The sequence below is a fragment of the Acinetobacter sp. TW_SC_4 genome (genome assembly GCF_054861205.1).
Genome location: NZ_JBSLRK010000002.1, coordinates 57,672 through 115,342, shown reverse-complemented (window position 1 = coordinate 115,342; position 57,671 = coordinate 57,672). Strand labels below are relative to the sequence as shown.

The window sequence follows — 57,671 nt, the reverse complement described above, 5'->3', positions numbered from 1 at the left end:
ACGGGTTTAAGACCTGTGGCAGATTTAATGTTTATGGATTTTTACGGCGTGTGTTATGACATGCTGTATAACCAAGCAGCTAAATTTCGCTACATGTTTGGCGGCAAAGCCAAAGCACCACTCGTTGTACGTGGCATGATTGGTGCAGGTTTTTCCGCAGCAGCGCAGCATTCTCAGTCGCCATATAACGTGTTTGCCTCAGTGCCTGGTTTAAAAGTGGTGGTGCCTTCAAGTGCCTATGATGTAAAAGGGTTGTTGATTCAAGCCATTCGAGATGACGACCCAGTAGTCTTTTGTGAACACAAGTTGTTGTACGACATTAAGGGCGAAGTGCCAGATGAGTCCTACACTATTCCTTTTGGTGTCGCAAATTACACCCGTGAAGGCACAGATATCACCATTATTGCCTTAAGTTTGATGGTGCATCGTGCCAATGAAGTCGCTGATAAGCTCGCAAAAGAAGGCATTTCGGTTGAAGTGGTTGACCCTAGAACCATTTCACCATTAGACGAAGATGGCATTTTAGAGTCAGTAGCTTCAACAGGTCGTGTGGTGATTGTAGATGAATCAGCAGCACGTTGTGGTTTCGGACATGATGTGGCTGCGCTTATTGCCCAGAAAGGCTTTCATTATCTTAAAGCACCAATCGAATTAGTCACTCCACCACACTCACCCGTACCATTTTCACCAGTACTAGAAAAAGAATGGCTACCTAGTGTAGAACGCATCGAACAGGCTGTACGCAAGACGTTGGAGGCTTAGGATGAGCGAAATTAAAACTTTAGAAATCCCAAAATGGGGTTTGTCCATGGAAGAGGGTACGATTGCCCAATGGCTGATTCAGGAAGGTACCCAATTTAGTAAAGGACAGGAAATTTGTGAAATTGAAACCACAAAAATCGTCAATGTATTGGAGGCACCTTTTGATGGCCTGCTACGAAAAATTATTGCTAACGATGGTGACACACTGGTCGTAGGTGGAATCATTGCAATTTGTGCAGACGCTCAAGTTTCCGATGCAGAAGTTGAAGCATTTGCACAGTCTTTAGGTGGAACACCTGCTGTAACTGAAAATAAAGCGGTAGCAGCGGTTCCTGAAAAAGTCGATGTGGCTCAAGTTGAAACCAAAGTACAAGCTGCTCCTAAACAGAACAGTGTTGGTAATGGATCAAAAGCGGTGACTCAGGGCGGATATTTTATTCCTGATGAGTTACAAGGCTACCAACAAAGCGATGATATTTTTGCAACGCCACATGCCTTGAAATTGGCTGAAAAGCATAATGTAAACTTGGCTCAGATTACGGGTTCTGGACGTGAAGGCCGTATCAGTGTTCAAGATATTCAGGCCGCAGTTCAAGCTGCTGGTGGTTCTTGGCCAGATGTACGTCATCAAGCCAGCACGAAAGCCGCGAAATCTAAAGCAGATGACAGTTATGTTCTAGCGACACCTGTTGCCCGCCGTTTGGCAAAACAATGGGGCATTAATTTGCATGATTGTCGTGCATCGGGTTCACGTGGACGAGTCTGTAAGGAAGATGTTGAAGCTGTATATCAACGTGAAAACCCTGTACAAGCTCAACATACTGAGTATGCGCATCCAACAGAGTCAGCAAAATTCACCACCGTAGCTATGAATGGTATGCGTAAAGCAATCGCTGCACGGCTACAAGCGGCAAAACGCAATGCACCACATTTTCGCTTAACGATAGACTTAAATGTTGAGTCGGTTCAGGCTTTGCGTCAGCAAATTAACAGTACTGTACCGCAAGTCAAACTGTCCATTAATGATATGCTGATTAAAGCTGCTGCTGCTGCACTGATTAAAGTTCCACAAGTTAATGTTCAGTTTGATGAAGAGAATCAGCAGATTTTTCAGTTTGAACAGGCTGATATTTCGGTTGCTGTAGCCATCGAAAATGGACTGATCACGCCAATTATTAAAGCAGCGAACCGTAAATCTTTGGCGCAAATTTCCAATGATATGCGTGATCTGGCGACACGTGCCAAAACTGGAAAATTGGCACCTGATGAGTTTCAAGGGGGCAGTTTCAGTATTTCCAATTTGGGCATGCTTGGTATTCAACAGTTTGATGCCATTATTAACCCGCCTCAAGGTGCAATTCTAGCCTTAGGTGCAGCAGAGAAACGTGCTGTCGTTGAAAATGATGAGATTGTTGTTCGTGAAATGGTGACCGCAACATTGTCTTGTGATCATCGTGTCATTGATGGTGCGTTGGGTGCTCAATTCTTATCGGCATTTAAGCAGTTTGTCGAAAATCCTGCATTAATTTTGGTGTAGGAGGAATAGTCATGTCAGATACACAATTTGATCTTGTGGTTATTGGTGCTGGTCCTGGAGGATATGTCGCTGCGATTCGCGCAGCGCAACTGGGATTAAAAACGGCAATCGTTGAAAAACAACACTTAGGCGGAGTGTGTCTTAATTGGGGATGCATTCCAACCAAGGCATTATTGAGCGGGGCTGCGCTTGCACAGCAGTTCAAACATGCAGGGCAGTTTGGCTTTACGCTTAACGCGATTGATTTTGACATTCAAAAACTGGTCCATCATAGCAGACAGGTTTCTGAGCAACTCGTGCAAGGTATCGGTCAATTATTGAAAAAAAATCAAATCACTGTTTTTAACGCGGCAGCCCAGTTCATTGCCAAAGAGCAATTAGAGCTTACAGATGCGAATGGTCAAAAACAGCAGATTTCTGCACCGCATATTATTGTCGCAACAGGTGCACGTGCGGCCAATTTGCCTCATATTCCTGTAGATGGCCATCAGGTCTGGAGTTATAAAGAGGCTTTAGTTCCGGAACAATTACCAAAATCTTTACTGGTCATTGGTTCGGGGGCTATAGGCAGTGAGTTTGCAAGCCTATACCAAGACTTAGGCTGCCAAGTTACCTTGGTTGATATTGCAAAGCAGATTCTCCCTAGCGAAGACATTGAAGTTGCGAAGTATGTACAAAAGCAATTTGAACAGCAGGGTATGCAGGTTTTAACCGAAGCGACTGTAAAAAAAATAGAAACTGATCAGGCTCAAGTACATTGTCATATTGAAACTGCCACAGGTGTGCAAATCATTACTGTTGAAAAGGTGCTTTCAGCTATTGGCGTGAAACCGAATGCTGAAAATCTTGGCCTAGAAGCTTTGGGAGTTGAATTTGAGAATGGTTTTATTAAAGTCGACTCATGGTGTAAAACCAATGTAGTGGGCATTTATGCAATTGGTGATGTCGCAGGTGCACCGTGTTTGGCACACAAAGCCAGTCATGAAGCCATTCTTTGTGTGGAGAAAATTGCAGGCCTAAGTCATGTACATGCTTTAGATCGTACACAAATTCCGGGCTGTATCTTTACCCATCCACAAGTGGCCAGTATTGGTTTGACAGAACAGAAAGCGAAAGCTACGGGCTTGAATATCAATGTGGGTAAGTTTCCTTTACAAGCGAATGGTAAAGCATTGGCTTTGGGCGATAGCGCAGGATTTATTAAAACCATTTTTAGTCAGGAAACGGGTGAATTGTTGGGTGCTCACATGGTTGGACATGAAGTCACCGAACACATTCAAGGTTTTGCCATCGCGAAATACCTAGAAGCTACAGATGAAAGCTTAGCGCAGGTCATTTTCCCTCATCCTACTTTGTCTGAGGCGATGCATGAGTCGGTCTTGTCGGCGATGCAACGTGCAATCCATATTTAAGGAGTCGCAACATGCCTAGAGGTTTAAACAACAAAGTTGCTTTAATTACGGGTGCGGCACAAGGCATTGGACGTGGTATTGCCTTACGTTTGGCACAAGAAGGTGTTCATATTGCATTGGTCGATCTTCATCAAGAAAAGTTAAATACTGTTCAACAAGAGATCGAAGCCTTTGGCGTAAAAGCCACCACATTTATTGCAGATATTTCAGATCCAATACAAGTCAGTCATGCAATTGATCATGCAGAATCGACACTTAATGGCTTTGATATCATGATCAATAATGCAGGGATTGCACAAGTTAAAGCGTTGGAAGAAGTAACGCCGAGTGAATTTAACCAAATCATGAACATCAATGTCGGTGGTGTACTTTGGGGGATTCAAGCCGCAGCAAATAAATTTAAACAACGCCAACAGGCTGGAAAAATTATTAATGCCTGCTCAATCGCAGGTCATGAGGGTTTTGCTCTCCTCGGTGTTTATTCAGCAACTAAATTTGCAGTTCGTGCATTGACACAAGCTGCAGCTAAAGAATATGCCAGTGCTGACATTACTGTAAATAGTTATTGTCCGGGTGTTGTTGGTACAGATATGTGGGTCGAAATAGATCAGCGTTTCTCTGAAATTACAGGCGCACCAGTTGGTCAAACGTATAAAAAATATGTAGATGGTATTGCTTTAGGACGTGCTGAAACACCAGATGACGTGGCTGCATTAGTTGCATTTTTAGCCAGCGAGGATTCAAACTACATTACAGGTCAGTCTATTTTGACAGATGGTGGAATGGTTTACCGTTAATATCAACATAAGGAATACATAATGAAAGCAGCTCGTTTTTATGACCGAGGGGATATTCGGATTGAAGATATTCCTGAACCGAAAGTAGTTCCAGGCACCGTTGGAATTCAAGTTGCATGGTGCGGTATTTGCGGTACAGATTTACATGAATTCATGGAAGGCCCTATTTTTATTCCACCTTGTGGTCATCCACATCCAATTTCAGGAGAATCTGCACCTGTAACAATGGGACATGAATTTTCAGGCGTAGTTTATGCAGTTGGTGAGGGAGTAGATGATATTCAAATTGGGCAACATGTCGTAGTTGAACCCTACATTATTGCGGATGATGTACCGACTGGGCCGAATGATAAGTATCATTTATCAAAAAATATGAACTTTATTGGTTTAGGCGGGCGCGGTGGTGGTCTTTCTGAAAAAATTGCTGTTCAACGACGTTGGGTGCATCCTATTTCAAATGATATTCCCTTGGATCAAGCAGCATTAATAGAACCTTTGTCCGTTGGTCATCATGCCTATGTACGAAGTGGTGCAAAAGCTGGTGATATCGCACTGGTTGGTGGAGCAGGCCCAATAGGTTTACTCTTATCAGCCATTTTAAAGGCTAAAGGTCTCACGGTGATCATCACTGAACTGAGTGCAAAACGTAAAGAAAAAGCGATAGAAGCGGGCGTTGCAGATTATGTACTAGACCCATCACAAGTTGATGTAGTTACCGAAGTAATGAAAATTACGGAAGACCACGGTGTTGATGTTGCTTTTGAATGTAGTAGTGTTAATAAAGTCATGGATACACTGGTGGCGGCGATGAAACCAACAGGGGTAGTCGTCATTGTTTCTATTTGGAGCCATCCTGCCACGATTAATGTACATAGTGTAGTGATGAAAGAACTAGACATTCGTGGCACGATAGCTTACGTCAATGACCATCAGGAAACTATTCGTTTGGTTGAGCAAGGTAAGATTAATCTAGAACCTTTTATTACCCAACGGATTGCATTAGATGATCTTGTTTCTAAAGGCTTTGAAACATTGATTCATAATAATGAGTCTGCTGTAAAAATTATTGTTCATCCGTAGTAACGCCTAATTTCAAAGACAAATTTGAATAAGCTAGAGATAAACTCTATGTAGCTATTTAATATTTATAGCGATAGGAAATGAGTCTGTATTTACAAACTCATTCTCATAATAGTGATTGGAAAACTCTATTTTTTAAGAAGAAATTGACAACACATAATGTATAATTTAATTTATATCAATATTAATGAATTTAATACCGAAATTCGTCTATTTAACATAATCAATATTATACGAAATCAGTCTGTTAGAAACCATTTAAAGTGTCTATATTCTCACCAATAAAAATGTCTAGTTTATGATGGTTTTTACCATCATGGACTGGATATAAATTAGAGATGTTGATCACTATGTCTGACAAGGAAATTCAACGTCTTGCAGTTCTGCAAGACGTTCGAGATCATCGTATTACCCAGGTCCGTGCTGCTGAAATCCTGAATCTTTCCACTCGTCAAATTACCCGGTTATTGCAGAAACTCAATCAAGACGGTGTTTCAGGTCTGGCACATGTCAGTCGTGGTCAACCTGGCCATCATCGCCATGATGAGTTATTAAAATCAAAATGTCTTTCCATTATTTCTGAACATCTGCTGGGCTTTGGACCTATCTTGGCGCATGAGAAGCTCAGCAGCATATTTGACCTGAATATCCCGGTAGAAACGGTTCGGCGCTGGATGATGGCCAATGACCTCTGGATTCCGCGATCCAAGCGCCTTAAACGTCCATATCAGCCACGTTATAACCGGGATTGCTTCGGTGAGCTGATCCAGATTGATGGCTCATATCATGACTGGTTCGAAGGACGCGCTGCTAAGTGCTGTTTATTGGTGTATATCGATGATGCCACTGGAAAGCTGTTGCATCTACGCTTCTGTGAGGCGGAAACCACCTTCGACTATATGCTTTCAACCCGAGCCTACATTGAACAATACGGCAAACCTCTGGCCTTTTATAGCGACAAACATTCGGTATTCAGAGTTAATCAGAAATCCAGGAAAGACAGCAAAATCACGCAATTTGGGCGGATTCTGAACGAGTTAAATATTGATATTATCTTTGCCAACTCACCACAGGCTAAAGGTCGCGTAGAACGCGCGAATAGAACCCTTCAAGACCGTTTGATCAAGGAGATGCGTCTGGAAGGCATCAGTTCAATTGCCGAAGCCAATGCATGGCTACCCTGCTTCATTGAGCACTTCAATCAGAAGTTTGCCAAGTGTGCGAGAAACTTGAAGAATTTACATCGATCTTTAACGGAATCTGATGCTGAGCTGGAGGATATATTCACTTGGCAGGAACCGCGTAAGGTCACGAAGAACCTAACCATCACCTATGACAAGTGTATTTATCTGCTTGAACCGACAGAGCTGAATCATAAGCTTGTTGGGCAATACATTTCATTTCTGGAGTACCCGGATGGCACTGTGGCCCTCATGCATGAAGGACGGAAGATCAACTATAGCGTCTTCAATAAACTGGCTGGACTACAGCAGAATGAAGTGGTTGAGAATAAAAGATTAGGCTCAGTTCTGGCGCATATCCAGCAACAACATGAAGAGTTGGAGAAACAGAATAAACGTTCCCGTCTCAAGAAAAGTATGCCGAGTCGTAAAGCTCAGAAAGCTGTTATTGAACAAAGAAAGTTAAATCCTGTGCTTGACTCTTGTGGTTAAAAACAGGACATTTCAAATGGTTTATCACATAGACATTTTAATTGGTGAATAACAGGTGCATTTCATATAACAACCATTATGTTAAATGGATGGTGAATTGGTGGAAAATTCCAGTTTTTAAAATTGCGAATAAGAAATTTTATGTTAAATAAAAGCTAAGAATTTATTTAAAAGAGTCCAGCATTTGAAAGGAATTCTGAAAAAAATATATTTAATTATTTACTAAGCTTTTGATAAATAAATATATTTTTTTTATAAAACTATTTTTGGTCTACTGGTGATATATTCCAAGCCATTAGAAGTCGCCATATATTTGCGTCAATCTCTTGAACGTTATCAAAATGCTTTTGATCTACAATCCAATTAACTTTTACTCCTCCAAGAATAAACTCTTGAGAGCGCACGAATAATTGAAAATTATGGTCTGGTGAGACATAAAACTGAAACCCTGAACTCAAAGCATTCATTGAATGCCCGAAACACATTTTTCCTTTTGAACCATTATTAAACTGATAACAATCCACACCATTTTGAGTTTGCTTTGAGTCAATATTTAAGTTTTTCATTATTTCTGAATCAAAAAATTGCTTTGTATTCCTTTCTGTAGAGCCTCCTAATGTACTTACAAATACTTTGACTTGATCATAATGATCTAAAGTATAATTCCCATGAATACTGTTGTCCGTTGCCTGTACAGTTGAACCATTTAATATCAAATTAAATTCAAGGCCTCCCCCCATATCTATCATTGTCCAAGGCGTTTCTTTTGCTTCCGACTCGCTCAACGATGGATACTTTTTAGGTTGATAGTCAATAGGGAATTGACCAAGATAATGCTCAAGGTGCGGTCGATAAAACTCTCGCTCACACTTCGTACAATGTGTGTCAGGTATATGTTTTCGTCTTTGTCCAAGCTCAGCTTTGATGATGAGCTGATCTGTAAATTTCCATGTCACAATCTCTCCTTCTTTCGGGATATGTACTTTTTCTTTTGGCATACAACCTCCTAAAAGCACCATAGCCATTAGCACCATTCCTTTTTGAAAATAATTCATTACAAACTCTTAATATTTATAAAATATATAATTTAAAAACAGTTAATGACTTAGCTTTTAGCAAAGCTAAAATTAACATAGTACTAATTCCCCCAAATCATTTAAATAATAAAAAACCCCGGCATCCTGCCGGGGTTTTTCGTATTGGTTCGCTCGGTATAACTCCTGTCGTACCTTACTTTCCTTGTGCCTATCTCTTGTTATTCTTCTCTGGAACTTCCTGTTCTCCATGTCTTCATCATAGGAAATTGAAGCCAGGTCGTATAGGCGAAAAGGACCGGAATTGCTGTGAGCATATACGTACAAGAGTGGCTAAAAACTGCTCCAGCTTTTACCAAACTAGAAGAGTCATTCCTTAGTCATGACTAATATTTCGCATAACCGCCATTATGTTAAATCGCATATAAAAAAATTTGACATAAATTAAATTTTATACAATTATATTGCACACAATATATTATTTAAAGGTAATTAAAATGAGTAATCTTTATTCTACCCAAGTTAAAGCAATCGGTGGACGTTCAGGGAATATTCGTAGTGAAGATGGTATCTTAGAACTAAAATTAGCTTTGCCAAAAGAATTAGGTGGTCGAGGTGATGCAACGAATCCTGAGCAATTATTTGCAGCTGGCTATGCTGCATGCTTTGGAAATGCCGTGATCCATGTAACTCGTAGCAATAAAGAACATAAAATCCGTGATAACGATGTAGAAGTCCTGAGTACTGTTGGCATGGTTGCTAATGGCAATGGTGGATTTTCCTTAACAGTACACTTAGATGTCACTCTTTCAGGTATTTCACAAGCTGATGCAGAGAAGATCGTGGAACAAACGCATCAAGTATGTCCTTATTCCAACGCTATTCGAGGTAATATACAGGTATCGACCACTGTCTATACCAAATAAAAAGCTATGTCCAAGAATCAGCTTTGCCTAGATGAGCAACTATGTTTTCCTATTTATGCTGCATCTAATTTAATCGTAAAAGCTTATCGCCCTTTTCTTACACCTCTCGGACTCACTTATCCTCAATATTTAGTGATGTTGGTTTTATGGGAAAAAGAATGTGTAAGTGTGGGTGATCTTGGACAAATTTTACACCTGGATAGTGGGACACTAACGCCCTTACTAAAAAGAATGGAAAAGTCTGAACTTATTAATCGATCACGTGATCCTAATGATGAAAGAAGAGTCCTTATTTCATTAAAAGAAAAGAGTCGAGAGCTACGAGCTGCCGCAGAAATGATTCCTAAAGAGCTGACTCAAAGTATTCAACTTGAAAATTTAAATAAACTAAAAGAAGAATTAAAGTCATTGGTTAAAGTGTTATCAGAGAAAATTTAAGAAATCTTATTATCTGGTGATATGAGTCACTATGATTCTGAAAATTAATTAATTTTTCTAAAATTAACATAATACGGATTATACGAAGCCCTGACCCTAGATCAGGGCTTTATTTATTTCTACCTTACATTTCAACAAGTATTGATTCGCCTGTAGAACAGTCTCCATTACGCCATTGCCAATTTTCAATTAACTTAATTTTTCCATTGGCTTGGATCTCAATCTCAGTATTACATTCACCTATACGTAATTCATTCATCTCATTGATGTGGTGGTATGCCATAGTGAAAGTTTTTTCAGAAGTCATGAAACCTAGTAAATGTCCATTGGTAATACTGCCACCAGAATAGGTAGCTTCTATACGCTCACCTACTTGGTAATAATTAAAAATAGTCTCGTGAGATACTTCTCCATTAGATGTATTTTTAGCATTTACAAATTTTTTATTATTTAGATTTAAGTTCATTTCTGCTCTTTAATTTCCCTAAAATTAACATAATACACGTTATATGAAGTCGAAAAAGGGAGCTTTAAGCTCCCTTTTTTACTAGTTTTTTTTAAATTGCTAAGCGTAAATTCAGTGCTTTTACCACTTTAATGACAGTATCAAAGCTTGGATTTACATCGCCAGAAAGTGCTTTATAAAGACTTTCTCGGCCTAAACCTGTGTCTCTTGATAATTGAGCCATTCCTTTAGCTTTAGCAATATTACCTAAAGCTTTTGCAATGAATGCCGCATCACCATTAGATTCATCTATACAGGCTTGTAGGTAAGCTTGCATATCTTCTTCTGTTTTAAGATGTTCAGCACTGTCCCATTTACGAAGTTTGATAGCCATTTACAGCTCCTCCTCTAAATCTTGTGCTAGTTGTAGGGCAAGTTTTATATCTTTACTTTGCGTAGACTTGTCTCCGCCTGCTAAAAGAATAACGACCCTTTGCCCTTGCTTACAGTAATAGATCCTGTAGCCAGGTCCAAAGAAGAAGCGTAATTCAGAGACACCTTCACCGACTGGCTCAGTATCTCCAAAGTTTCCATCTTCAACCCGATCAATTCGGACTTGTATACGCCTTTTTGCCTGCTGGTCTTTTAACTTAGTAAACCAGTCATCAAAGACTTCAGTGGTGTATATTGAGTACATAAGAGTAATGTATCCTATAGGATACATTTATGCAAGAAATAAACTTGAATGTATGGGGCTTATAACAGAATTTCGTATAACGCCTATTATGTTAATTTTAGAGAAACTCAATAATAAAACTATTTCTTTTTAGTTTTTATCTCACTAATTAATATTCCTAAAATGACACAAAGCCCACCAATAAGAGCTAAAAAGGGTAAACGCTCTCCTGCCAGCCTTCCGAATATTGCTGCCCAAACAGGCTCACCTGAATAGATAATAGCGGCCCTAGAAGGATCTACAGTACGTTGTGCCCAATTCATAGCAAATTGAATGAGTGTGCTGGCAAATCCCAGACTTAATGTAACTACTACGAGTTGCCATGAAATATTAGGAATTTCCGTTTCTCCTGCGAAAGGCATGATAAAAAAACAGAAAATAGACGCTACTACTAATTGGATGATAGTGACATTCTTTAAATCGACTCTACCTGCAAACTTACTGATCAAAATGATTTCAAGGGCTATTCCCAGCGCACTCAAAAGAGTAAAAATTTGTCCTAAATTAAAGTTAACGCCCCTAAAATCATTCCCTGTTAGAAGTATCAAACCAATAAAGGAAAAAAATATTCCAATCCAAATAAAGATATTTGGAAGCTTCCGATAAAAAATCCAGATTAATATTGGTACAAGAGGAATATATAGTGCTGTTAAAAATGCAGACTCACTACTTGTTATCGTCTTTAAACCTATAGTTTGAAGTCCGTATGAAAGTGCTAGTACGGCACCTATCGAAATACCCGCAATAACATCATCTTTACTTATCTTTTTTAGATACTTAAACATAAAAATAAGCAAAATCATAGCAGCAACCAGAAATCGGCAACCAACAAAGAAAATAGGAGTCGTGTAATTAAGGACATAGTGAACAGCTAAAAAGGTTCCTCCCCAAATCATAGTTATAAATACAAGTACGATCTCAGGAGGTAATCTTTCTTTTAAGACATGAATTAAGGACATTACAAAATCTAAAGTGAAATATACTGCACTATTATTGCATCCATCTTGTTTATAGTGCAATATATTGCACATTAAACTTGTGAATACTCAGAATGAACACTGTCCTTGAATTTTTAGGAAAAAATATTCGTTTTTTTCGAGAGAAAATAGAACTGACTCAACAAGAGCTTGCTGATCGTTCAGGGGTAAGCAGACGTACAATAATTGCTTTAGAAGCAGATCAAATAAATATTAGTTTGGCTAAATTAGATGCTATAGCAAATGCCCTAAATATTAGTTTTAGTACTTTAGTTAGTCCGCTAGATTCAAAAATTCAACACTCTTGTACAAATATCTTAGCTTGGAAAGGCAATCATACAGAAAGCTATGCAAATTTACTGGGTACAGTGGATAACGGTACACAGACAGAAATGTGGATATGGTCACTAGCAGCTGGCGATTCTTATATAGCTGAACCTGATCCAGAAGGCTGGAAAGAAATGCTCTATATCATCCATGGAGAGTTAACACTTGAAATTAAAGGTCAATTTAAGATTCTAGGCCCTGAAGATTCGTTTATTTTTTCCAGCTCTACTTTGTACTCATATCATAATAAAAGTGATGAACAGGTAAAATTTGTGAGAAATGTTATTCATTAGCAGATCATTCAACATAATGGTTATTATACGAAATGAAAAAGCCTAGACACTGGTCTAGGCTTTAAACTTTAAAAAATACATAAAAATCAGTGTTATAAACTCAGTTTTATAGCTTCGTATAACGCCCATTATGTTAAATGGATAGTGAATTAGTGGAAAATTCACTCTTTCCTTTAAGAAAAACTTACAGACCCTTTTTTAATTTGTATTCTGGACTGCCATCTCTTTACTAAATAAATTTATACATTGAATAAGATAGAGCTAAAAGAACAGAGGACATCCACAGAATAAAGAAATATTCTCTAAATTTATGAAAAAATAAAATATGTATAAAAAATGCTAAAGTTATGACTAGGAAAATCCAAGTCATTATTCCCACTGAAAAACCGTTATCCAGACAGTTCAGATATAAAGACAGTGCCAGAAAAATCACTGAGTATATTTTTAACAAAGGTTGAGAGTAATGAAAGCTTAAAAAAGGATACCCAAGTTTATTCATTCCACTTTGAGTGGTCATACACAGCTGCATCATTGCAACAATTGCCCACAATATTGCAGCCAGGCTCATTTGGCCACCTCACGAAGCTTTATTTTCTTGAAATAAAAACAGGCAAATATATATCCCGTGGCGATGAGCATCAATACAAGATCAACTCCTGCTACAGACCATTGCTGATGCCGCAAGGTATTAAAGAAGAATGTTTGAGGAGCCAAGACGATCGGGCTGAATACTGTCATCCATAAAATAACAGCAGTGAAGATAAAGGCCAAAACTATGGCTTTTTGCATTTTAACCAGCATCGCAATGAATACAATACCCACCCAGCTGATAAAAAATATGCCTAACTCATACTGAATCCGCTGTTCAAGACTGGCCGTTAAAATCCGGTTAGCCAAAAAATACATGGCTGTCGCAAATGGCAAGCCCAGAAAAGTGAAATAGTTAAGGTAAGCAACCACATTATAACTTAAGGTATGTTGTTGTTTAATACGTTTCTTTTGCCACAATAAAGCCCCTGCGACCAGCATGATGCAACCGACGAGACCTAAACTCGCTAGTATCCCCCTCATCCATTGACTGGCGTAATATCCTAAATGAATACCATAAGTTGCTGAGCTTATTTGAGCGACAGGATGCAGATTTCTTTCGGAATTCAGATTCTGTCCGGTATTTGCTGCAAAAATAAATTGCGGATTATTGAAAGTAATTAATTTGTTATATCCATAATTAAAAGTAATTAACGCTTCTGCAGTATTTGGGTTTTTGACTTCAATTTTTTCCAGAACAGCCCCATTACTCCCCTGCTGAGGTAATTGACGAGAAAATACGGAGAATTCTTTTAATTGAATACCTGAATCTTCTGCCGGTTTTGGAACATTGCTATATTGTATTTCACTATAAAACTTTTTTATTCCATTCTGGCCATATTGTTGATTAATACCCATAGGCATGAGCAGATAGAAGAAAATCATGACACCGGTAAAGGCCATAATCAGATAAAAAGGCAGGGTCACTACACCGGTAATATGATGTAAATCCAATAAGGTACGCTGTCCCTTGAAACTCCGGAATACAAAAAAATCTTTAATTATTTTTTTATGGGTAAATATCCCGGTGATTAATGCGATGAGAAATAGAACCCCTACAATCACCACAAGCGTTCTACCCACGACATCAGGCAAAGGATAAAGACTGTAATGTAATTTAAAAAAGAAGTCGCCCCCCAGACTTTCCCGACCCTCTGTTAAAATTAAGCCTGTATTCGGGTCTTGAAGTTTATGGTACTTACTGGCTTGGTCTTGCCATTCCAAAGTGTTAAAAGGCATTCGGGAAGTGGCAAGATTCACTCGCCATCTTTTTGCATCGGGCGCATGGGTATTTAAATAATCATAGGCAACCTGGGCCGACTCAAGGGAACTGGGAGGTGCTTTTAGATATAAAAAATTTTCTGGTTTAGACCAGAGATTGATTTCAGTTCTGAAATAGGCAATAGACCCGGTAAAAAAAATCAGGAAAACTGACCACAATACAACGATACCGAACCAGCTGTGTAAAGTTGCCTGTACCTGGCGAAATTGCATTTAATGTTCTCCCAGTTTCCTTATGATCCAATAGCCCAGCAGTAAAATATAACTAAGATAATTGATTCTCTTTTGCCATAATTTAGAGGGATTACAAGGAACTAAAACAATATAAAAAATGAGAAAAATAAAACTTAGAAGAGCGGATAAATAGATATTTTCAGCTTTTGCAAAGGGCAAATAATCCGGTAAAACCCAAGAGATCCATAGGCTATAGCCATAAGCGGCCAAGCAGATATAAAAAATTTCTTGAATAGATAACCATTCCGGTTTCTGTTTATCCATTGACCTTATCTTTCATCACATATCAGGAAATGAGGAAGTATCTGTACGGCGACAGATACTTCTTGGGTGAGTATTAATAATTAATGGTATAGCTCAGGCCAAAAGTACGACCCTCAGCAGGGATGGCCAACAGGGAGTTGCCATTGGTTACGGCTGCTTGCTGTGCAAATACATTTTTATACTGCTTGTCCCAGACATTATAGACACCAAAATCGACACGGCCTTTCGCTACAGGGAAACGGGCCAAGACATCCATAGTGGTATAGCCTTTAATCTCTGCTGCACTATTACCATCAGTTAAACCCGCGGCTTTTAATGCCTGGTCATCTTTGTAGGCTTCGTCTGTGCCTTTAATGGCTTGCATTTGCGCACGCACACCATAGCCTTCATCATTATTCCATTCAGCAAACAGAGTGCCTTTCACCGGGGAAACAGCAAAGGCATTCAGTTCATGCCAGTGATCTGCGGCATCTTTATACTGTCCCCGCGTATAACCCAAGGTACCACCGACCTTATAGTTTTCCATAAATGGGTAGCTTACAGTCGCTTCTGCTCCATAAATGCGTTGATCGGTATCTACCACATTTACTGAACGGTCAGCGTTGAACTGTACAACTTTATCGGAAGTGTTATAGAAACCCGTTAGACCCAAGTTGAGGCCGTCGTCCTGATTTAAGCGCCAACCCAATTCATAGCTATTGACCGTGATCGGTGCAATACCTGACGTCGTTAAGGTATAGGCGGCTACATCACGCAGCACCCGTTGTACATCGGGATAACTATAACCTTGTGAGAAGTTGGCATAAACTTGCTGCGAGTCTGTTAACTCATAGACTGCACCTAAATTGAACAGGAACTTGTCAGCATCGGTAGAGTCAGCCGCCATTAAAGTAATCGGATTGCGTGCAGTTAAATAACTGTCAGTGTCTGCCTGAACGTACTGATAGCGTACACCAGCCTGAACATTTAGACGATCCGTCAGTGCATAATCCCCTTGTACAAATGTGCCAATATTCTGGATTTCTGTATCCGGTCCAGAACCTTGTTTTTCACCTGTCGGGGTATAGACCAGGCCATTGTGACTTGGCGTATAGAAATCAGCCCACTGATGGTCTTTTTCCCAGTCATAGTCCAGACCATAGGTCAGCTTTAAATCTCGCTCGGCCACCTGCAGGTCAGATTGAACAGTAGAGCGAATTCCTGCATAGTCCACATTGGATTGGCTTTGCTTTACATTCACGCCATCTTTGGAATAACCATACGGTACAAAACGCGCTTTTTCATTACGGTAATACGCTTCAACATTCAAAATTTGTCCCAGGAAATCCTGGTTTTGATACTGGGTATTAAACGCATAGCGTTCTGTAAAGGGTTGTTGATCTAAACTCCACCCTTTAATGGCTTTATAAGAAGGCTGTGTCCCGGTTTGCAGATAAGAATAGTCAGGACCATATTCGGTATCCTGTTCATCATTATAGTATTGTGCACCAAAACTTAAGCTTTGCTTATCGGTTAAATTAAAGTTTAAACGACCATTCACATCAAGCGTATTGGTATCCATCGTGCTGCCCTGCCAAGGGCTTAACGAGATACGGTCACCGTTACCATCAAACTGAGAACCCCGACTGGTAAAATCTACCCCTAAAAAACCGTCCATCTTGTCATGACTAAATGAAGCGGTTTGCCCCACCTGATAAGCCAAACTGTCACGACGGAAATTATCAGCCGATGTCAGGCCTAACTTGGTCTGAAAGCTGACCGGTTTCGATTTGTCCGCACGTTTGGTAATAATATTAATAATCCCGCCCGTCGCACCTGAACCATAAATACTGGTCGCACCTGAAACCACCTCGATATGATCAATCATATTCGGACTGATGCTGTTGAGCTGACGCGCCACATCGCGCGAACCCGTCTGTGAAACTCCGTCAATCATCACCAGTACATTCCGCCCACGCATGGTCTGACCGTAATTACTGCTGGTCCCGCTGCTTGGTGCCAATGAAGGTATCAGCTGCGCTAAAACATCTGCGACTTTTCGACTCGCTCCAGCCTGTTGAGCAATTTCTTCACCCTGAATGGTCTGTACAGTTCCTGCAACTTCAGCAATCGTTTTAGGGGTACGGGTTGCTGTTATCACAATAGGAGAAAGCTTTATTGTTTGACCTGAACTTTCAGGCTCCTTTGATGCAGGACCAAACTCTTCTGCGTACAAATGTGAAGAAATAGCTACTGTAAGAAAACACAGACTAAATTGAGATAGTCGCATTTTTAAACCTTTTCACAAACATTAATAATGATGCTAATAATAGTCATTATCATTATAAATGTAAAATTTTTGTTACATTTTTACTTGTATTTTAACCTAGTATTTATTTTTTCAACTTCTGATGAATGAGAAAAAACTCTTTATTCAGATGTGTATATTTAGAGTATAGGTGAATGTAATACTGAGATTGAGATCCAAGCCAATGGGAAAATTAAGTTAGTTGAAAACTGGCAATGGCGTAATGGCGACTGTTCTACAGGCGAATCAATACTTATTGAAATCTAAGGTAGAGATAAATAAAGCCCTGATCTAGGGTCAGGGCTTCGTATAATCTGTATTATGTTAATTTTAGAGGAACTTTATAATTAAAGGATGCCAAATATGCTGTTGATCAAAAGCGTCCTGCACAGAATTTACCCCAATTATTAAAACTAAAACTGATATTAAAACTAAAACTGATCTTAGCGCGTTAAATCTGAAAATGAAACGTCAAGAGCTAATAATCTCTTTTTGCTTAAGCCAGATCGGCTAAAAATTTTAAAATTGGCTCAACGAGTAACTGGGCATCAAAAAGGATGGCATCGTGCGTGCCCTGTATTTTTACCAAATTCAGATTTTGGGTTGTTAAAAACACGGATTCTTGACTAACTTTGTAAGGAACCAACATATCATTCTCGGAAAATATAAATAGCATCTTGACTGAATGATTTTTTAAGATATCCACTAGATTTAATTGCTGCAATAGATAAAGATGCTTAACCTGATAGTTTAAATCAATACTATTTAACTGTTGGTGCAATAATTTTGCACGTTCACGCGCTGCTGCGCCAGCTAAAGTGACCAAGGTACAGAAGCGTTGCATCCCGCGTTTTGGATCAGCCAGTATGGAGGATTTAAATTGTGTATATTGTTCAACTGGCATTGCCTGTGGCCATGCTTCTTTGGCCACGAAACAGGGATTTGACATACAGCAAATCACTGGCTTGGCAATTTTCAATTGTTGCTGGATTTCATTAGCCAGCAAAAGTGCCAACTGTCCACCCAAAGACCATCCCATCAAGACATCAAAAGAACTCGCCTGCCTAACTTTTTCGGCCAAAATACTTTCCACGTTAGGATCAAAAATATCCCATACTTCAACTTGATACTGCTGCCGTAACTGTTCTACAAACGGGGTTAAGACCGCTGTTCCTAGCCCCCAACCCGTAATCATCAGTATCTTCATTTTGTCTGCTCCAATAAAAAGGGACCAATTCAAGTTGAAATGATCCCTGTTCGTTACACGATTAATTAAGCAGGTTGCATCGCATCTACAGCCAATTCTTTAGCTGTTTTCTTGGCAGCTTCAGCTTTTAAGCCTAATTTAGCAAACAAGGCTTTGTCTTTACCTTCACCACTGTTCGGGGCAGTAAGCAATTTATCACCTGAAAATAATGAGTTAGCTCCAGCCATAAATGCCAGTGCCTGATCAGAGTCAGAGAGAGATTCACGACCTGCCGACAAGCGGATATAACTCTTCGGCATAATAATCCGTGCTACCGCAATAGTACGAATCCAGTCAATCACATCCAGTTTTTCAACATCGGCCAGTGGTGTACCTTCAATAGGAACCAGCATATTTATGGGCACCGAACCCGGGTGAATCGGCATAGTCGCTAGTTCAAATAACAAACCGACTCGGTCTTGTACGCCTTCGCCCAAGCCGACAATACCGCCACTACAGACATTAATTCCGGCATTACGCACATGATCAAGCGTATTTAAGCGGTCATCAAAGCTACGTGTACTGATGACATTGGCATAATATTCACGTGAGGTATCAAGGTTGTGGTTGTAATAATCTAGCCCTGCATCTTTCAGACGTTCCGCTTGTGAGGCATTTAGCATCCCTAGGGTCATACAGGTTTCCATGCCCAATTTCTTGACTTCCTGCACCAATTCCAGCACATACGGCATATCGCGTTCATGCGGGTTACGCCATGCTGCCCCCATGCAAAAACGGGTCGAACCGGAAGCTTTGGCCTGTTTGGCTTCAGCAATCGCCTTTTGTACTTCTACGCGTTTTTCAATTTCCAGATCAGTATCATAATGTGCAGATTGCGAACAGTATTTACAATCTTCCGGACAACGGCCCGTTTTAATTGAAAGCAGAGTACTGACCTGAACAGTATTCGGTTCAAAGTTTTGGCGATGAATTTGCTGTGCCTGAAACAGTAAATCCATTAAAGGCAAGTCATAAATTTCTTGTATTTCGGCACGTGACCAATCATTACGGATCATCTTGTCTGCATCATCTAAAATTCCATTAAGTAAATCATACGCTGTTTTTTTTATTTTTCTTTAGCGTTTTCTTTCATATTCATTGCCTGCTTAAAATAGCTTTAGTTTATCAAGCTATTTTGAAAGCTTATTTAACTCGAATCCTGCTTAAGCCGATGATTCCTTAATTTGAATTGTTGGCTTATTTTGATGAGTGAGTTGATATGCACATAGTGAGGCGTAAATTCCACTCAGAAACCCATGAAGACTACGTGCTTTACTCGTTACTAAATTGTATTGCCCCTTCAATAAACTGAATAATGTTTCTATCTTATTGTGTTGTCTTAGGTGATATTCATCTGATGCACAAAGTTGAATAGCCTGCATATTCTTTCGATGATAAATAATTAAATCAATAACTTGATATTTCAATCTAGTTTTTAATTCTTGGCTGATGTAACCTAGATCCCCGTAAAGTTTTACTTCTACACCAGCAACCAATTGCTCAACCATTTTTATGTCAGCAACATGTCCATTCGATAAAGCAGAACAGGCAATTTCACCAAATTGATTCATCGCAATATGTAATTTACAGCCATAAAATCAGCCCATTGAGCTTCTACCACGTGATGCAATTTGGACTAATGATTTATGATGCTGAATACTTAGAGTTTTACAAACTGGCAGAGTTGTTGAATCAATCCATAAATATTGTGTACCTTGGCCTTTCATCAGTGTCACATGTAAAGCGTGTAGAGCTAATTCATGCATATTGATTAGATGAATCATCCTTTGATAGCAAGGCAAGTACTTAAATAAATGGCTTTTACCTTCTTTTAACCAGGTAAAAAAAGGCTTTGAAATTATTGAAATGAGAGCATTTGTACCAAATGGCAATAAAGCAGATTTCTGAAATTGTAAATTGAGCAGTTCTGATTCTTAAGGAACCACGGTTTTGTTTGAGAAACTCTCAATAAGTTGATTCAAATTTAAGAAAAATCATCAATTACGCAGAATAATTCGGTACTATTGAACATCAGAACTAGAGTTGTGAGTTTGGTGTGGTAACTCAACTGATGGCTCTAGTCCTCTTATTTTTCAAGTCAATTTCTTATCCGCGATTCGGGTTAATTAAGGATGTATAAGCTTCCTTTTTTATAGACAAATGTACAAGAAACAATACTATAACTTTACACTAGTTCTATCTACGAACCTTTGATTTATACTAGCCGGATAACATTACCGGCTTTAAATCAGTTTAGCGACTTTATGAACTTAAAAAAAAATAAAAGACAGTTTGTCTGGGGTTTAAATCTGCTTGCATCGATGATGTATGGCAGCTTTGCTCATGCACAGAGCATCAGCTTTCAGGACGCTGAACGTCAGTTGTTGCAAAATTCTTATAGCAGCCAAGCCTATCAAAGTCTGGAACAAGCTTCAAAACTTGAAGCTGAAGCAGTGAAAGGTATAGGTCTGCCACGAGTCGACCTGAATGTTCGTGCCTATGCCTTTCACAGTGAAGTCGATATTCCATTAAAGCAATTTAAAAATAATCTGGAGAATTCACTCTCTCAAGGCGTGAATGGCCGGCTTAATGAGTGGGAGGCCAGTAATGGCGTGGATCTACCTGCAGGTATTACCGATCCACTGCGTGATGGACTTAACAATACTATTCATAGCGGAGTTGGTCTGATTCCGGATACGTCTAATGTCATCCTTGAAGATCAGGTGATTCGCCCCACTGTTTCCGTGATTATGCCAATATATACTGGAGGCCTCACCCGTAGTGCCAAAGAAATTGCCAATATTCAGGTCGGTCGTAGTCAGCTCAGCAACAAACAGCAGCAAGATACGCAGCGTTTTGAACTGATTCAAAGTTATTTTAATGTGCAGCTCCAAAAGCAACTGCATGCAGCTGCGCTGTTTAATCTGAATGCCATGCAGCAGCATTATCGCAATGCCTTAAAAATGGAACAGCAAGGTTTTATCAGTAAAGGCCAGCGCATGCAATTTGAAGTGGCACGTAATAATGCCGAGCGCAGCCAGCAAAATACGCAGGCCAATTTGAATGCTGCGCTGTTCCAGCTGAATAATCTGCTTCAGGAAAGCGGCATCACCGAGCTTTCGACGCCTTTATTTGTCAATAAAACCGAGCCACAGACCTTAAATCATCTGCTGAAAACTTTTAGTCAGAACTCTGCGCTGATTCAAAAAATGCAGCTGGATACCCAATTGGCCCAAGCCAATGTCAAAGCCCAGCAAGCAGCGAAAAAACCAAATGTATTTGCTTTTGGCGAATATAGTCTGGATCAAAATGAAAACTGGATTGTCGGGGTTGCCGCACGCTATAACCTGTTTTCTGGGATCGATAAAAACAAAAATATTCAGGCTGCCGAACTCAAACGCTCTGCCACAGAATTGCTTACTGCACGCACCCAGCAGGAAATTGAAAATCTGATTTATAAATCTTATAGCGAAGCACTTAGTGCACAGCAAAGTGATGCGCTTCTGGCACAAAACTTGAAAGCCGCACAGGAAAATTTACGCATCCAAGAATTGTCTTTTAAAGAAGATACGGGCACCGCCACACAGGTCATCGATGCACAAAATATGCTGAGCGGACTACGAGCTGAAACTGCCTTGAATGCCTACAAATATGTGATGTCACTGGCTACCCTATTACAAAGCCATGGCTCGATTGCAGAATTTCCAACCTACATTCAACATGCCAACACCCACTATATTCGCTAATGGAGCCGAACATGAACGAAGATCAAAAACCCAATGATCCTGTGAATGAAGCGGCTTCATCCAGCGATACAGAAAAATCTCCTGCGCAACAGGTAGAAAAAAAAACTGAAATAGAAAACAACGCGACGACTTCGACCGAGCAACAACAAGCTCCTGAAATCGCTAAAAAGAAAAAATATTTATTGCTCGCCCTGATTCCAGTTCTGCTGGCAGTCATCGCTTTTGGATTATGGAAAAGCTACCAACCGGCTCCGCTTGAATTGCAGGGTCGTGTAGAAGCTGAAACAGTTCAGGTGGCGACCAAAGTGCCAAGCCGTATTGAAGAAATTTATGTAGAAGAAGGTCAGCGGGTCAAAAAAGGCGATGTACTGGTGCGCTTAAACAGCCCGGAAATTCAGGCCAAAAAACAGCAAGCCGCAGCGGCTTTACAATCTGCGCTGGCCTTACAATCGACTGCTGAACGCGGCTCGCAGGAAGAAAATATCGCCAGTCTGTATGCCAACTGGCAAGCGCTGAAAGCACAGCAAAATTTAGCCAAAGTTTCTTATGAGCGTGGTGCAAATTTATTGAAGGAAGGTGTGATTTCACGCCAGCGCCGTGATGAATTGTATGCAGCCAGTCAATCAGCGGCGCAAATGACAGAGGCGGCGTATCAGCAATATGCACGTGCCAAACGTGGCAGCACTTCGCAGCAAAAGAGTTCCGCCGATGCACAGGTAGATATTGCCCAGGCTGCGCTGGATGAAGCCAATGCTTTAGAAGCAGAAACCCAATTAGTAGCACCTGTAAACGGAACGGTGTCTAAAACCTATGGCAAAGTCTCGGAGCTGGTAGCCACCGCAGTCCCTGTGGTCAGCCTGATTGAAGATCAAATGTGGGTGAGCCTGAATATTCGTGAAGACCAATATGCCCCGTTTCAGAAATTGAGCAGTATTGAAGGTTATATTCCCGCCCTAGATAAAACCGCCACTTTTAAAATCAAGCAGATCAGTGCTGAAGGTGAATTTGCCACCATTAAGACCACACGCCAAACCGGCGGTTATGATGTGCGAAGTTTTAAGCTGCATCTTGTGCCCACACCAGCGATTCCTGAACTGAAAGTTGGGATGAGCGTGTTATTTAAACTGAAAGAGACCCGATAATGTGGACGGGTATATGGCGCGAACTGCGCTATCTGCTCCGCGAAAAATGGGATCTGTGTCTGGTCACGCTCGCACCTGCACTGGTGATTATTTTATTCAGCAGCATGTTTGCTCAAGGGAAACCGGATCATTTACCGATTGCGATTATTGATCAAGACCAGAGTGCGCTGAGTCAAAGCATTTATCAGCATGTGGCGCTGAATCATACTCTTAAAATTGCTACGGTGTCGGAACAAACAGCTGAAATTGAGCGCCTGTTAAATCAAAATAAAATTTGGGGTTATATCCATATTCCCAGCGGTGCCGAGCAACGTCTGGTTCGTGCCCGGGATGCTGACATCAGTATTGCCTTTAACCAGAGTTATTTCAGTATCGGAAATACCATTTCCTCTGCCATGCTGGTCAGTACCCTGCAAGCACTGGCTGAATTTAGCGGACAGCAATATCTGGGCAACCGGCTGCCTTCTCTCGAAGCACCGTCACCGCATATCAAAATATCGCCGCTGTATAATCCACAACTGAATTATGAATTCTATCTGGAACTCTATGTCATTCCGGCAATTCTGCATTTACTGTTGTGTTGTTGTGTGGCATTTTCCGTCGGTCAGGAACTGAAGCGGCAGACCTTAACAAGCTGGATTAGCAACTCATCCATCTGGATGGCATTGCTGTCTAAGAACCTGATCTATGTGGCTATTTTTAGTCTATGGACCTGGATCTGGATGTTCTGGCTGATTGAAATTCGCGGCTGGTTTGTTGCCGGCTCGCTCGCTCTGATTCTATCGGCACAATTTCTGCTATATAGCGCTTATGCATTTTTAAGCAGTGCAGTGGTTCTAGCAACCAAAGATTTAAGTAAATCTTTTGGCATCATTGCGGTCTATGGTGGTTCATCTTTAAGTTTTGCCGGTGTGACCTTACCTTTAAATAATGCGCCCCTATTCACCCAGTTCTGGTCCAATATTATTCCGTTCACGCCCTATGCCAAATTACAAACTGAACAATGGGTGATTGGTAGTCCATTGCATATTTCACTGCAAGCTGGATTAATGCTGCTGATCTATGCCCTAGTCTACGCTCTGCTGGCTTATCTGTTTCTTAAAAAAATCGCCAAAGGAGCAACACCATGAAATCCCTTTGGTTTTACTATCTACAAAGCTTTAAAGATATCGTCAGTCACGGCACGATCTTTACCACGCTGATTCTATCTGTCTTGTTTTACAGCTTTTTTTATCCAACCGCTTATCAGGCACAGCAGGCTGAAGCCTTACCGATTATTATTGTCGATGAAGAACAAAGTAGCTTAAGTACCCGCATTATTGGTCAGGTGGCACAAAGCCCCAATGTCGAAATTCAGGCGATTACCGGAAATTTTGCCGAAGCCAAACAATGGATGGAATCTCAAAAAGCCGATGGTATCTTGTTACTACCGGACAATTTATCGCAAAGCTTAAGGCATGGTGAAACAGGCGGAATTGGACTGTATTTAAGCACGGCCAACTTTTTAGTGACCAAACAAATTGGTCTGGGCTTAGCTACATCAGTTGAGCAAACTTTGGCAGATTATACTGAACGCTTTGGCAAGGTCTCGGATTTTTCACCTGCCCTTTCTGTGCATCAAATTCCTTTATTTAATCCGCTGTCCGGCTATGGCAGCTATGTCTTTCCTGCTGTTGCACCTTTAATTATTCACCAAACCATTCTTTTGGGTTTGAGTATGCTAATTTTAGTATATCGGGAAAGAAAAGTAGAATTAAACGCAAATGCATTGGTTGGGATGTGTTTAGCGGTCTTTACTATTGGCTGTCTGGGATGTTTCTATTTATTCGGCTTTAGCTTCTGGCTATTTGATTATCCACGTGGTGGCAACCTGTTCGGGATGCTACTGGCTGTTCCAGTTTTTATCTATACAATAATTGGCATGACCTGCCTATTCGCCAGTTTTCTGGATTTGCCGGAACGTGCGGGTCATGTGATTGTATTCACTTCCATTCCACTGTTCTTTTTATCTGGTGCGGCCTGGCCGCATGCTGCAATGCCTATCTGGATGCAAGTCGTTGGCGAAATCCTGCCTTCCACCCAAATTGTGCAGATGTTTATTCAACTCAATCAGATGGGTGTACCTACAGAGCTAGTCTTGCCTAAATTGCTTTATCTCGGAATGATCGGCAGCTTGTACTTTTTCTTGGCTTATCGACGTTTAATTTCAAACTGTGGAACTTTCTAGCTAGGTGTTTAGTCCCAGATTTTAATGGTGTAATATTCTCAGAGAAATGGAAAGATGCAGCACTATGGGACAAGTTCTACACAACAGCGCCACAACGACACAGACAGTGCGTCGAGCAATACAAAATAGTTAAGAGAGCTTAATAACGCTAGCCAAGCGTTACGGCATCAATCAAAAGACTGTCGCAAAATGGAAGAAACTTACTTCAGTAGATGATCTTACAACAGGGCCAAAGAATCCTCGCTCAAGCGTGTTATCGCCTGAAAATGAGGCGGCAATTGTTGCTTTTCGAAAACGCACTTTGTTGCCGCTAGACGATTGCCCTTATACATTGCAGCCGAGTATTCCTTATCTGACACGCTGGTCGTTACACCGCTGCTTGCAGCGGCATGGTATTTCATGACTGCCTAAGGTACAAGGTGATCGGCCTGTCAGAAAGCGCTTCATAAGAAATTGAGATCTTTAGAGAGGAATGAATTATTAAAATCAGTCAAACGGCTAGGTCGGTCACTTTGGAAAAAATGGTCTGGTTATCATCATCGAAGTTTAGTGGAAACCAAAATGCATTGCATCAAATGATTAGGCGATAAATTAACAGCAAGGAGTTTTGCTAGTCAGGTGGATGAGATTCATGCACGTGTAGCAGTTTTGAATAAATTCACAGAATTAGATCGCCCTAATACCCAAGTTGTCACTTGAATTTAGCTCAATTAGGGCAGCATTGTCTTTCAAACCTTTGTGCAACAAAGCCCTTCCCCTGATTGATATTTATTATTTAGTTTCCCAGTAATATGTTGATTCTTTTGCGACTTATTGGCCTTTTTTGCGTATTGACCTGATGTTATGGCCCTTGGCACTTCTCGCCCTATTGTTACACCAGAAAATTACCCCTATTCATCAAAAGGCGGTCAATAAAATTCACGCCAAACTAAAAGTTACGCAACAGGAATCATCAACATGATATGGATTGCAGTGATCGGTCTGCTTTGGCTAAGCTGCTTTGCCTTTTATACTGTAAGTGCAAAGCAGATTCTAAAAACCCGAAAATCTCGGTACGCTTTTTTAGCGAATTTTCCTACGTACACTAAATTCGCAGCAGGTATTTTCTTATTCGTTGCAATGGTTTTATTACGGACCCGGTTTAGCTCCAGTATCAGCTTTGTGGCTCTATGGATATTTCTAAGCCCTGTACTGTTTATCTTTATCTTAAAAATGAATAAAGCACTTTAGTATTTATTTAAAATCAGAAAGTAGCAAACAGCCTAGTGCGCTACTTACATGCCCTCTATTGAACCAATCTACCCAGTATCTGCTAAACCTTGCCAACCTACTTTTAAATATTTCAGATTCATTATTTTGGCTAGAATCAAAAATTTAAATTGGTAGGTATTTGGTAGGTAGGATTCTTTTTAACTTCATCCAATACTCATATTACGGTGAGGGTCACCGATAAAATAATCAATGAATGGTAGAAGGAATCACACCATGGCTTTTAAAAATATTTCAGATCAAACTAACGGTTTTTATATTCCCTGTGTTTCACTTTTTGGTCCGGGCTGTGCTAAAGAAATCGGGATAAAAGCACAAAATTTAGGTGCCAAGAAAGCGCTGATTGTAACTGATGCGGGGCTGTTTAAATTTGGTGTTGCAGATGATATTGCAAACTATTTGAAAGAGGCGGGTGTTGACAGTTATATTTTCCCAGGCGCGGAACCCAATCCAACTGATATTAACGTGCATCATGGAGTTACAGCTTATAATGAAAATGCCTGTGATTTTATTGTATCGTTAGGTGGGGGTTCATCACATGACTGTGCCAAAGGCATTGGCCTAGTCACTGCAGGTGGCGGACATATCCGTGATTATGAAGGGATTGATAAAAGTACCGTCCCGATGACACCACTGATTGCAATCAATACTACAGCAGGGACAGCTTCGGAGATGACACGTTTCTGTATCATTACCAATACCGATACCCATGTGAAAATGGCGATTGTAGATTGGCGTTGTACACCACTCATTGCGATTGATGACCCTAAACTTATGTTGGCCAAACCTGCAGGGCTGACTGCGGCAACAGGTATGGATGCCTTGACGCATGCAGTAGAAGCCTATGTGTCTACAGCAGCAAACCCAATCACTGATGCCTGTGCAGAAAAGGCGATTACCATGATCAGCGAATGGCTTAGCCCGGCAGTGGCGAATGGGGATAATCTGGAAGCACGGGATGCCATGAGCTATGCCCAATATCTTGCCGGAATGGCCTTTAACAACGCCTCTTTAGGATATGTGCATGCGATGGCACATCAGCTCGGAGGCTTCTACAACTTGCCGCATGGTGTTTGTAATGCAATTCTGCTCCCCCATGTTTGTGAATTTAACCTGATTGCTTGTCCTGAACGTTATGCCAAAATTGCCCAATTGATGGGGGTGAATACAGAAGGCTTAACCGTAACTGAAGCAGCTTATGAAGCGATTGGCGCCATTCGTCAGCTTTCGGCTTCAATTGGTATTCCATCTGGGCTGACGGAATTGAATGTAAAAGAAGCTGACTTGGCCATCATGGCGGAAAATGCACAAAAAGATGCCTGCATGCTGACCAATCCACGTAAAGCCAGCCATGCCCAAGTGGTAGATATTTTTAAAGCGGCGATGTAGTGCCTCAATGTAAGTCTTCTTTCCAATCATCTGACTTACATTTTTAACAGCCCCTGTTTCACTTTCTGAGGAAGTGTGCCAAGAGCAGACATGCATTTTCCTGTTCCTGGCTGATCCTTTTGCCTTCATAAGAGGATAAAAACGGGGGGTGTTTCTTTTTTATCAAGCCCCTTTCATTATGATTATCGACATTAATCCCATGGTAGAAAAATGCCAAGATTTTTTTAGCCTGTTTCAGCCACAAATAAAATTTCATAGCGTATTATCTTACGATTATATTTGATCCCTGAGGAATAAACTGCGCGTCCTTCAAATGACATGAAGGTGAGCGTAGCTGATTTTAATGAAGAGCATCCCATCAAGCAGCTAGGCAAACTGGGTAGCCACTGATAAAAATTTTAGGATCAGGTTCAGTCTAAATCAATAAGTAAACCCACAGTAAGCAAGGATAATACTTAATATTCCAGAATTTTCCTATTTTAACTGTTTAGCTTTGTACCGACAGTTACATCAGCTTTAAAGATTTTTATATTTTAACAGAGTCTGATGAACGGGATGGATTTTGGGCATCAGTTCAATCAGGCGTTCTATAGCATCAATCGCTTCAGGAAAATGTGCCACATGTTTCAGCAGGACATCGGTTTCATTAGCCTTGAAAATGGCATCGCTCAGGCGTGATTCCAGACAATCTCTCCAAGCGCATAGAAATGGACTTTCTGTTCTAGCCAGAAATACGCCGGTACATAATTTCAAGGCTGAATCAATATATCCAGCATCTAGGGATTGCTCCATCATTAAAAAGTCAGCCTCTACATCCGCCAATAAACGATAGGGTCTGGAACCTAGCATACCACCTAGTACATCGCGTAACTGTGACATTTCTGCTTTTAAAGTCCCTATACTGACCTTGCGTTCGCCATATAAGGCCTGATGCAAGGTATCTAGACTCAGGCCCTGCGGACATAAGGCCAGAATGGCTAGAATTTCAATCTGTCGAGGGGTCAGAACTAGCACCTTGCCATTAAACAGCACTTGAGGTACTGAAAAAGCCCGAATAAACAGGCGCTGCTTCTGGCATTCTAGTAGAGCCGACTGGATGATCGTAGCACAGCGCTCCGCAGCTAGTAGTGCTAAACTGTTATGCTTTGGCCAGGTAGTTGACAGATCAATGACACCTAAGACCTGTTTTGAATAGGGATCAATAATCGGAGCAGCGTAACAAACCCAATCATGAATGGAGGACATGTAATGTTCACTGGAAAAGACACAGCTGGATTGTTGAGTTTTTAAGGATAATGCCAATGCATTGGTTCCGACTAGCTCTTCGCGCCATTGTCCACCTTCAATAAAATGTACACTTTCTGCGGCACTTTGCATTTGCGGGCTGGACGCTGTCCAGATGATAGTGCTGCCTATATCACCGACTGCCAACACCATCGATGACTGCTCTGCAATATGTTTCAAGTCTTGTGCACAATGGTGTAGAGCATAGGCTAAAGTTAAAGAAGAAGTGGTCTTTTTTATATCTGTCAGTGGTGCTGCTAAACGATTCTTAGGGATTTCAGCCGAGGATGAGCGCTGCCAAGAGCTGGCAATACTCTGTCCCAGCTGTTCTGCATGAAGGGGAGATAAACTGCTACTTTGCCGAAGCTGATCGATATTGTGCCTTTTTTGCGCCAAATCTTGTTTTGTCATCATTCCTTATTCTCACAACAATTCATGATTTACATCCGCTGTAATCGTTATTCTTTTAAAATAGATGAAAAGATCGTGAACATGCTAGCTCCAACCTTTTTCCAACCTTACCTCATTTATATTAATCAAATAAGGTGCAGAAGTACCTTATACCAAAGCTGTAGAAGCGGTTTTGCCATACGAAAATAAGCAAAGGAAATAAATATGCGTTACATCGATCCCAATCAACCTGGTTCAAAAATTCAATTTAAAGCACAATACGATAATTTCATTGGCGGCGAATGGGTCGCTCCGGTCAAAGGCGAATACTTTGACAATCTCTCTCCGGTAGATGGCAAAGTCTTTACCAAAGTACCGCGTTCTTCTGTAGAAGACATTGAATTGGCCCTGGATGCAGCGCACAAAGCCAAAGAACAATGGAACAGAACATCGCCGACCACCCGCTCCAATATTCTGTTGAAAATTGCCGACCGTCTGGAACAAAATCTGGAAATGTTGGCTGTAGCAGAAACCTGGGACAATGGAAAACCGATCCGTGAAACGCTGGCTGCCGATATTCCACTGGCCATTGACCATTTCCGTTACTTTGCCGGCTGTATCCGGGCTCAGGAAGGTGGCATTTCCGAAATTGATGAAGATACTATCGCCTACCATTTCCATGAACCGCTTGGTGTAGTCGGACAAATCATTCCCTGGAACTTCCCGATTCTGATGGCCGCCTGGAAACTCGCGCCAGCCTTGGCTGCAGGCAACTGTATTGTGCTGAAACCTGCAGAACAGACTCCGGTCAGTATTCTGGTGCTAGCTGAACTGATTCAGGACATTTTGCCGCCGGGCGTGTTGAACATCGTCAATGGCTACGGGGTCGAAGTCGGCCGTCCACTGGCGACCAATCCCCGTATTGCCAAGATTGCCTTTACCGGCTCGACTGCCGTCGGCCAAATGATAATGCAGTATGCAACTGAAAATATTATTCCGGTAACGCTGGAACTTGGCGGTAAATCACCAAACTTGTTCTTTGCCGACATTATGGATCAGGAAGACGATTATCTGGACAAAGCTCTGGAAGGCTTTGCCATGTTTGCCCTGAACCAGGGTGAAATCTGTACCTGTCCTTCCCGTGCCTTGGTACAGGAAAGTATTGCCGATGAATTTCTGGCGCGTGCAGTAGAGCGGGTGCAACGGATTAAGACTGGTCATCCGTTAGATACCGACACCATGATTGGTGCGCAAGCCTCACAGGAACAGCAGGACAAGATTCTGGGTTGTATTGCCACTGGCCGTGAAGAAGGCGCACAGATCCTGACCGGTGGTGAAGCACGTCATGAAGTGGGTCAAGGTTTCTATATTGAACCGACCATCTTTAAAGGCACCAATGACATGAAAACCTTCCAGGAAGAAATCTTCGGGCCTGTACTGGCTGTGACCACCTTCAAAGACTTCGATGATGCGATCAAGATCGCCAATGATACGATTTATGGACTCGGTGCCGGTGTCTGGTCACGCTCAGCGCATACCTCTTACCGTGCAGGCCGTGCTATTCAGGCAGGTCGGGTCTGGACCAACTGTTATCACATCTACCCTGCCCATGCGGCTTTCGGTGGTTATAAAAAATCAGGGATTGGGCGTGAGAATCACAGAATGATGCTGGATCATTATCAGCAGACTAAAAACTTGCTAGTCAGCTATTCGACCAAACCAGCCGGGTTCTTTTAAGAAGTGAAATAAAAGCGAACTTCGGTTCGCTTTGAATGTATGGTAGCTAGCTTTCACAAAATATCAGCAACATCTTCAAGCTGCGGCCAATTCAAATAAAGTTTTTAGTTTATAAACACTTTTTTTTAAAGGAAAGAGCATCACCTCAAATTTCTATTTGCAATAGTGTCATTTCAAGATAATTTCACTCTATAAAGATTTCGCCACATTCTCCAGCCATTGAGTGCCAGAAGAATAAAAATAAAATAAAGCACGGCGGTTAAATACAATGACTTATAGCTATACATGCCGACATAAATCACATCTAACACACACCATAATCCCCAGCTTTCAATATATTTTTTTGCCGCCCAATAACTTGCCACCAAGCTAAAAGAAGCCAACATGGAATCCAACCAAGGGAGTGATGCTGTGGTGAAATGAGCAAATAAGGCGCCAATCACCAGACCGGCGACAATACCCACAATCAGACTATATACCCAGATTTTTTTATTCAAATAGCCAATCTGCACGGTGATAGCCTGGTCATGATTTTTCTTCGACCAGCTATACCAGCCATACAGTTGCATCAAGATAAATATGGCTTGTAATGCTGCGTCTGCAAATAAATTGACGCGATAAAAAATAATCATATATAAAAATACAGCGACAATATTCACTAACCAGCAGACTTTATATTGTTTGGAGGTCAACCAGACACCTAAAACGTTTAAAATGAACGCTGCAATTTCTATATTTTCCATAGCAATATAACCTGATTAAGCAGCCAATTTAGAAGTTCAGATTGAATGACAAGGTTGCTGTACGCGGCGAACCCAAGAATAAATAATCGTCACCCAAAAATTCACCTGCATCACGCCAGTATTTCTTGTTGAACAGATTATTAATATTCAAGCGCAGCAATGCATCGGTCGTATTTAGCTTAAATTGATAAGCAGCGCCTAAATCAACCACACTATAACCTGCAACTTTCGCAGCACCCTCTTTGTTGGCATATTTGCTGGAACTGTATTGACCACCTGCCAGAATAGTGAAACCTGCAATGCTCGGTACGTTATAGCGAAGATGTGTTGCGAAACGAGCTTTTGGCACGTTTTGCGCCTGATGATTACCATATTCAACCGCTTCTACATTTTCTAAACGGGCTTTAGTCAAGGTAAAAGATGAAGTTAAGGCCAGATGATCGGTTAATGCACCATTCAGTCCGAGCTCCAGACCCTGACTATGTTGTTCGCCTTCCGCAACAAAATAGCGAAGTCCTGAAATCGGCTTGCTATATTGGTTGTCTTGGCGTAAATCAAATAGCGAGGCAGTCAATAAAAACTGCTTGATCTGTTGTTTGAAACCAACTTCATATTGCTCTGAGTAGATCGGTGCTAGGGTTTCAGCAGCATTCTCTGCAAACCAAGGTGCTGATTTTCCATCTGACAAGCCTTTGGCATACGAGGCATAGACGGTAGTCGATTCCAAGGGGCTATAGCTGATTGCGAATTGCGGTAAAAATTTAGCTAAATCGGTATCGCGGACTTTTATTACCTGCTTACCCTCTGCATCATAAGCATGTGCTTGCTCATCAAGCTCGATCCATTTTCCGCCAATTAAAGTGGTCCAATGTTCATTCCATTCAATACGGTCTAATGCTGTAAATGCAGTTTGTTTACTTTTAAGTGCTTGATATTTTGGTCCAGCATTCGCTGTTACTGGGGAAAAATCTATGGTTTCTGTATAAATATTACCTACACCAATCCATTCATTGACACCAGCAAAACGATCTCGCGATTTATTGGTTTGTGTAATATCAAAATTTAGATAATGTTGCGCCCAATTGGTATCAATCACCCCATCTAGTTTGACTTTAAATTGGTTGGTTTTAAAGGTTTCATCTGGATTCTGATAATCGTAAATATCATACTCGCCAGCTTTACCAAACGTATTACAGGAATACGCTTCTAGACAGCCTTCCCGATAATAACCATAAGCAAAGCTTGAATAGTCATCAACTCTGGATTTACTGTGGGCTGCAACGAGTCCCAAGTTCCAGTCATCATTCAAAGCATAACTATATTTTAAACTGCTATTCAGACTATCGATCGTGACCGGTTTGCCCCAAGTCTGATAACCCAGCAATCGATCCCATTTCACATTTTCTGGGACTTTGCCATCCAGTAATTGATAACCTGGCACTGATTTTTGTTCGGAATGCTGTGCTTCAAGATCAAGTTCTACTTTGGATTGCGCTGACATCTTCCAATCCAATGCCAATGCCGCTAAATAGCGTTCACCCTCCACATGATCGACATAAGAATCCATCTGTTCATTCACCAGATTGATGCGATATCCGAATTGTTGCTCATCACCCCAAAAACCACCTAGATCAGTTGCCACTGAAAACTGTCCATGTTGATCAGCAGAGAATGTCAGGGCCTGGATATCTTTAGGTCGCTTGGTGACATAATTCACAACCCCACCCGGGGTCGACATACCACTTTGAATCGCGGAAATGCCTTTTAAAATTTCCACACGTTCTTTGTTTTCAAGTGCAACATTTTGTTCACCACGAATCACATTGCCATTAATGAGGTAGCTTGATGCCAAATCGAGTGCAAAGCCACGCGAGACAAAGTTTGGATAATAGCCAATTGCAGCATAGCCCTCACCGATGGCTGCATCATTTTTTACCACATCGCTCAGCACACGAGCATGTTGTTCAGCAATGAGATCGGCAGTCAAGATAGAGACCGATGCAGGGAGTTTTTGCAGACTGTTCGTAGCAAATCCTTCAACATTCACTTTGGCACTCGAGTAAGGAATGCTTTGATCGGCGGTGATAACAATCGTGTCAAGCTGTTGCACAGCATCTTCAGCATAAGTCAGCGGGGCTAAACACAGCGGTGACAGAATGATCATTTTTAAAGATCGGGTTAATACATTCTGTTTGAGTTGACGAGTGTTCATACGAAACCTTATGTATGTGAAGTGGGTGATGATGCTGGGTTTAGAGAGAGCATTGAGAAGCTTGCAATTCATCTTGAATGAGCCGAGTTAAAGTCTGGGTAAATTGTTGGCCTTGTTCGCCAAAGAACCAGTCCACATGACCGATAATCCAATCGTAATAAGCCGCATCTGCATGGTTGAGGTTGTGGGTAATACCCACAAAATACTCCAGCTCTGAAAAAGCGAAATCCAAATGCACGATTTTCAGTAGTTCTGGCAAAATACTAAAATCTTCTTGTGGATGTACTTCAGAAAAATAAGCATGTAGAAAGGCAGTTAAACCAGCTTCATCAATCTGAATATGTGGGCTCTGCTCTAATTCCAACCAATCAATGAAATTACGTTCAATCGTCACAGCCAGATCATAAAGTGCCGAGTTTCGGTCAGATAAACCAAAATCAATTACGGCAGTAATTTCAGCTTTGGCATCCGGCGCTGACCAGAATAGATTAGAAGCGTGTAAATCGTTATGGGTCCAAATTTTGCTTGCCTGTTGCAATACAGGCTGAATACGCTGGTGAACCTGTAAGATTCGATCTAAAAAGTAAGGATCTAAATTTTTATCGGCAAAATAACGGCTTAATTCTGAACTGTTTGCAATGCGCCGTTGAATGGCTGTAATGATATTTTCACTGTCTAAAAGCTGCTGATTGGACACTAAATAAGATGCTGATCGGCCTTGCTGCTCAGGAAAATCCTGCATGGCCATATGTAACCTTGCCAGTAATTGCCCCGCTTTCGCAGCATGTTCAGCATAGAAAAAAGGTTTCCAGGATTGCTGATCTGCATACAGATCTAAGCCGACTGCTTTTGCATAGACTTCATAGGTCCAGTCACCTAGCTCTAAAGCAGTCAGACCTTGATTTGAGCTAATCAATGCTGCAACAGGAATTTCTTTGCTAGCTAAATGCTGAAGAACAGCATGCTCCTGTAAAATATCGCGGGCACGACGAAAGGAATAATGGCTGCGCTTAATCAAATACTGATGCGCGACTGCTTCATCCCTGATCACAAAATCCTGCTCCACCTTGACCAGCGCCGCAGATGAAAATGGCCGGGGACTATACCACAAAATCTCAAAATGACCTTGTAAACAGGAATATTGCTGCTGCAGGCTTTGTAATTCTGGATCAGAAATATGTGCCCAGTCTTTATGTTCCCAGGCATTGCCCATACCATGACCTAAATCATTGGTAATTATGGTCATCATCACTATTCCTGAGCTAGATCATTATCTAATAATGGAAAATCATCGTTTAGGCGAACATGCAAACAGTATTTTTAAATACATTTAATATTGAAGACACGCCCTAAAATTAAGTGGTACATACCAGTATTAAATTGAAGGCAAGTTTAGCCTTATAAATATAAAAATAGAATAGATCTCTCGCATAAATCAAAAAATGATCTTCTTTTTGGTTAATATTCGAACTCCAGATTTCTTAGCATTCGCGCATAATCTGCGGATGAAAATATATCGATTCAAACAAGCTTTCTTATCCTCAGTTCAAGCGATAACGTAGTTTTGAAATGTACCGTAATTCATTTTCATGACTTCACTAAGTAGCTCTTTAAATCCCTGTTTATCAGCAGCAAATTCTACCAGTGATTCATTGTTCAGATCAGTAACACATGCCATGGTCGAAATGACCTGTACACTATGAGCTTTGAATAACCCTCTCAAAATTTCATTTGAATGATTTTGGTCTTTAATGAAGTTCTTTAACGGCTTAGCAGGGATTGCCCAAGTATCGAAGTCTTTCATCTGTATCTGACGAACTTCAATGTCATTGATTTTGATGCTTCGATTCGTTTCTAGAAAAAAATCATTCATAATGATGTCTCAAATTAGATTTTAATGACAAAAAAATACCCTGATGGTTATCCCATCAGAGCTAAATATAAAATTATTTATTTCTTAATTTGAAATACTTTGATCAATCAGTTTCTCAATAGTATTAGTGAACCGTACCGGGTTTGTCGGAGAGTCAATATTCTGAGTGAGAAGCACTGCTTCGCAAGGTTCGATGACAAAATTAAAATATCCCCCTGAAATCAGAGAAAGAGCGGTTCAATTATTGATTGAATCTGAAAAAGATTATCCTTCTACTTGGGCTGCAATCACAGAAATTGCGCCTAAGATTGGTTGTACTCCTGAAACACTTCGTGCCTGGCATCAAAAGCATTTAGATCAGCAAAATCCTATTAAAGTACAACAGATATCTGATCAAGAAAAAATGAAGCAAATGGAACGTGAAATTAAAGAATTAAAGCGTGCCAATGAAATTCTACGTAAAGCAGCCGCTTTTTTCGCCCAGGCGGAGCTAGACCGCCCACACAAATAATGGTGGATTTCATCCATAACAATAAAGACTTATATGGTGTTGATGCGATTTGTAGGATTTTAACGATCGCAGCTTCAACCTATTACCGGACTCTAGATCTCTGGGAAAATCCAGAACATCGAGCAAAGCGAGATTTACATGACTTGCATCATGCTGAGGAGATTAAACGAATTTGGAAGGAAAGTTCAGGTCGGTATGGTGTACGTAAAGTCTGGCAAAAACTGAAACGTGAAGGCTATATTATTGCACGCTGTACTGTTGCTCGATTAATGAAAAAGCTAGGTATACAAGGTGTTTGGCGAGGTAAGAACAAACAAACCACCCGTAGCCGAGATGACCAAAAACGAGCACCTGACTTGGTGAAACGGAATTTTAGAGCTGATCAGCCTAATCACCTTACGAAACAGTGTTTCTCAGGTTGCTGACTTTACCTATATTCAAACAAATTCAGGCTGGGTCTATACCGCCTTTATTATTGATGTGTTCTCACGAGCAATTGTTGGATGGAAAGTATCTACACGGATGAATATAGATATGGTGCTTGATGCATTAGAGCAAGCATTGCATGATCGAGGTATGCCAAAGAATGTGATTCATCATTCCGATAGAGGTGTGCAATATCTTTCCATTCGCTATACCAAGCGTTTAGAAGCAGCAAATTTACGAGCATCAGTCGGTACGACTGGTGATTCATACGATAATGCTTTGGCTGAAACGGTGAATGGCTTATACAAAACAGAGGTGATTGAATATCTAAAAGCAGATTGGCAAGGTTTAGCAGATGTACAACTTGCGACACTAAACTGGGTAGATTGGTTTAATAAAAAGCGTGTACACAGTGCACTGGGTTATGTATCGCCTTTTGAGTTTGAAGCAATGTACTATGATAAGATTAACCCGTTAGGTCAGGTGGCCTAACTTAAATAAAAAAGTCTCCGACAAACCCGGTACGGTTCAACCATCATTGGATGACTACCGTAAACTAGGTAAAAAATATCACCAATATAGATATTATTCATCTTTAGTCAGCTAAGGGTAAGATTAAAATTCTTAAACTTCTGATAAATAAATTAATGCCATCAATTGAGGACTTTTTTAAGCTGAGAAAACCTTTATAAAGTCCAATTAAGTCCTTGTCCCATCTCATAAATAATGAGTATTAATGCAATTACCATTAGTGAAATGACAATGGCTTCGACCTTAGTGAGCATCTTAAATTCTCCACCTTTCATGTTCTCTATGATAAACAAAGTAAACGATAAATAACAATAAAGTTACAAAAAATTACTTGATGTTTCAAAGATGGAGCTGGTAAAGAAAAATCTCTCAGAGGAGGTGCTAATTCTTTTCAAACTTAACCTTATGTATCAGCGATGTCCTGTATAAGACTCATGACCTACTGCGATCATATCAACACCACCTTCTTCTTCTAAACTTAATAAGAAAGTATGAACACCCTGCATATCATTTAACTCAATATTATTGCCGAGCCATTTCATCGTACCTAGTTTCATATTGTTTATGTCTTCTTGGATTCTATTGTAGTTGACCATTGCTATGCTCTTTTTATAATTTGCCATTAAATTTTATTCCCTATAAAAGATTTTCAAGAAAATCGGTCCGTATTTGGCCGATCAATACTACAAAAAAGCTCATCTGATAAGTATTCTTACATAAACCCAAGGTTCTATAACTTGGATCCATTAATGAAGTGATATAACGTCTAATTTTCCCTTCCTGCTCAACTTCAATCAAATGCACTTCCCAATACCCCCTAATATTGGATTAAGTTTCTTGGCATTTACTGATATTGGCATCCTGATATGAAAGTCATGCTGAGAATTACGCTTGATTTAGAATTGTTCAAACACAATTTAAACCAGATCCCTTCAGGAGCCTTTGTTCTTAGAGATAGAGGTTATCAAAGGATTTATACTTTGTATCCCAATACCCTGTTGCCATTAGAGGCCAAAAGCCGCTGTAAACTGGATCCTGAACTAAAAATCTATAATCAGGAAATCAATAAAGAAGAATAGAAATTAAGTATGTATTTGGCAGTCTAAAAACTTTCAAAATGCTTTCAGAACGTTATCGCAATAGAGCTAAAAGCCCCCCTCTTTTGAGATTCAATCTAGTTGCTGGAATTTATAATTTGCAACTGAGTAAGAATGATTTATGAAGGAGGTCTAATCTAAGAAAATAAAAAAAATCCTAAAACCATTTAACTTCTTAGGATTTGAATAGGCAGGATATAAATATAAGCTTATGCTTGAATATCTAAGGTCATTTCAATTTTGTCCTGTGACCAGATTTCGATGTCATATTCAATCACTAGATCATCTGATTTTGAAATACGTTCAATATAAGTGGCGGTTTGACTTAAAGGAATACCTAAGTGCTGGCTCTCAAAATGAGACACACCGGTATTTTTAATTTTTAACTGACTACTCGTGTAATTATAATGAAAGTGATTTTTAATGACGTCTTGGACCGAAGTAATCACATTATAATTCAGCACATCTGGAAACAGCGCAACAGGTAAATAATTATATTCTAGAAGTACTGGTACATCATCAGCATAACGTAAACGGATAATTTCAATAAAGCCCAATTTACGATTTTCTTCACTAAAAAGATCACTGTGATCAAATCGCTCCAGCTGTCTGGTCGAGATCAGTTCAGTTTTGGCATTAAAACCCTGTGCCTTCATATAAGAACGAAAATTTTCAATTGAGTTTGGATAGTATTGAATTTTTTTATTACTCACAAACCAGCCGAGATTTTGCCGTTTGAAAATTTTATCTTCGGCACGAAGCTGTTCATAGGCCTTACGCACTGTTTCCCTTGAACAGTCAAACTTTAATGCCAAGTACCGTTCGGATGGAATCATTTGATTAGAACTGTAATTTTTTAATTCAGCCTCAATCAAATCTCTGATTTCCATATACTTCATTCAGTGAATCCAGTGAGTGCTCATAAGTGATAAAGATAGTACTAAATTAAAGAACAGAGGAAAATTAAAACAAGGTACAGATCAGTAAAAGATGCATTCCCTTGTTTTAATGAAAATGTTTAGCAGCATGATTGATACGTGATTCTGAGAGAATATCGTTGTCCACTCATAATGTTCTCATTTATGCAAAAAGAATAAACTAAATTTGTCTAGGAGAGTGGTGACAGTCTAATCTAATTAAAAGGCATCTACAAAATCGGCGGCTATTCGTAATAATCGACTGAGAAAATTACGTACCTTGATTCTAGACATTATTGCCCACCTCTACTAGCACATTTCCTGACACAGTCCCTATCTATACATTTGAATGCCTTTGACTCTTAAAGATTATCTTTAATAAAATGAGCTTTATAGGGCAATAGGCTTAAGATCTCCAGACTGTTGAATCCGGCAAGCGCACTGAGTGCGGTTCAGTAACGTGACACTGGGTAACGTCTTGGACTGCTGTATGTAGACAAAAATTAAAGCTGTAGTTTAAGGCTGGCATCCTTTAAGATTTATTTTAATTTACCACTGATGTCTGGATTTTTAGCTAATTATACCATATCCAAAAAACATCTATTTACTAATAATTGCTTAGGCTATTTATTATAAAAAATAACCATACATCATTGATATATGAAAATTTATTTTTATTTTTTCATAGACATAAATTAATTAATTTTTTAAGCCTCTATACACTATAGCTAAATTCCAAATAAGTTACTGCAATGTTCTTTGAATAATAAATCTATATCCTTAATTCTAAGTCTTTTCCTAACTGATTTTATTTGAGCCTACATTTTTTCTATCAGATTTAAGTCAGGGCTATATTTGGGTAACCATACAAGGTAATGGCCTGCTTCTTGGATTAATTTTTTAAGACTTTTACCTTTATGAAACGTCGCATTATCCATGATGAAAACACTTTTCTCTTTTAATTTCGGCAATAGATCATGCTCAATCCAACCCTCAAATACTTCTGTCGTGATAGAGCAGTTGAATAAACTCACAGTCAGTAACTTATTTTTAATCAAGTCTCCAATGGCATTACAACTGTTCTTAATTTGCCAATTAAATGTACCTTCTGCTCGTGTACCTTTATGATTATAGCTGTGGGAGCGGGTATCATCACTCTGAAACCCACTTTCATCAATATAAGTTAAGGGAAGTTCAGGTTCTAAATCTTCAATTAAATTTTTAAATTGTTCTCGTTAACGAGCATCTGATTTTGGAGGAGTTAACGTCTTTTTTACGTGATATTCCTGCTTTATGTAATGCATTAAATACAGCATGAGTACTTACTCCCAAACGTTCAGCTCGTTCATACTGATAATCATCAGGATATTTTTCAATATCTGCCAATATTTGTGCTTCAATAATTTTAGCTGGACGCCCAGGAATAGGTTTTTGCTCTGTGGACTTTTGCCACAGTTGGATTGTATGTGTAGAAACACTGAAATGCTGTGCTGTTTTTCGCACAGACATTTTATCTCTAGTCATAATCTCAATGACTTTGTCTTTAAAATCTTTTGAATATCCCATAGTTTGCATTGTAGTTAATATTTTAGAACTTGGCTATATAAGCCAGCATTTCATTTACTGCGATTTGTTCGCAACTAAAAAGTGTAGCAAGTTGCTACACTTTTTAATTCCTATATTGATTTAAATGAATAGGTAGTGTTGCAAAAAGTATGCTGAGATTAAATGAAGCCATTATTGATATAAAATAAGGTTAAGTCGAAAGCTTTAAAGTGGCTTTCAAGCTTTTTTGAAAAATTACAACTTTTCCTAAAGCAACATCTAATCTGATGCCTTATTTTGCAATTATTTCCTTCAATACCTACAGTGAAAAAACCTACCAATACTTTACTCAAAATCTTTAAATGCAGTGATAAAACTATCCGATTGATCACTTGAAATTCGGGTATAATGAATACCTAACTGCTTCCACTTTTCCTTCAGTCGTTGGACTGTAGCTAGATCTCTTTATCCCAAAAATAAGTCACAATCTCTCCTGTTTCTCTATGGTAAGCGTAAATAAGTAATTATTTAACCTGAGTTCGACATAAAAAATAAATAAAAAAAAGCCTTAGCATCTGTAATATCTTGGTTACGAAGACAAAACATTTCAGAGCAAGGCTTTTTCATGGACTATATTACCGAATTATTTTGTATCTTGGATGATTTCTGCAAAAAGTTTAATGAATCTTTAGAGAAAGCTCTAATTTCTGATCAAAAAACAACAATGAAAAAGTCAGCTTTAAGCTTGTCTGAAGTCATGACCATTGTCATTTTATTTCATAAATCCGGGTTTAGATTTTTCAAATATTTTTATTGTCATATGATCATCCCATTTTGGAAATCAGCTTTTCCCAAGCTTCTTAGTTACAATCGTTTTATTGAAATTATGCCGCGTTGTTTGCAAGCTTTGAGTAGTTTCTTCCATCAAGTTAAAGGAGAAGATACCGGAATTTGTATTATTGATTCGACTAAATTGGTCGTTTGCCATAATCTTAGAATTAAAAGACATCGTGTATTTAAAGGCTTAGCTGGTCGTGGTAAAAGTAGCACAGGTTGGTTTTATGGATTTAAAGTCCATATTGTTATCAACAACTTGGGTGAAATTATTAATCTCAAGATTACATCGGGAAGTGTTCATGATGTTGCTGTACTTGAATCTTTAACCCAAGAGTTAAAAGGTATTTTACTGGGCGATAAAGGCTATCTGAGTAAAGCAAAAACTGAAGCTTTAGCAGCAAGGGGGCTCAGACTATTAACCCCGTCACGCAAGAATATGAAAAATAAACCCATCCAAACTGAAGAAGAAAAACAATTGCTTTGCAGAAGAGGATTGATCGAAACAGTGAATGATCAGTTAAAAAACTTACATCAAATTGACCATTCACGTCATCGTTCGGTGAATAACTTTATGGTGAATATTATGGCTGCTATAGTGGCTTATTGCTTAAATCCAAATAAGCCAACTTTCCAAAACTTGCTAAAAAGCTAAAATATTTCATCGAACTCAGGTTATTTATTCTTTTATTCCCTACAAAAGTCCAAAACTCATCAACTTCAAGACATTCATAATATTTTTGCTCAAGAGAAATTTGATAAATGGATTTACTCAATGCCTGCAATATGCCTTAAACCACTACCTCTAACCATCAGGTGTAGTATTTTATTTGTTATACCAGAATGACAACCTCGATAACTAAGAGCATGATCACCAATAAAGTGACGCTTGCAGTTTTTGCATTGATATTTTTGCTTACTATATAGTTTGAGGCCATTTTTCTTTATACTGTCACTTAGACAGGTTGGACATTTGATTTTTAGTGTTATTTGCATCTCACTATCTTATCAAAAGCCAACCTGTTTTTTTCAGCATACTTTTTAAGACACCACCAAATGAATATAAGGATTGAACTTTAATCAAAGAGAAATTATTTAATTCATTCGAACTTACCAGCTAAATGAACTAAAACCTGAACTTCAACAACTATATATTATTAGTTGCTATTTTATTCTCATTAAATCTCTAGCCGAATTTAAAGTGGATTCAAGCCATCTTTCTTACCAAATTTACTACGACTCGATCCTGTAAGCTTTTTCCGGGTAGTCTGTTATCTAACATGGTTCTTGGCTTAGCTGGTTCTCCAGCTGACATTAATAACTTAAATTTAAAGACCGCCATCAAGCGAATTTAAATTATTTGTGTTCGACCAGCATATAAATTTATCCATCAGAACCTGATATTGATTGATCATTCTCATATAAAAACGTGAAAATAGGGAGTGAATATGTAGGATATAAAAACATTTCCGGATAACTATAAAATTAAAATTGGTCGGCTAGAAGAACATCAGAATTTAATATCTGGCCGCAGCAATAGTCTCTCAAAGACCAAATACAAATGAGTGTACTGAAGAAAATAAATTTCAATAATGCATGAGAATGTAATTGTTTTGAAGTTATTAAAAAAAGTGTAGCAACTTGCTACACTTTTTCGCTTTTTTGAATCAGCTGTTTTAAAAAATCTTCTAGTTGTAATAAACTGGCTTCGTCAATTTCCGAGATATTCAGAGAAACCTTAAGCTGTTTTTGATTCAGTTTAATATTCCCCGCAATCTTACCCGCATATTCAATTTTTCTGACCACTGATGTCGTGGTCAGTTTTTCTGGATCTTGACTCAATAATTTTTCAGCATAGGCAGTAACTTTGCTTTGCTCAAGTTTTTTGTCTTTTACTTTTTCCCAAGCCCCGAGTAAAGCCGTTTCGGCCTCAGAAAGTTGTTCCAGATGATCCGATAAAAATTTTTTGAATGCAGTTGCAGCAGTACGACCTAGCAGGCCTGGTTCCACATCAAGGTCATTTAAAATTGCTTGAGGCAGCTTTTCGTACGCTAAATACTTGTACATATCTTCGCGATTTAAACCCAGTGAATTGGCTAAACGTTGCTTGTTTTTCTTTAATTTCTCATCGAGAGAGTTCAGGCCAATAAAAATTTCATAATCTGTTAGATCCTGACGCTTTAAATTTTCTGCCAAGGTTAACAAAGATGCTTCTACATTATTTGCATCAATGATAATGGCTTCAATCACAGACTTACCGAGTAACTGATGCGCCCGTAAGCGTCGCTCGCCTGCAATCAGTTCATATTTCAGATTATCCAGTTTACGCACTGTAATGGGCTGCAAGAGGCCGATTTCATTAATAGAATCCGCCAGTTCCTTTAACTGTGACTCTTCAAAGACTTTACGCGGCTGGTTTGGACTGCGGCTGATATCCTCAATAGGGACATTACGTCTAAACTCTTTTAGCTCTTTAATATTGTCTTTCTGTGCTTGCTGGTGTTTTTCTGTATTCTGTTTCAGTTTCTGAGCTAAAAGCTCCTTGGTGCTTGCCATAATGCTCTCAGGTTTAAACTTTCGCTACAATTTCATTGGCAAGGCTTTCAAAAGCCTTACGTACTTTTGAATTTTTTTCTACTTTCAAAAGTGATTGTTGCAGAATCGCTGCTTGATTGACTTTAGTACTTTGAGGAATGGTGGTTTCTAAAATTTTTCCCACCTGTTTCAAGGCTTCATCCCGAATCAGTTTACAAACATTCTGACGTTCATCATGCTTAATCAGTAAAGCGCCCAAAAGCTCTAAATCTGGATTAATACGTTTGATCTTTTCAAGATGGTTTAAAAGATCTGTTACCCCATACAGTCCATATTGTGATCCGGATTCGATAGGGATAATGACATGGGTTGAAGATGCCAGCGCATTGCTGGTTAATAATTTAAGACTAGGTGGACAATCAATCAATATGAAGTCATAAAGATCTTTTAACAGTTCTAGCTTGATATTTAACTCTTCAGAAGGACGGGGAGCTTCTTCTTTTAGTTGGTCTTCTGTTTTTCCTAAATTCAAGGAACCATAAATTAATGATACTTTTTCAAAGTTCGTTTCTTCTTGTAATGCATCTGCCAACAACGAAATATCGCCCACCAGTAATTCTGCTGTAGTCACAACAATTTCGCTTGGATGTTGGATCCCAATATGTAAACTTGCGTTTGCTTGAGGATCTAAATCAATGACTAAAACTTTATTGCCCAGATTGGCAAGTTCTGAGGCGAGGTGCACAACAGTCGTTGTTTTGCCACATCCGCCTTTATGGTTAGCAACAGTAATAATTTTTGCAGACATGCGTGTCAGATGCTTCCGTATTTGAATGTCTAGTAATATAAATAACTTTCACTCATCTTACTATAGTTTTTAAATTTATAAATCCTATTTGTTCAGATGTAAAACAGCTTAAAAAATAAATCTTTAACTAGGCTAGCTTAATTAATAATTAGAATAATTAGTTATTTAGCTAATTAATAATTAAGAGCATATTTTTATTATATAAAACAAATACTTATTTCTTTAAAAGTGGAAGGTTTGTCACCGTAAAGTGGAAGGTTTGTCACCGTAAGGTGGAAGGTCTGTCACTCTAAGGTGGAAGGTTTGTCATCGTAAAGTGGAAGGTCTGTCACTGTAAAGTGGAAGGTCTGTCACTAGGGTGGAAGGTTTGTCACTGCTACTTTTTAAACTGCTGTTTTTTAAAAAAATATATTAAAAAAACAATAATTTAGGTTGTTAATAAAGTCCCGTAAATAAGCTTTAAAGGTGGAAAGGTTGTCACTGTGTATTTTTGACCTGTGGATAATCTGTTTTTATTGGATATTTCCTGATGATTATATGTGCAGTTATACCTTTCAAATCTAACTGAAAGGTGGAAGCCTTGTCACATCAGGGTTTCTATTTAACTTAACCTATCTGAATGTGGGTGAAAAAAGTAAAAATAGTCATTCTAAACTGTAATTTCGGGGGCTAAAGGTGGAAGGTCTGTCACTGTAGGGTGGAAATACTTTATTAAATTCCACTTTAAAAGCAAAAAACCGGATAATAACGCTTTTTTTGATGACGGACCTTCCACTTTTAGAATCTTGTGGTGAAAGTCTTGAAAGTTTTTCCACTTTTGTATATAAAAACTAAGTCAAATTATAAATATCACGGTTATGACAGAATCTGAACCATTGCAAGAAGAAACGAATTATATTCCCTACTGTATAGGCAACATTCGCCATAATGGCGTTGTCAGTACCAGTAACCGCTTAATTCGCCCAATCGAGTTGTCATCCAATGAATATAAGGCACTTCTATATGCAATGGCGGTTGCGAATTATAGTGAGAAAAATAGGGTAGATGGTGAAATTACCGAACAAACTTATATTTATTTGTATAAGGATGATTTGGCAGATTTACTAGGATTAAATAAACGTAACTCAATTAATGTTGCAATAGATCGGATCTATAAAGAGCTTTCATCCCGGGTAGCTCATTTTATTATTGAGGAGCCTGCTGATAATGGTAAGAGAAAGACTAAAAAAGTACATTCTGTCGTTCCCATTATCCGTGAGTTAAGATGGGAAGATGACTCTAAAAATGCGATTCAGATTCGTTTTACTAGTGAAGTGTTGCCGTATTTCACTCAACTGGCTGGGGGTAATTTTACTACCTATCAGCTAAAACATCTTTTTGCCCTAGATTCTGTTGCCAGTATGAGTCTTTATACTTATTTCATTAAAAACGAATTCAAGTATGCCAACCAGAAGAGTTATGAAGTGCCATTACTTTTAGAAAACTTGAAAGCACTGATTGATATTAATGAAACAAAATATGATCGTTGGGTAGATTTCAGGCGCTATGTATTAGACAAAATAGTGGCAGAAATTAACGAAAATACAGATCTACAATTAGAGTATGAAACTGTTAAAAAAGGCCGTCCAATTGTAGGTGTGAATTTTAAACTGCATCATCGGATTGCTGATAAAGCACCGGATGAAATGGCAGTAATTGAAAAAATCTATCTTGATGTTCCATTTGAAGACAATGTATTCGTAAAAGAGTTAGGTGCTAAATTCGATATGAATGTACGTTCCTGGTATATTTTTAATAATGATGAAAATTATCAGCAGTTCAAGAAGTGGTTTAAAAAAGTAGGGTGTCTCACTGACTCTCAAGCAAATATTGTCATTAATGACACTTTATTCCAAATGGATTTTGCTGAAATTGGTATAGGGCTGAATGACTTTAAACGAAACATGAAGCATAAACTTAAAAATAATCCGGAATTCGTTCAAAGTATTCGTGAAAGACTGAATGATATTTTTGGTAAAGACCTTATTTAGAAAAAAGTGTAGCAACTTGCTACACTTTTGGAGATATATGTTCTTAAAAATACAAGTGGTAAGGACTATAGAAGAAAAAAGGCTCTATTGCATATAGGCTTTAGAAATAGATCCTTCCTAAGTTAGGCAAATTAGGTATAAAGTTTGCCTAATTTCGTAAATCTATCCAAAACTGCTACCCGTAGATGAATCTCATACCTGACTTTAAAAATGTTTTTCCGTCAACTCATCTCCTAATAATTTAATGCAATGCGCCTTGGTTTTAATCAAACTGCATCGATGATAACCTGACTTTTTTCCAAACAGCTCTACCTAGACATTTGACTGTTTTTAATAATTCGTTTTTCTCTAAAGATTCTGTTGTTTGATCTTTTTAGAATTTTGCATTTTTTTTCTGGAGTAATGACAGTATGTGCTCATCAGTCTGAAATCACTTCTCTGCAGCATTTTATGTCTTACGCCCCATCGGTATAGACAGAATCTATTCGCTCATCTGACTGAATTTGGTCCAGCAAATCCTGAGTAATTGTGAATCACTCACATTATTTGTCGCAAGGTGAACGGCTCCAATTTGCATGGTTTCAACATCTATACAATAAGTTTATCTCATTCGACGGTATTCTGGGTGATGTTTCTTACGCTTCCATTCACCTTCACCTAAAGATCTTGAACCCGTAGAGTCGATGAATAGGTGTAACTTATCAGTAACCTATCACGAATTTTTTAATAGCTTATCGCAATATCAATATGCTTTTGTCATCTACAGAGGACAGAGTAATCTAGTACTCTCCAATTCAAGCTACAGAGTTTAATTAGACTTCGAACAAAGCCTGTGGCCATGAATAAAAAAAGATGGAAAAAGGATTTGATCATTAAATAGCATTTAATGGCTTTATCGGAATAAGTTTGATTTCGTTCGTGCTTGCTTTGTGGTTGTGCATACCATTGGGTCTTAGGGTCAAACCAGATTGATATATTTCCTCGCTTGATTAAAGTTTAGTTATACGAGGACCAATTGGTTATAGGGTGGATTCTAGATGTAGGTGTCCTGGAAACTATATTGCTAAAGAAGCCTTTAAGAGTAAAGTAGTTTCGTGCAACAAAATCGTTTTAGAACTTTTAATCTTATCTGTAAATTTATTTCTAAAATTACTAGGGCGTGTCATTAATTAAGCCAGATGATTGTTGAAGCCAGGTAGATCGCTGATAAGAAGTTTTGAGCCAATTTATCATAGCGTGTGGCGATTACTTTAAATTGCTTTAGCCTTGCAAAGGTATTCTCAATTAAATGCCTGATTTTATAAAAATAACAACCCATATGATCATTATTTGAAAGCGTATTAGATTTTTTGGAAATATTGGTTTTATTACCAGTATTTTCTATCTGTTTTCTCAATGACTCAGAGTCATACCTTTTATCAGCATAGAGAATTTTTGTCTTATTTAGGTCTATGTTGTTAACTAAGTTCTATGCCACTTTTATATCGTGTATTGTGCCATCCTTTATTAGAAACTATACAGGATTCCCATTAGAATCCCCCCCAAATGAATTTTAGAACTGTTTCCACTGATACTTTTTGAGATTGCTTGATCCTTGATTCCTGTAGCGTGCTGCAGAGCCCTCACATTACGGGCATCATTAGACACCTATTCCGAATCAGCATCAGATCAAATTAACTTTAATATTTTTTAATAAGTTATTGTCTTTTGACTATGGGGAAAGCTTCTTGAATATGGAATTTGGTTCTCCAAAAGCAGCAGGTAAATCCCTCCATGGACAGCCCGTACGAATCCTAAAAAGAATAACTTCAATAAAATTTTCAAGATTTTGTTTATTCTTAACCACACCCAACACCTTGTATACCTAGCTTCTGCATAAAGCGAACCACAATACAACGTGCAATAACATAGCCTTCAAGTTTCAATTGTTGCCAGACCTTACGCACACCGTATCGACCTGAACTTTCTTTCCAAATTCGTTTAATTTGTTCCGCATGATGCTCATCATGTAGATCTCGTTTCGCTCGATGTTCTGGATTGTCAGCGAGATCTAAAGTTCGGTAATAGGTTGAAGCTGCGATCGGTAAAATCTTACAAATAGCCTCAACGCCAGATAGGTCTTTATTGTTATGGATACAATCCACCATTATTTGTGTAGGCGGTCGAGCTCCGCCTGGGCGAAAAAAGCGGCTGCTTTACGTAGAATTTCATTGGCACGCTTTAATTCTTTAATTTCACGTTCCATTTGCTTCATTTTTTCTTGATCAGATATCTGTTGTACTTTAATAGGATTTTGCTGATCTAAATGCTTTTGATAACAAACACGTAGTGTTTCAGGAGTACAACCAATCTTAGGCGCAATTGCTGTGATTGCAGCCGAATTCGATGGATAATCTTTTTCAGATTCAATCAATAATTGAACCGTTCTTTCTCTGATTTCAGGGGTATATTTGGGTTCTTTCATCGGAACACTACACGTTATATTAGAATGAGAACCTCGATAACTAAGAGCATGATCACCAATAAAGTGACGCTTGCAGTTTTTGGATTGATATTTTTGCTTACCATATAGTTTGAAGCCATTTTTCTTTATACTGTCACTTAGACAGGTTGGACATTTGATTTCTAGTGTTATTTGCATCTCACTATCTTATCAAAAGCCAACCTATTTTTTTCAGCATATTGAAACACCACCGAAGATGATTAGGTAGTTATCTTGCTGAACACCGTTAGAAAACGAGCTGATAGCATAGTTTATGACGAAGCGAAAAAGTGAATTAAAGACTAAAATGGGAGGTATAAGCTCGCATTTTTGCATTCATATAATCACCACTATCTTGAATGTAGCTAAATTCCTTAATATGACAGAACCAAACTATACAAGCAGATGAACCAGAAAAGGACCTACCAAAACCATAAAAATACCAGCAAGTACCATTGTTAAGCTGGCAATCACCCCTTCTTCTTTATCACGACTATAGGCTTTAGTCGTTCCAAATCCATGTGCTGCGTTGCCCAAAGATGCACCCATGACAAAATGAGATTTTAACGGTAAGGCGGCTAGCACAATATCACCAATGATCATACCTATAACACCAGTAATCATGGTAAACAAAATAACCAGTTCGACAGAGCCACCTATATGATTGCTCAACTCCATTGCAAAAGGTGTAGAAATGGAACGCGCCATTAAGCTATAGGTCGTTGACTGATCAAAATTAAACAGCTTAGCCAAATAAAATGAACTGATCATTCCTGCTAGCATCCCTATCACCACGCCCATACTGATAGAAAGTAGATGTGTTTTGATTATTTCACGGTATTCATAAATTGGAATGGCAAAGGCGACTGTTGCAGGGCCTAACATCCAGACAATCCATTGGTTATCTTGCATATACGTATCATAAGATATATTCAAAGATAAGATTAAAATAATCAGAAGGATAGGGGGTAGTATCGCTGGTGATAAAATGAGATAAGGATATTTTTGATGGATTTTTTTTACGACAGTATAAAAAAGTAAAGTTGAAATCAGACAAACAATGGCGATTAAAGTCATGATTATTTTCCATCCTGATCTATATTACGCAGAGATTGGGAGCGATTATTCTTGATTTTATTTTCAAAATGAAAGCCAAGATGTACACTATATGCTGTAACCACCATGACACAAATGGTGCCCAGAATAACAGCAAAGATTAATTGCCAGCCTTCTGTTAAAAAAAGATGTTTATATTTAATTAGTCCAACAAAACAGGGAATAAAGAATAAAACCAATTCACCCAAAATAAAATCGGAGCCACTCTTGATCCATTCAAGTTTAAAAAATCCAGTCAATAAACCTGCTAAAACAATAAAAAGCCCGATCACTGCACCAGATACTGGAAGTTTAAATAAGGATTGAAGTATGCTGCCAATCCACCAGAAAGCAAGTAATAAACTGATTTGCAAAATGATTTTACTGATATATTTGAGTCGGGTCGGATGTTCGATTTGTACAGGCATTAATATCACAGCTTGATTTTGAAGATAAGGTAATTTTATATGCTGTACGTATGTGAAATAATGAATAATTTTATAAATATTATTCTATATTGGAATAATTTATGGATCTAAAATCACTTAAAATTTTTGTTGAAACTGTTAATAGCCAGAGTTTTAGTTTAGCTGCAGTACGCTTGTTTATGACGCAACCGACTTTAAGCAAGATCATTAAAAGCTTAGAAGAAGAGTTGGGAACAGCACTATTTAAAAAAGGTGAAGCAGGAAGAAAACGTGAAGTCGTACTGACTTATACAGGCGAACTGATTTATCAGCATGCATTAAACATACTGTCAGAACATGAAAAAATATATAACACGATTGAGCAAGTTAAGTTACTTAAAAAGGGTAAACTGACTTTAGGTTTACCACCATTAGGTTCTGTCTTATTTAGTTCACTTATTGCCTTATTTCATAAGCAACATCCGGATATACAGCTTAGTTTTTTAGAGGTAGGCTCAAATAGTATTGAGGAAGCAATTGCAGATAAACGTATTGATGTTGGTATTTTACTTGGTAATTTTCGACCGACTTTTGCGTCAATCCCAGTTGTTGATTCAGCAATGTGCTTACTATCCATAAAAGATTCACAGTGGAGAAATAGGAAAACTGTAAATTTGATCGAATTAAAAGAAGAATCCTTTCTATTATTTTCTGATACCTTTACTTTGAATAGTATGATTATTAAAGCAGCAAATACAGTAGGTTTTGAACCTAAAGTTGTCTGTAAAAGCAGTCAATGGGACTTTATTGCAAAAATGGTTGAATCAAATATGGGAATCGCATTACTTCCTCAAATATATTGCCAGCAATTAGATCAGGAAAAATTCAACACTGCCGTATTGGAAAATCCAGGTTTAAATTGGACTTTAAGTATGGCCTGGAATACGACTATAGCAATGAGTCCTGCAACTAGAGCATGGCTAAATATTGTAAAAGATCATAAACAGAAAATTCACTTTTAGTTCAATGCTTTTACAACCAGTTTTTGATTGTCGTTACAATCAGTTTTGGCTGTTTAATTCATCGGTTCTATCGCATTAAGGAATTTAGGTCTATTTAACTTATGTTTACCTAAAATCTAGTTTATAAATTATTTTTACAATATATTTATTAATTTCAATATTTTGAAGAAAAATAATAGAAATTTATAAAAAATTAGTTCATGAACTTATAGGATTTTTAAGAGCATTTATATGAATGACTAAGTACTGTGAAAAAAGAGAACTAGATGACGTTTAGATAAAATTTTCAATCAAATAATCTTATTGTTGTTATTTCTAGTCACATAGTCTATTTTTATTATATGAATTATTCTTCCTCACCCAAAAGACCACGTGGTCGACCAACCAAACACGGTTGTAACTATGCAGACACTAAAGAAGTTTTAATCCACCGAGGTATCGAGTTACTGACCGAACGTGGAATGAATGCTATGAGCTTGGATGATCTCATGAAATCAGTCCAAGTTCCTAAAGGGTCTTTCTACCATTATTTTGTAAATAAAGAGGCTTTTATTTTAGAAGTCTTAGATGCTTATGAACTTTATTTTGTGAAGCGATTGAATAAGTTTTTAAGTCAAACTGGTCTTTGCCCACTAGAAAAGCTGCAAAATTTTGTAAAAGATGCGGGTGAAAAAATGCAAAAATATGATTTTAAACGAGGTTGTATTTTAGGTAACTTAGGACAAGAAGTGTCGTATTTGCCACAAGAAATCATTGCCCGAATCGAAAGTATCTTCAAGGTATGGGAGAAATTAGTTTCTGATTGCCTACATCAGTCAAATTCACAATATAGCCTAGCTGATTGCGATGAAGCTGCTTATCAGTTTTGGATTGGGTGGGAAGGTGCAGTTCTAAGAGCACGTTTGGTCAAATCAACAAGTCCCTTAGATGCATTTTATCGCTTGTTTACTTTAGCTGTAAAACAACAAAATCACGTAAAAAGTTAATTAAAAAATAAATGCAGACGTCTGTATTTATTTTTTAATTAATTCTAGACAATCAGTCTAATTAAATGGAGAGGAAGTTCTATGTACAAAGGTATTGTAATTAATAAAGATGAAGCAGGTTACACATCACAAATTACTGAGATTGCATCAAAGCCTTTACAAGAAGGAGAGGTTAGAGTCGAAGTCAAATATTCAACACTCAATTATAAAGATGCTTTAGCCATTACTGGGCGTTCACCAGTGGTGCGTAGTTTTCCTTTGACCCCAGGCATCGATTTTTCGGGTGTTGTGATTGAATCAAAACATCCAGCATGGAAAGAAAGAGATGAAGTTCTACTGAATGGTTGGGGAGTGGGTGAAAAGTATTTTGGAGGGCTTGTTAGCGGCAGTGTAAAAATGACCCCCTAACGGCATTTAAAAACTGACCCCCTTGGTTAATATAGCGGTCATTTTGGACTGCTCAACATGTTAACTTTGGAGCAAGCAGTGACAATCCAAATACTTCATCAGCAAGGTAAATCCATTAAAGCCATTAGTCGTGAACTGGGGGTGTCCCGAAATACCGTACGTAAATATTTACGGCAGAAGGAAACACCTCAGTATCGGCGTACACAACCTAGAACAAGTATTCTTGATCCATATAAACCCTATTTACTCAAACGTGTAAACGCAGCTCATCCTGAATGGATTCCTGCTGTTGTGCTCTACCAGGAAATTTTAAGGTTGGGATATCCAGGAAAGATCAGGATCTTGAGGGAATATCTCGCAACATTAAAACCAGTTGCTAAACCGGAACCGATCATTCGTTTTGAAACCCAACCTGGCCAACAAATGCAGGTGGATTTCACCACGATTCGACGCAACAACACGACTTTGAAAGCCTTTGTCGCAACATTAGGGTATTCCAGAGCGACTTTCGTGAAATTTTATGATCATGAACGTACCGATGCATGGATCGATGGTCTAGAAAATGCATTTCAGTTCTTTGCAGGAGTACCTCAAGAAATCCTGTTTGATAACGCTAAAACGATCATGATTGAACGGGATGCCTATCAGGAGGGGCAGCATAAATGGAACCCCAAACTGCTCGACTGCGCCAAGAAATACAGCTTTCGTCCTCGCGTATGTAAGCCCTACCGTGCACAGACCAAAGGCAAAGTTGAACGCTTTAATGGATACCTCAAATCAAGCTTTATTGTGCCATTGAAAGCAAGCCTGAAGACTTCGGGTTTACTGTTAAATGTTGATGTCGCCAATGCCCACATTGGCCGGTGGCTGCATGAAACCGCCAATCAGCGGATTCATGCCACCACGCAAGAAAAACCGGCTGTTCGACTGCAACAGGAGCAGCAAAAATTTACGCCATTACCGCAATCAGATACAGGTTCTGGCACTGTACCTGTTGCAGCAGCACAGCATATCATGCCCTACGAGAGTTTGCAGCATCCCTTATCGGTATATGATCAGTTGCTAGGAGTTTCCTGATGAATCTGCAATACGACCGTATAGAGCAGCTTTGCCAAAAGCTCAATCTGCCTGCCATCGCATCACAATGGTCACATCATGCACAACAAACATTAGGTCAGGATGGAAGTTATGCCGACTTTGTTGAAGCAATCTTGACGCATGAATATGCTGCCAGGCAACAGCGCAGTCAGCAGGTACTGATGAAACTCTCAGGCCTGCCTCAAGTCAAAACCCTGGAAGACTATGATTTTAATTATGCCCTAGGGGCCCCTAAATCACAGGTGATTGAACTGTTCAATCTGAGCTTTATTGCTAGAGCAGAAAATGTGGTGTTTCTGGGGGCTAGCGGAGTAGGAAAAACGCACTTATCTATGGCATTAGGCTATAAGGCCATCATGAACAACATTAAGATCAAGTTCATTACCGCAGCGGATTTAATGCTGCAACTGAGTACAGCCTATCAGCAAGGTAAATTGAAAACCTATATGCAGCGTGCGGTACTGGGACCAAAGTTACTGATTATCGATGAAATTGGTTATTTACCATTTGGACGTGAAGAAGCGAATCTGTTCTTTAACGTGATTGCCAAGCGTTATGAAAAAGGCAGTACGATATTGACGAGTAACTTACCCTTTAGCCAATGGTCTAAGTCATTTGCGGATGATGTCACGTTGACCGCTGCGATGTTAGATCGGCTATTACATCACTGTCATGTGGTACAAATATCGGGTGAGAGTTATCGTTTGAAGGGTAAAAAAAGAATTGGGATTCAGCCCCAGGTTGAAACTTAATACGAGATCAAAGGGGTCAATTTTACTTTGCCATTTGTAAGGTAAAAGGGGTCAATTTTAGAATGCCGTTGACAGGCTAGCCGAGCAAGTCACTGTTTCTGGTGATTGGCTCATACAAAAACCTTCTGCTTTTTCTTTTAAAGATACGATGGTTATTGGTACAGCAGGTTATACTGCAATGTTGTGTGTCATGGCTTTACAAAAACATGGTATTAAACCAAGTGATGGAAAAATTTTAGTGACAGGTGCAAATGGTGGAGTAGGTAGTATTGCCATTATTATTTTGAATCATCTTGGTTATGAGATTACAGCTTCAACTGGTCGACCTCAAGAGTCAGAATATTTAACCTATCTAGGTGCGAGTGAAATTATTGATCGTATTGAATTATCTTCCCCAGGAAAGCCATTAAACAAAGAAGTTTGGGTTGGCGTAATTGATACTGTTGGAAGCCATACTTTAGCCAATGCATGTGCAAGTACAAAATATCGTGGTGCAGTTGCTGCGTGTGGGTTGGCAGGCGGAATGGATTTTCCAGCAACAGTTGCTCCATTTATTCTAAGAGGGATTACCTTATATGGAATTGATAGCGTGATGGCACCAATCGAATTAAGAAAAGAAGCATGGGAACGTTTGGCTACAGAATTAGATCAGACAAAATTAGAAACAGTAACGACTGAAATTCAGTTGACAGATGCTTTAAATATTTCAAATGAAATTTTAGATGGAAAAATTCGAGGTAGAGTTGTTGTACAGATATAGTTCAACAAAATGAGTTGTGGGACTGTTCTAAATTTTGTGTAAGTACTTAATTTTCATTTATCCTACTGAGGATAATAAAAAGAGGTACTTCACATGGATGAAGCTACAATCAAAAGTATGGCAGCTGAATTAGCTAAAAGTTTAAAAACTCCTGAAGATTTAAACCAAATGACGGCCATATTTAAAAAGTTCATGATCGAAACCGCTCTGAATACTGAGCTTTCTGAACATTTAGGCTATGAAAAGCATCAACCTAAGAAAGGATCTAATGCATGTAATGGTTTTAGCTCCAAAACAGTTCTAACACAAGATGGGCAGCTTGCTTTAGATATCCCTCGTGATCGTGATGGCTCTTTTGAACCACAGATTATTAAGAAGCATCAAACACGCATTACTAGCATGGATGATCAAATTCTTTCGTTATATGCGAAAGGAATGAAAAATAGAGAAATTGTTGCTTTTTTAAAGAAATGTACGATGCCGATGTATTTGCCTCCCTTATTAGTAAGGTGACGGATGCTGTCATTGAACAAGTGACAGAATGGCAAAATAGCACACTCGATAGTCTTTATCCTATTGTCTATTTAGATTGCATTGTTGTTAAGGTTCGTCAGCATTCAACATTAATCAATAAATCAGTTTATTTAGCATTAGGCATTAACCTGGATGGCCAAAAAGAACTTCTTGGCATGTGGCTTGCTCAAACAGAAGGTTCCAAATTCTGGCTATCAGTCATGACAGAGCTTAAAAATCGAGGAGTGCAAGATATTCTTGTAGCCTGCCTTGCGAAGCAGCGCATCTCAGGACTAAAAGGCTTTCCTGATGCGATAGCCTCTGTCTACCCTCATACTGATATCCAGCTGTTATCGTACATGTTGTACGCAATAGCCTGAGATTTGTGAGCTGGAAGGACTACAAAGTTGTAACAGCAGGATTGAAGGCGATCTATCAGGCAAGTACAGAGGAAAATGCTTTAAAGTCCCAAGATATCTTCTGCGATCAATGGAATCACCAGTATCCAAAAATTGGAGAATCCTGGCGGGCAAATTGGGAAAATATCCGAACGATCTTTAGCTAT

At 39.1% G+C, this 57,671-nt stretch carries 47 protein-coding genes, 13 pseudogenes and 2 other annotated features (2 of these 62 cut by a window edge); of the genes and pseudogenes, 30 read left to right on the top strand and 30 right to left on the bottom strand.

Annotation, left to right across the window (positions count from 1 at the left end):
* The 6 genes from ACWM1W_RS16085 to ACWM1W_RS16060 form a co-directional block, all read left to right on the top strand.
* A protein-coding gene (locus tag ACWM1W_RS16085; RefSeq protein WP_048881927.1) for an alpha-ketoacid dehydrogenase subunit beta crosses the window boundary here: on the top strand, positions 1-762 show its 3' portion. The gene continues 258 nt to the left of window position 1, outside the view; the window shows 762 of its 1,020 coding nt (coding positions 259-1,020); its start codon lies off the left edge, out of view; its stop codon occupies positions 760-762.
* 1 nt (position 763) lies between these two features.
* The gene (locus tag ACWM1W_RS16080) at positions 764-2,299 is read left to right on the top strand and encodes a 2-oxo acid dehydrogenase subunit E2 (protein WP_375726253.1); all 1,536 of its coding nucleotides are present in this window, start codon (positions 764-766) and stop codon (positions 2,297-2,299) included.
* A gap of 11 nt (positions 2,300-2,310) precedes the next feature.
* Complete coding sequence (lpdA, locus tag ACWM1W_RS16075) at positions 2,311-3,711, top strand: dihydrolipoyl dehydrogenase (protein WP_034705948.1); 1,401 nt, start codon at positions 2,311-2,313, stop codon at positions 3,709-3,711.
* A gap of 11 nt (positions 3,712-3,722) precedes the next feature.
* Positions 3,723-4,508 (top strand): acetoin reductase, encoded by a 786-nt coding sequence (locus tag ACWM1W_RS16070; RefSeq protein WP_125279653.1) that lies wholly within the window; start codon positions 3,723-3,725, stop codon positions 4,506-4,508.
* 21 nt (positions 4,509-4,529) lie between these two features.
* Positions 4,530-5,588: a 2,3-butanediol dehydrogenase gene (locus ACWM1W_RS16065; protein ID WP_125279654.1), complete on the top strand. Its 1,059-nt coding sequence runs from the start codon at positions 4,530-4,532 to the stop codon at positions 5,586-5,588.
* Positions 5,589-5,926: 338 nt separating this feature from the next.
* Positions 5,927-7,261 (top strand): ISNCY family transposase, encoded by a 1,335-nt coding sequence (locus ACWM1W_RS16060; RefSeq protein WP_461603320.1) that lies wholly within the window; start codon positions 5,927-5,929, stop codon positions 7,259-7,261.
* A 260-nt stretch (positions 7,262-7,521) separates the two neighbouring features.
* Here the strand turns inward: ACWM1W_RS16060 and ACWM1W_RS16055 are convergent, their stop codons facing one another.
* Positions 7,522-8,316, bottom strand: a complete 795-nt coding sequence (locus ACWM1W_RS16055) for a hypothetical protein (protein WP_168383967.1) — start codon at positions 8,314-8,316, stop codon at positions 7,522-7,524.
* Positions 8,317-8,792: 476 nt separating this feature from the next.
* On the opposite strand from ACWM1W_RS16055, the gene ACWM1W_RS16050 reads away from it, so the two are divergent.
* Together ACWM1W_RS16050 and ACWM1W_RS16045 are read left to right on the top strand one after the other, a co-directional pair.
* Positions 8,793-9,221 (top strand): organic hydroperoxide resistance protein, encoded by a 429-nt coding sequence (locus ACWM1W_RS16050; protein WP_005108699.1) that lies wholly within the window; start codon positions 8,793-8,795, stop codon positions 9,219-9,221.
* A gap of 6 nt (positions 9,222-9,227) precedes the next feature.
* The gene (locus ACWM1W_RS16045; protein WP_375726189.1) at positions 9,228-9,659 is read left to right on the top strand and encodes a MarR family winged helix-turn-helix transcriptional regulator; all 432 of its coding nucleotides are present in this window, start codon (positions 9,228-9,230) and stop codon (positions 9,657-9,659) included.
* A gap of 124 nt (positions 9,660-9,783) precedes the next feature.
* Here ACWM1W_RS16045 and ACWM1W_RS16040 read toward each other — a convergent pair whose 3' ends face one another.
* The 4 genes from ACWM1W_RS16040 to ACWM1W_RS16025 form a co-directional block, all read right to left on the bottom strand.
* Positions 9,784-10,125, bottom strand: a complete 342-nt coding sequence (locus tag ACWM1W_RS16040; RefSeq protein ID WP_104472901.1) for a hypothetical protein — start codon at positions 10,123-10,125, stop codon at positions 9,784-9,786.
* Between the two features lie 91 nt (positions 10,126-10,216).
* Positions 10,217-10,498, bottom strand: coding sequence for an addiction module antidote protein (locus ACWM1W_RS16035; protein WP_000985610.1), 282 nt, complete (start codon positions 10,496-10,498; stop codon positions 10,217-10,219).
* On the bottom strand, positions 10,499-10,801 hold the full coding sequence (locus ACWM1W_RS16030) for a type II toxin-antitoxin system RelE/ParE family toxin (protein WP_000286964.1): 303 nt from the start codon (positions 10,799-10,801) through the stop codon (positions 10,499-10,501).
* Positions 10,802-10,920: 119 nt separating this feature from the next.
* Complete coding sequence (locus ACWM1W_RS16025; protein ID WP_375726201.1) at positions 10,921-11,799, bottom strand: DMT family transporter; 879 nt, start codon at positions 11,797-11,799, stop codon at positions 10,921-10,923.
* Positions 11,800-11,891: 92 nt separating this feature from the next.
* On the opposite strand from ACWM1W_RS16025, the gene ACWM1W_RS16020 reads away from it, so the two are divergent.
* Positions 11,892-12,437 carry a helix-turn-helix domain-containing protein gene (locus ACWM1W_RS16020; RefSeq protein WP_375726190.1) on the top strand — a complete coding sequence of 182 codons (546 nt, stop codon included), beginning with the start codon at positions 11,892-11,894 and terminating at the stop codon, positions 12,435-12,437.
* A 564-nt stretch (positions 12,438-13,001) separates the two neighbouring features.
* Here the strand turns inward: ACWM1W_RS16020 and ACWM1W_RS16015 are convergent.
* The 6 genes and pseudogenes from ACWM1W_RS16015 to ACWM1W_RS15990 form a co-directional block, all read right to left on the bottom strand.
* Positions 13,002-14,519 (bottom strand): PepSY-associated TM helix domain-containing protein, encoded by a 1,518-nt coding sequence (locus ACWM1W_RS16015; protein WP_375726192.1) that lies wholly within the window; start codon positions 14,517-14,519, stop codon positions 13,002-13,004.
* The gene (locus ACWM1W_RS16010) at positions 14,520-14,804 is read right to left on the bottom strand and encodes a hypothetical protein (protein ID WP_375726193.1); all 285 of its coding nucleotides are present in this window, start codon (positions 14,802-14,804) and stop codon (positions 14,520-14,522) included.
* Between the two features lie 73 nt (positions 14,805-14,877).
* Positions 14,878-17,073 (bottom strand): TonB-dependent receptor, encoded by a 2,196-nt coding sequence (locus ACWM1W_RS16005; protein WP_375726194.1) that lies wholly within the window; start codon positions 17,071-17,073, stop codon positions 14,878-14,880.
* Between the two features lie 514 nt (positions 17,074-17,587).
* Positions 17,588-18,298: an alpha/beta hydrolase family protein gene (locus ACWM1W_RS16000; RefSeq protein WP_375726195.1), complete on the bottom strand. Its 711-nt coding sequence runs from the start codon at positions 18,296-18,298 to the stop codon at positions 17,588-17,590.
* Between the two features lie 65 nt (positions 18,299-18,363).
* Positions 18,364-19,353 (bottom strand): biotin synthase BioB, encoded by a 990-nt coding sequence (bioB, locus tag ACWM1W_RS15995; RefSeq protein ID WP_004812090.1) that lies wholly within the window; start codon positions 19,351-19,353, stop codon positions 18,364-18,366.
* 147 nt (positions 19,354-19,500) lie between these two features.
* Positions 19,501-20,369: pseudogene (locus ACWM1W_RS15990) on the bottom strand (IS982 family transposase).
* 232 nt (positions 20,370-20,601) lie between these two features.
* Here ACWM1W_RS15990 and ACWM1W_RS15985 point away from each other — a divergent pair.
* The 9 genes and pseudogenes from ACWM1W_RS15985 to mdh all read left to right on the top strand — a co-directional run bounded on the left by ACWM1W_RS15985 (position 20,602) and on the right by mdh (position 28,110).
* Positions 20,602-22,083 (top strand): TolC family protein, encoded by a 1,482-nt coding sequence (locus ACWM1W_RS15985; protein ID WP_375726196.1) that lies wholly within the window; start codon positions 20,602-20,604, stop codon positions 22,081-22,083.
* Positions 22,084-22,094: 11 nt separating this feature from the next.
* Entirely contained in the window at positions 22,095-23,225 is a 1,131-nt protein-coding gene (locus ACWM1W_RS15980) for an HlyD family secretion protein (protein WP_375726197.1), read from the top strand.
* Positions 23,225-24,355, top strand: coding sequence for an ABC transporter permease (locus tag ACWM1W_RS15975; protein WP_005237554.1), 1,131 nt, complete (start codon positions 23,225-23,227; stop codon positions 24,353-24,355). Before ACWM1W_RS15980 ends, ACWM1W_RS15975 begins: the two co-directional genes overlap by 1 nt.
* Positions 24,352-25,452 (top strand): ABC transporter permease, encoded by a 1,101-nt coding sequence (locus ACWM1W_RS15970; RefSeq protein ID WP_375726198.1) that lies wholly within the window; start codon positions 24,352-24,354, stop codon positions 25,450-25,452. Before ACWM1W_RS15975 ends, ACWM1W_RS15970 begins: the two co-directional genes overlap by 4 nt.
* A gap of 64 nt (positions 25,453-25,516) precedes the next feature.
* Positions 25,517-25,852 (top strand): annotated as a pseudogene (locus tag ACWM1W_RS15965) (IS481 family transposase); the annotation flags it as partial.
* Positions 25,853-25,902: 50 nt separating this feature from the next.
* Positions 25,903-26,151 (top strand): annotated as a pseudogene (locus tag ACWM1W_RS15960) (IS5/IS1182 family transposase); the annotation flags it as partial.
* Positions 26,152-26,203: 52 nt separating this feature from the next.
* Positions 26,204-26,413 (top strand): annotated as a pseudogene (locus ACWM1W_RS15955) (PepSY-associated TM helix domain-containing protein); the annotation flags it as partial.
* Positions 26,410-26,682: a hypothetical protein gene (locus ACWM1W_RS15950; RefSeq protein ID WP_004779934.1), complete on the top strand. Its 273-nt coding sequence runs from the start codon at positions 26,410-26,412 to the stop codon at positions 26,680-26,682. The pseudogene ACWM1W_RS15955 and the gene ACWM1W_RS15950, both read left to right, overlap by 4 nt.
* A 255-nt stretch (positions 26,683-26,937) precedes the next feature.
* Positions 26,938-28,110: an iron-dependent methanol dehydrogenase gene (gene mdh / locus ACWM1W_RS15945; RefSeq protein WP_004647793.1), complete on the top strand. Its 1,173-nt coding sequence runs from the start codon at positions 26,938-26,940 to the stop codon at positions 28,108-28,110.
* Between the two features lie 516 nt (positions 28,111-28,626).
* Here the strand turns inward: mdh and ACWM1W_RS15940 are convergent.
* Positions 28,627-29,808 carry a hypothetical protein gene (locus ACWM1W_RS15940; RefSeq protein WP_004779935.1) on the bottom strand — a complete coding sequence of 394 codons (1,182 nt, stop codon included), beginning with the start codon at positions 29,806-29,808 and terminating at the stop codon, positions 28,627-28,629.
* Between the two features lie 201 nt (positions 29,809-30,009).
* Between ACWM1W_RS15940 and exaC the strand changes: the two genes are divergently transcribed.
* Positions 30,010-31,521: an acetaldehyde dehydrogenase ExaC gene (exaC, locus tag ACWM1W_RS15935; RefSeq protein ID WP_034171318.1), complete on the top strand. Its 1,512-nt coding sequence runs from the start codon at positions 30,010-30,012 to the stop codon at positions 31,519-31,521.
* Positions 31,522-31,694: 173 nt separating this feature from the next.
* On the opposite strand, the gene pnuC is transcribed toward exaC, so the two are convergent.
* From pnuC to ACWM1W_RS15915, 4 genes are all read right to left on the bottom strand, one after another.
* On the bottom strand, positions 31,695-32,264 hold the full coding sequence (gene pnuC / locus ACWM1W_RS15930) for a nicotinamide riboside transporter PnuC (RefSeq protein WP_312308593.1): 570 nt from the start codon (positions 32,262-32,264) through the stop codon (positions 31,695-31,697).
* 28 nt (positions 32,265-32,292) lie between these two features.
* Positions 32,293-34,476, bottom strand: a complete 2,184-nt coding sequence (locus ACWM1W_RS15925) for a TonB-dependent siderophore receptor (RefSeq protein ID WP_375726199.1) — start codon at positions 34,474-34,476, stop codon at positions 32,293-32,295.
* A 40-nt stretch (positions 34,477-34,516) separates the two neighbouring features.
* Positions 34,517-35,722: a phosphotransferase enzyme family protein gene (locus ACWM1W_RS15920; RefSeq protein ID WP_375726202.1), complete on the bottom strand. Its 1,206-nt coding sequence runs from the start codon at positions 35,720-35,722 to the stop codon at positions 34,517-34,519.
* 300 nt (positions 35,723-36,022) lie between these two features.
* Positions 36,023-36,349 (bottom strand): hypothetical protein, encoded by a 327-nt coding sequence (locus ACWM1W_RS15915; protein ID WP_004812063.1) that lies wholly within the window; start codon positions 36,347-36,349, stop codon positions 36,023-36,025.
* 193 nt (positions 36,350-36,542) lie between these two features.
* On the opposite strand from ACWM1W_RS15915, the pseudogene ACWM1W_RS15910 reads away from it, so the two are divergent.
* Positions 36,543-37,778: pseudogene (locus tag ACWM1W_RS15910) on the top strand (IS3 family transposase).
* Positions 36,818-36,934: a sequence feature (AL1L pseudoknot), on the top strand. Its footprint overlaps the pseudogene before it by 117 nt.
* 449 nt (positions 37,779-38,227) lie before the next feature.
* Here ACWM1W_RS15910 and ACWM1W_RS15905 read toward each other — a convergent pair.
* Positions 38,228-38,440: a hypothetical protein gene (locus ACWM1W_RS15905; RefSeq protein ID WP_004812059.1), complete on the bottom strand. Its 213-nt coding sequence runs from the start codon at positions 38,438-38,440 to the stop codon at positions 38,228-38,230.
* A gap of 243 nt (positions 38,441-38,683) precedes the next feature.
* Between ACWM1W_RS15905 and ACWM1W_RS15900 the strand changes: the two genes are divergently transcribed.
* Entirely contained in the window at positions 38,684-38,896 is a 213-nt protein-coding gene (locus tag ACWM1W_RS15900) for a hypothetical protein (protein ID WP_375726245.1), read from the top strand.
* Positions 38,897-39,123: 227 nt separating this feature from the next.
* On the opposite strand, the gene ACWM1W_RS15895 is transcribed toward ACWM1W_RS15900, so the two are convergent.
* The 4 genes and pseudogenes from ACWM1W_RS15895 to ACWM1W_RS15880 all read right to left on the bottom strand — a co-directional run.
* Positions 39,124-39,813: a GntR family transcriptional regulator gene (locus ACWM1W_RS15895; protein WP_004812055.1), complete on the bottom strand. Its 690-nt coding sequence runs from the start codon at positions 39,811-39,813 to the stop codon at positions 39,124-39,126.
* A gap of 836 nt (positions 39,814-40,649) precedes the next feature.
* Positions 40,650-41,009 (bottom strand): transposase, encoded by a 360-nt coding sequence (locus ACWM1W_RS15890; RefSeq protein WP_375726246.1) that lies wholly within the window; start codon positions 41,007-41,009, stop codon positions 40,650-40,652.
* Positions 41,010-41,052: 43 nt separating this feature from the next.
* Positions 41,053-41,406: an IS630 transposase-related protein gene (locus tag ACWM1W_RS15885; RefSeq protein ID WP_375726244.1), complete on the bottom strand. Its 354-nt coding sequence runs from the start codon at positions 41,404-41,406 to the stop codon at positions 41,053-41,055.
* Between the two features lie 149 nt (positions 41,407-41,555).
* Positions 41,556-41,897, bottom strand: a pseudogene (locus ACWM1W_RS15880) (IS1 family transposase); the annotation flags it as partial.
* A gap of 104 nt (positions 41,898-42,001) precedes the next feature.
* Here ACWM1W_RS15880 and ACWM1W_RS15875 point away from each other — a divergent pair.
* Positions 42,002-42,865 carry an IS982 family transposase gene (locus tag ACWM1W_RS15875; RefSeq protein WP_004729973.1) on the top strand — a complete coding sequence of 288 codons (864 nt, stop codon included), beginning with the start codon at positions 42,002-42,004 and terminating at the stop codon, positions 42,863-42,865.
* A gap of 31 nt (positions 42,866-42,896) precedes the next feature.
* Here the strand turns inward: ACWM1W_RS15875 and ACWM1W_RS15870 are convergent.
* From ACWM1W_RS15870 to ACWM1W_RS15860, 3 genes and pseudogenes are all read right to left on the bottom strand, one after another.
* Positions 42,897-43,206, bottom strand: a pseudogene (locus tag ACWM1W_RS15870) (transposase-like zinc-binding domain-containing protein); the annotation flags it as partial.
* A 648-nt stretch (positions 43,207-43,854) separates the two neighbouring features.
* Positions 43,855-44,766 carry a ParB/RepB/Spo0J family partition protein gene (locus ACWM1W_RS15865; protein WP_004779964.1) on the bottom strand — a complete coding sequence of 304 codons (912 nt, stop codon included), beginning with the start codon at positions 44,764-44,766 and terminating at the stop codon, positions 43,855-43,857.
* Between the two features lie 13 nt (positions 44,767-44,779).
* The gene (locus ACWM1W_RS15860; RefSeq protein ID WP_001274705.1) at positions 44,780-45,553 is read right to left on the bottom strand and encodes a ParA family protein; all 774 of its coding nucleotides are present in this window, start codon (positions 45,551-45,553) and stop codon (positions 44,780-44,782) included.
* Between the two features lie 857 nt (positions 45,554-46,410).
* Between ACWM1W_RS15860 and ACWM1W_RS15855 the strand changes: the two genes are divergently transcribed.
* Complete coding sequence (locus tag ACWM1W_RS15855; RefSeq protein ID WP_004779966.1) at positions 46,411-47,583, top strand: replication initiation protein; 1,173 nt, start codon at positions 46,411-46,413, stop codon at positions 47,581-47,583.
* Positions 47,584-47,714: 131 nt separating this feature from the next.
* On the opposite strand, the pseudogene ACWM1W_RS15850 reads toward ACWM1W_RS15855, so the two are convergent.
* From ACWM1W_RS15850 to ACWM1W_RS15825, 6 genes and pseudogenes are all read right to left on the bottom strand, one after another.
* Positions 47,715-48,642 (bottom strand): annotated as a pseudogene (locus ACWM1W_RS15850) (IS5 family transposase).
* A gap of 106 nt (positions 48,643-48,748) precedes the next feature.
* Complete coding sequence (locus tag ACWM1W_RS15845; RefSeq protein ID WP_224214018.1) at positions 48,749-49,036, bottom strand: transposase; 288 nt, start codon at positions 49,034-49,036, stop codon at positions 48,749-48,751.
* 258 nt (positions 49,037-49,294) lie between these two features.
* A pseudogene (locus ACWM1W_RS15840) lies at positions 49,295-50,047 on the bottom strand (transposase).
* Positions 49,656-49,772, bottom strand: a sequence feature (AL1L pseudoknot). It overlaps the preceding pseudogene by 117 nt.
* 12 nt (positions 50,048-50,059) lie before the next feature.
* Positions 50,060-50,224 (bottom strand): annotated as a pseudogene (locus ACWM1W_RS15835) (IS1/IS1595 family N-terminal zinc-binding domain-containing protein); the annotation flags it as partial.
* Positions 50,225-50,458: 234 nt separating this feature from the next.
* Complete coding sequence (locus ACWM1W_RS15830) at positions 50,459-51,142, bottom strand: LrgB family protein (protein ID WP_004779971.1); 684 nt, start codon at positions 51,140-51,142, stop codon at positions 50,459-50,461.
* Between the two features lie 2 nt (positions 51,143-51,144).
* On the bottom strand, positions 51,145-51,588 hold the full coding sequence (locus ACWM1W_RS15825) for a CidA/LrgA family protein (RefSeq protein ID WP_004779973.1): 444 nt from the start codon (positions 51,586-51,588) through the stop codon (positions 51,145-51,147).
* A gap of 101 nt (positions 51,589-51,689) precedes the next feature.
* Between ACWM1W_RS15825 and ACWM1W_RS15820 the strand changes: the two genes are divergently transcribed.
* The 7 genes and pseudogenes from ACWM1W_RS15820 to ACWM1W_RS15790 form a co-directional block, all read left to right on the top strand.
* Entirely contained in the window at positions 51,690-52,589 is a 900-nt protein-coding gene (locus ACWM1W_RS15820; RefSeq protein ID WP_004779974.1) for a LysR family transcriptional regulator, read from the top strand.
* A 341-nt stretch (positions 52,590-52,930) separates the two neighbouring features.
* Entirely contained in the window at positions 52,931-53,575 is a 645-nt protein-coding gene (locus ACWM1W_RS15815; protein ID WP_375726236.1) for a TetR/AcrR family transcriptional regulator, read from the top strand.
* A gap of 81 nt (positions 53,576-53,656) precedes the next feature.
* Positions 53,657-53,953, top strand: a pseudogene (locus ACWM1W_RS15810) (alcohol dehydrogenase catalytic domain-containing protein); the annotation flags it as partial.
* Positions 53,954-54,040: 87 nt separating this feature from the next.
* Positions 54,041-55,060 carry an IS21 family transposase gene (gene istA / locus ACWM1W_RS15805; protein WP_286716026.1) on the top strand — a complete coding sequence of 340 codons (1,020 nt, stop codon included), beginning with the start codon at positions 54,041-54,043 and terminating at the stop codon, positions 55,058-55,060.
* Positions 55,060-55,833 carry an IS21-like element ISAba8 family helper ATPase IstB gene (istB, locus tag ACWM1W_RS15800; RefSeq protein ID WP_075167882.1) on the top strand — a complete coding sequence of 258 codons (774 nt, stop codon included), beginning with the start codon at positions 55,060-55,062 and terminating at the stop codon, positions 55,831-55,833. The genes istA and istB overlap by 1 nt, the downstream gene beginning before the upstream one ends.
* A gap of 76 nt (positions 55,834-55,909) precedes the next feature.
* Positions 55,910-56,593 (top strand): annotated as a pseudogene (locus ACWM1W_RS15795) (MDR family oxidoreductase); the annotation flags it as partial.
* A gap of 93 nt (positions 56,594-56,686) precedes the next feature.
* Positions 56,687-57,671 (top strand): annotated as a pseudogene (locus tag ACWM1W_RS15790) (IS256 family transposase); it runs 237 nt beyond the window's last position.

Coding starts and splice junctions, on each gene's coding strand:
- ACWM1W_RS16055 (WP_168383967.1), bottom strand. CDS start 8,316: ATGAATTATTTTCAAAAAGGAATGGTGCTAATGGCTATGGTGCTTTTA.
- bioB (WP_004812090.1), bottom strand. CDS start 19,353: ATGATCCGTAATGATTGGTCACGTGCCGAAATACAAGAAATTTATGAC.
- ACWM1W_RS15860 (WP_001274705.1), bottom strand. CDS start 45,553: ATGTCTGCAAAAATTATTACTGTTGCTAACCATAAAGGCGGATGTGGC.
- ACWM1W_RS15940 (WP_004779935.1), bottom strand. CDS start 29,808: ATGATGACAAAACAAGATTTGGCGCAAAAAAGGCACAATATCGATCAG.
- ACWM1W_RS15895 (WP_004812055.1), bottom strand. CDS start 39,813: ATGAAGTATATGGAAATCAGAGATTTGATTGAGGCTGAATTAAAAAAT.
- ACWM1W_RS15885 (WP_375726244.1), bottom strand. CDS start 41,406: ATGCAAACTATGGGATATTCAAAAGATTTTAAAGACAAAGTCATTGAG.
- mdh (WP_004647793.1), top strand. CDS start 26,938: ATGGCTTTTAAAAATATTTCAGATCAAACTAACGGTTTTTATATTCCC.
- ACWM1W_RS15950 (WP_004779934.1), top strand. CDS start 26,410: ATGATATGGATTGCAGTGATCGGTCTGCTTTGGCTAAGCTGCTTTGCC.
- ACWM1W_RS16025 (WP_375726201.1), bottom strand. CDS start 11,799: ATGTCCTTAATTCATGTCTTAAAAGAAAGATTACCTCCTGAGATCGTA.
- ACWM1W_RS15925 (WP_375726199.1), bottom strand. CDS start 34,476: ATGAACACTCGTCAACTCAAACAGAATGTATTAACCCGATCTTTAAAA.
- ACWM1W_RS15825 (WP_004779973.1), bottom strand. CDS start 51,588: ATGCCTGTACAAATCGAACATCCGACCCGACTCAAATATATCAGTAAA.
- ACWM1W_RS15920 (WP_375726202.1), bottom strand. CDS start 35,722: ATGACCATAATTACCAATGATTTAGGTCATGGTATGGGCAATGCCTGG.
- exaC (WP_034171318.1), top strand. CDS start 30,010: ATGCGTTACATCGATCCCAATCAACCTGGTTCAAAAATTCAATTTAAA.
- ACWM1W_RS15865 (WP_004779964.1), bottom strand. CDS start 44,766: ATGGCAAGCACCAAGGAGCTTTTAGCTCAGAAACTGAAACAGAATACA.
- ACWM1W_RS16065 (WP_125279654.1), top strand. CDS start 4,530: ATGAAAGCAGCTCGTTTTTATGACCGAGGGGATATTCGGATTGAAGAT.
- ACWM1W_RS16000 (WP_375726195.1), bottom strand. CDS start 18,298: ATGAAGATACTGATGATTACGGGTTGGGGGCTAGGAACAGCGGTCTTA.
- ACWM1W_RS15970 (WP_375726198.1), top strand. CDS start 24,352: ATGAAATCCCTTTGGTTTTACTATCTACAAAGCTTTAAAGATATCGTC.
- ACWM1W_RS16015 (WP_375726192.1), bottom strand. CDS start 14,519: ATGCAATTTCGCCAGGTACAGGCAACTTTACACAGCTGGTTCGGTATC.
- ACWM1W_RS16020 (WP_375726190.1), top strand. CDS start 11,892: ATGAACACTGTCCTTGAATTTTTAGGAAAAAATATTCGTTTTTTTCGA.
- pnuC (WP_312308593.1), bottom strand. CDS start 32,264: ATGGAAAATATAGAAATTGCAGCGTTCATTTTAAACGTTTTAGGTGTC.
- ACWM1W_RS15875 (WP_004729973.1), top strand. CDS start 42,002: ATGGACTATATTACCGAATTATTTTGTATCTTGGATGATTTCTGCAAA.
- ACWM1W_RS16035 (WP_000985610.1), bottom strand. CDS start 10,498: ATGGCTATCAAACTTCGTAAATGGGACAGTGCTGAACATCTTAAAACA.
- ACWM1W_RS16010 (WP_375726193.1), bottom strand. CDS start 14,804: ATGGATAAACAGAAACCGGAATGGTTATCTATTCAAGAAATTTTTTAT.
- ACWM1W_RS16070 (WP_125279653.1), top strand. CDS start 3,723: ATGCCTAGAGGTTTAAACAACAAAGTTGCTTTAATTACGGGTGCGGCA.
- ACWM1W_RS15915 (WP_004812063.1), bottom strand. CDS start 36,349: ATGAATGATTTTTTTCTAGAAACGAATCGAAGCATCAAAATCAATGAC.
- ACWM1W_RS16080 (WP_375726253.1), top strand. CDS start 764: ATGAGCGAAATTAAAACTTTAGAAATCCCAAAATGGGGTTTGTCCATG.
- ACWM1W_RS15855 (WP_004779966.1), top strand. CDS start 46,411: ATGACAGAATCTGAACCATTGCAAGAAGAAACGAATTATATTCCCTAC.
- ACWM1W_RS16045 (WP_375726189.1), top strand. CDS start 9,228: ATGTCCAAGAATCAGCTTTGCCTAGATGAGCAACTATGTTTTCCTATT.
- ACWM1W_RS15975 (WP_005237554.1), top strand. CDS start 23,225: ATGTGGACGGGTATATGGCGCGAACTGCGCTATCTGCTCCGCGAAAAA.
- istA (WP_286716026.1), top strand. CDS start 54,041: ATGTTAACTTTGGAGCAAGCAGTGACAATCCAAATACTTCATCAGCAA.
- ACWM1W_RS15905 (WP_004812059.1), bottom strand. CDS start 38,440: ATGGCAAATTATAAAAAGAGCATAGCAATGGTCAACTACAATAGAATC.
- ACWM1W_RS16040 (WP_104472901.1), bottom strand. CDS start 10,125: ATGAACTTAAATCTAAATAATAAAAAATTTGTAAATGCTAAAAATACA.
- lpdA (WP_034705948.1), top strand. CDS start 2,311: ATGTCAGATACACAATTTGATCTTGTGGTTATTGGTGCTGGTCCTGGA.
- ACWM1W_RS15900 (WP_375726245.1), top strand. CDS start 38,684: ATGAAAGTCATGCTGAGAATTACGCTTGATTTAGAATTGTTCAAACAC.
- ACWM1W_RS16030 (WP_000286964.1), bottom strand. CDS start 10,801: ATGTACTCAATATACACCACTGAAGTCTTTGATGACTGGTTTACTAAG.
- istB (WP_075167882.1), top strand. CDS start 55,060: ATGAATCTGCAATACGACCGTATAGAGCAGCTTTGCCAAAAGCTCAAT.
- ACWM1W_RS16005 (WP_375726194.1), bottom strand. CDS start 17,073: ATGCGACTATCTCAATTTAGTCTGTGTTTTCTTACAGTAGCTATTTCT.
- ACWM1W_RS15815 (WP_375726236.1), top strand. CDS start 52,931: ATGAATTATTCTTCCTCACCCAAAAGACCACGTGGTCGACCAACCAAA.
- ACWM1W_RS15985 (WP_375726196.1), top strand. CDS start 20,602: ATGAACTTAAAAAAAAATAAAAGACAGTTTGTCTGGGGTTTAAATCTG.
- ACWM1W_RS15980 (WP_375726197.1), top strand. CDS start 22,095: ATGAACGAAGATCAAAAACCCAATGATCCTGTGAATGAAGCGGCTTCA.
- ACWM1W_RS15820 (WP_004779974.1), top strand. CDS start 51,690: ATGGATCTAAAATCACTTAAAATTTTTGTTGAAACTGTTAATAGCCAG.
- ACWM1W_RS15830 (WP_004779971.1), bottom strand. CDS start 51,142: ATGACTTTAATCGCCATTGTTTGTCTGATTTCAACTTTACTTTTTTAT.
- ACWM1W_RS16060 (WP_461603320.1), top strand. CDS start 5,927: ATGTTGATCACTATGTCTGACAAGGAAATTCAACGTCTTGCAGTTCTG.
- ACWM1W_RS16050 (WP_005108699.1), top strand. CDS start 8,793: ATGAGTAATCTTTATTCTACCCAAGTTAAAGCAATCGGTGGACGTTCA.